This is a genomic window from uncultured Mobiluncus sp., from assembly GCF_963511525.1.
Lineage (GTDB): Bacteria > Actinomycetota > Actinomycetes > Actinomycetales > Actinomycetaceae > Mobiluncus.
In genome coordinates this window covers 1-57,671 of the sequence record NZ_CAUPIY010000003.1, presented here as the reverse complement: position 1 = coordinate 57,671, position 57,671 = coordinate 1, and the positions used below count along the sequence as shown (strand labels likewise).

Below are 57,671 nucleotides of genomic sequence, written 5' to 3'. Positions count from 1 at the left end.
CCGGCCAAAGTGATGGGGGTACGCTACAACCGGATTGCCCGGCTGGACCTGACCCAGACCGTGGCAGCGACCTTGAATGTTCGCGACCTGATCAAGGCCGCAAAATATGACCAGGCCATCGCCTCGCGGGGAACTTCCTTTACCGACATGGTAGAGATTTTCCGGGTCTTGTCCACCCCGCCTTCGCTGTTGAAACCTTTGCCCCGCAAGGCGAAAAAAGTTGCGGTGATGCACGTGGGAGGCTTGGCTCCGGGGATGAATATGGCCGCTCGGGCCGCGGTTCGTTTCGGACTGCAACGCGGCTTGGAAGTCTTGGGTATAGAGGGTTCTTGGGAAGGGCTCATTGACGGTAAGGTCCGCAAACTGCTCTGGAAAGACGTAGAAGGCTGGGACTTTCAGGGCGGCGCCGAGCTGGGAACCAAACGTGAGGTGCCCACGGTAGAACAGTTCTATGCCATTGGCCGCTCGATTGAAAACCACCATATCGATGCGCTGGTGCTGATTGGGGGCTATAACGCGTATCTGTCCGCCCAGGCCATCAGCGGGGAACTGAAACATTATCCGGCCCTAAAGATACCGATGGTCATCGTCCCGGCGTCCATCGACAACAACCTTCCGGGAGCCGAAATCTCAATCGGGGCTGACACCGCGCTGAATAACGCGGTGTGGTCCATGGACTTGATGAAAGAATCTGCTGCCGCCTCGAAACGTTGCTTCATCACCGAAACTATGGGGCGCCACTGTGGCTACCTGGCGCTGATGAGCGGAATCGCCGCCGGAGCGGAGCGAGTTTACCTCGAAGAGGAACCGATTAGCCTGGAGACGTTAGGTAAACACGCCACCGAAATGCGTGACGCGTTCGCAAAAGGCCGTCGCCTCGCCCTGGTGGTTCGCAACGAACTGGCGGGGGGAAACTATGACATGAAATTCATGGCTAACGTGTTCAAACAGGAGTCTCAGGGCTGCTTTGACGTTCGTATCGACGCGGTAGGGTATCTGCAGCAGGGCGGGGCCCCCTCTCCTTTTGACCGGCTCCTCGCGGTACGGCTGATGTGGGAAACGATGCGTCACATTGATGCCGCCCTGGATTCCGGGCAGTGCGCCATCGAATATATCGGCGAGGAAAACGGCCAGATGTCCTACCACGACATTTCTCAGATGGAGAAACAAGTTGATCCGGAAAAGCGCCGTCCCATCAACCAATGGTGGATGGGCTTGCGGCCCCTGATTGAAGCGATGGCCAGTGCGAATCCGCCGGTCAAAGACTTCCCCCTGCCGGTCATTGATATGAGCGGGCCGAAGTCATAACTGTCGTACTTGATTGAGATGACGCACCACCAACCGTAAGAACAGCAACGCAACCCGATCCCGGGCAAACTATTGAACAGAAGGGAAAACTCAATGGAAACGAAAGACCCCACCACCCTGGCAGCATGGAAAGACCTCAATGCGATGGCCGCGGGATTCCACCTGGATTTGCGCAAAGCTTTTGCAGCCGATCCCGCCAGGGCGGAGAATCTCTCATTCTCGGCCGCGGATTTGCACGTGGATTTGTCAAAGAACCTGATTACCGGGGCGGTGTTTGAAAAACTCTTGGAGCTTTCCACCCAGGCCGGTGTGCGCGACTTGAGTGAGGCCATGTTCAACGGCGAACACATCAACAACACGGAAAACCGAGCGGTGCTGCACACTGCGCTGCGGGCTCCCGCCGGAACCCAGCTGATAGTGGACGGCAGGGACGTCATTGCCGATGTGCACGAGGTCTTGGGGCGGATTTACGACTTCGCTGACGCGGTGCGTGACGGGTCTTGGGTTGGGATCAGTTCCAAACGTATCCAGACCGTGGTCAATATCGGTATTGGAGGTTCTGACCTGGGGCCTTACATGGCTTTCGAGGCGTTGCGGCCTTACGTGAAGCCCGGCCTGGAATGCCGTTTTGTGTCCAACATTGACCCCACGGACATTATGGAAAAAACCCGCGACCTGGATCCGGAAACGACCCTGTTCATCATCGCTTCCAAGACTTTCACCACCCTGGAAACCATCACCAACGCGAAAGCCGCCCGCACCTGGCTGCTGCGCGGCCTGCAGGAAAGCGGCGTCATCGACGACACCGAGGCCGCCACGAAAGACGCTATCTCTAAGCACTTCGTGGCGGTGTCCACAGCCTTGGACAAGGTCGCGGACTTCGGCATCGACCCCCGCAACGCGTTCGGTTTTTGGAACTGGGTGGGTGGACGCTATTCCGTGGACTCCGCGGTGGGAACGTCTCTCGCGGTGGCCATCGGCCGGGAAGGTTTCGAAGCATTCTTGGCTGGTTTCCGCGCCATCGACGAGCATTTCCGCTCCGCCCCGCCGGCGTCGAACGTGCCGCTGCTGATGGGTTTGCTCAACGTGTGGTACTCCAACTTCCTGCACGCCCAGACCCACGCGGTGTTGCCGTATTCCCAGTATCTGCACCGATTCCCTGCCTATCTGCAGCAGCTCACGATGGAATCCAACGGGAAACGCGTGCGCCGTGACGGGACTCTGGTCAGCTACGATACCGGCGAGGTGTTTTGGGGAGAGCCCGGCACGAACGGCCAGCACGCCTTTTACCAGCTGATTCACCAGGGAACTCGGCTGATTCCGGTGGACTTTATCGCGTTCGCCCGTCCGACTTGGGATTTGGTTGACAGCGAGACCGGGAAACGACAGCACGAACTGTTCCTGGGTAATTTCTTTGCCCAGAGCGCGGCGCTGGCTTTTGGGAAAACTCCCGACGAGGTGCGCGCGGAAGGCACGCCGGAAGAGTTGGTGGCGCATCGGACTTTCCCGGGCGACCGCCCCTCGACTTCCATCATGGCCCCGGCCCTCACCCCGAAAGTACTGGGCGAGCTCATCGCCCTGTACGAGATGATTACGCTGGTCGAAGGCGCAATCTGGGGCATTGATTCCTTTGACCAGTGGGGCGTGGAGCTGGGCAAGGCGATGGCCATTAATCTGGGGCCGGCCATCAGCGGAGACGCCGAGGCTCTGGCACAAGCGGATGCATCGACCCGGGGACTGCTGGAATATTATTTCGCTCACAAGTAAGCGGGTGAAATTCTGCGTTTTTTCAAGGCGTTCGGTTTACCCTCCTGGTGGCTTTTTGCGCTAAAGTAATGAATGCTGACGCTCAGAGTGGAAGCGTTTAACACGATACAAAGGAGTTAAATCAATGGCTAAAAGTCCTGTAAATGTTACCGTCACCGGTGCTGCTGGCAATATCGGATACGCGCTGGTATTCCGCATCGCCTCCGGCGAAATGCTCGGCCCGGATCAGCCGGTTCGTATCAAAATGTTGGAAATCACCCCGGCTCTGAAGGCTGCCGAGGGCACCGCCATGGAACTGAATGACTGCGCTTTCCCTCTGTTGGATGGAATCGATATTACCGACGACCCGAACGTGGCATTCTCAGGCTGCAACTTTGGCCTGTTGGTCGGTTCGATGCCGCGTAAGCAGGGCATGGAACGCGCGGATTTGATTAGCGCCAACGGCGGTATTTTTGGTCCGCAAGGCAAGGCCATCAACGACAACGCCGCTGATGACGTGCGTATTTTGGTGGTGGGCAACCCGGCGAACACCAACGCGGTTATTGCTGCGGCCTCCGCCCCGGATGTTCCCGCCTCGCGTTTCAACGCCATGATGCGCTTGGATCACAACCGCGCTCTGAGCCAGCTGGCTGAAAAGCTCAACGTGCCGGTGTCCACCATCAAAAAGATGATTGTGTGGGGCAACCACTCCGCTGACCAGTACCCGGACATTTCTTTCTGCGAGGTAGACGGCAAGCCGGCGTGTGGCCTAGTCGATGAGGCTTGGCTGGACGATTACTTCGTTCCGACCGTGGCCAAGCGTGGTGCGGCCATTATCGAGGCTCGCGGCAAGTCCTCCGCCGCTTCAGCGGCTGCTGCGGCTATCGACCACATGCATTCCTGGGCTTGCGGCACTCCCGCGGGCGACTGGGTCACCGCCGCTATTCCTTCGACCGGCCAGTACGGCGTTCCCGAGGGTCTTTCCTACGGTTTCCCCGTGACTTCCGACGGTAAGGAATGGAAGGTTGTGGAAGGTCTCGAGCTTTCGGACAAGACCAAGGCAAAGATCAAGTTCAATGCGGACAAGGCTTCTGAGGAAATCGACACCGTGAAGTCCCTGGGCATTATGTAAATCGCCGTCAAGATTTCTCAGTTTGGGAGCCAGATTCTGGCTCCCAAACTGCTTTTAAACCCTAGCTTTCGGGTCTGGTTTACAGAATCGCGAAACTTTGGGGTCCCAGCTTTAGCGTGGTCCCCACCACCCGATCCGAGCCGATACTAAAACGCACCGGGCGCGCTTGTGCCAAATCATATTCGGCGGGAGCGTGCGCCGGATTGACCGCCACAATCAGGCTTTGCGTGGCACTGCCACGCTCGAAAACGAATAAACGCCCTTCCGGCTCGGCGCTGAGGACGGTGAAAGCGCCGTCAGCCGCCAAAGCCGGGAGTTCCCGTTTGCATTCCAACACGCGCGCCACCGTGTGACACAAAGAATCCGGTTGGGCGCGCTGCGCCGCCACGGTGGGAGCGTCCGCGCTGGTATCGACCGGCAGATAGAGGTTCGCTGTTGCAGCCGTGGAAAATCCCAGGTTATCAGTGCTATCCCACTGCATCGGGGTGCGAGCGCCGGTGCGCACGTAACCGCCCTCTTTGGTGGGCAGCAGCTGGTGGCGCAGGCCAATCTCGTCTCCGTAATAGATAAACGGCACTCCGGGCAAGGTCAGTATTGTCGCCCACGCCAGGCTGAGTTCCCGTTCGGTCAGCCGGGGAGCCGCCCGCCAAGTATCGTGATTGCAGGTGATGAGGCTAAAAAAGGCCCCGGCTTTCTCGGCGGCGCGCAGCTGCGGCTCATATTGCTCCAGGAATCCGCAGATGCTGGTGGGAGCGTCCGCGTTGAAGTAGCTCAGGTCGTTTTCCCGCGCATAGGGGGTGTTCGTGTTGCGCAGCAGGATGTTGTAGCCGTTAGGGTGATTGTCCCACCGCCAATCCAGGTAAAAGTCCATGTCGAACCCGGCTGGTGCCGACTCGCTGGGGACGCCCCACTCGGATACGAACGCGGCTTCGGGAAATTCGGGGCGAATTTGGTCAAACATATAACGCCAGGTCTTGATGGTGTACGGTTTGCCTTCGTCATCGTGTTTCACCAGGGAGTTTGCCATGTCTACCCGGAATCCGTCGGCACCGGCAGAGAGCCAGAAGCGCATGATGTCGACCATCGCGTCGCAGGTTTTCCGGGCGGAGGGGCCTAAAGCCGGGTCTTGCCAGGGATATTTCGGGTGAGCCCAACCGTAGTTCAAGGCCGGCTGGCATTTGAAAAAGTTGAGGATATAGGTTCCGTCGCGTTCGGTTTCCCCGCCAATAAAGGGGTATCCGTCGCCTCCGGCAATCCAAGAGTCGGTCCACACGTAGCGGTCCGAAAACTCGTTCGGTGCGGGGTGGGCGCTGGATTGGAACCAGGCGTGTTCTTCAGAAGTGTGGCCGGGCACCAGGTCCAACAGCACGCGAATCCCCCGCGCGTGTGCTTGGTCGAAAAGTCGTATGAGGTCCTCGTTGGTGCCGTAGCGGGGGGCCACCAACTTGTAGTCGCGCACGTCGTATCCGGCGTCCTTGAAAGGCGAATCAAACAGGGGATTGAGCCACAGCGCATCGACCCCCAACTCTTTGAGGTAGTCCAGCCGGGAAATAATGCCCGGAATATCCCCGATGCCGTCCCCATTGGAATCCTGAAAACTCTGGGGATAAATTTCATAGAAAACCGCGTTATTCAGCCACTTTGGGCGGGGGTATGGGGTGTTCACAGGGATCCTTTCCGGGTTTCGCTATCGAGAGGCCGCAAAGACCTCAGAACATCTTACAGAAAGCCCGGGGGCATCGCGCCCGAATCTGTCGCGGAAATACCGGCGCAAACGCCTTGTGAGTTATCTCGCTTTGTGCTTAGACGTAACAGATTACAAAGTTTGGGACTTTATTTCCCTTACCTGCGAGAAAGAAAATGCTAGCATCTGAAATTAATGTTTGTTCCGACAAAGCGGTCGGCTTCTCCGCCGCTTTGCGGAGCTCTCTGAGCTGGGGAGAAATCCTCCTCGCCTGTCGAAAGGATAATTAATGTCCATGACGTTTAAGAAAGCCTTTGGTCTGATAGCCGCCTCGGCGGTGGCCCTGTCCATGAGCGCCTGCGGTGGCGCTGGCGGAGATAACGCTGGCGGTAAGACTGAAGACGTGTCGCTGTCTGTGTGGGCTCCGCAAGAGGACCAAGCGGACGGCAACAGCTGGCTGGCTAAGATGGAGGAATCCTTCGAGAAGGCTCATCCGGAATACAAGATTACCTGGAAGAATGACGTGGTTCCTGAGGGCGACGCCAAGACTAAGGTAGATACCGATCCGGCCGCTGCCGCCGATGTCTATATGTTTGCTAACGACCAGCTGGGCGGCTTGCTCGATGCCGAGGCTATCGGCGAGCTGGGTGAGAACGAAGCCAAGCAGGTCAAGGACCAGAACGAACCGTCCATGGTGGACTCGGTCACCGGTACCGATGGCAAGATCTACGGTGTTCCCTTCACCTCGAACACCTGGTTCATGTACTACAACTCTAAGAAGTTCTCGGCTGATGACGTGAAGTCTTTGGACACGATGCTCGAGAAGGGCAAAGTGTCTTTCCCGCTCGATAACTCCTGGTTCATTCAGTCTTTCTATACCAAGGGCGCAGGTTTGACGTTCTTCGGTGACAAGGGTAACGACGCCACCAAGGGCATCACCTTTGCCGATGGCGACGCCGCTGCCACCGCGGTGACAAAGTACTTGGTTGGCTTGGCTAATAACTCGAACTTCATGGATGACGCGGAAGGTTCCGGTCTGGGCGCACTGAAGGCCGGCGACGTCGATGTGCTGTTCTCCGGGACCTGGGATGCCGCCAATGTGAAGGAAGCCTTGGGCGATGGATACGCCGCCGCCAAGCTGCCGACCTATAAGCTGGACGGCAAAGACGTCCAGATGGAGGCTTTCGCTGGTTCCAAGGCCGTGGCTTACAACCCGCACGCCAAGAACGCCAAGGCTGCCGCTCAGTTTGCGGCTTTCTTGGGATCCACCGAAGCCCAAAAGGCTCACTACGAGATGCGCGGCATTGTCCCGACCGACAAGTCCCTGGTCGACTCCGTTAAGGACGACGACTTCGCCGCCAAGGCTCAGCTGGAAGTCATCTCCGGGGCTTCTATCCTGCAGCCGACAATCTCCGCGATGGGTTCCTGGTGGGATCCGGCCCAGGCTTTCGGCAAGGGCATCTTGAACAAGGAAATCACCGAGGCTACCGCCGAAGCTCAAACCCAGAAGTGGTCTGAGCAACTGGCCAAGATGGTTGGCTAAATAACTACATCTCCAAGCTGTCGGGCCGCTGGTGAGAGGCAACCCCCCCAGCGGCCCCGCAGCCCGGTCGCGGATTCTGCCGTCGGCCTTTTCATTGAGAAGGAAACCTGAATGGACGCAACGCAAACGTCAAAACGCGAGGCGAGGTTACGTAAGAAACTCGGGAAAGACTACGTCTCACCCTCGCCCTATAGCCTCAAAGCTGCTTTCCGGGAAGGTGACGCCATCACCAAAGCGTCCGCCGTAATCTTCGGACTGGGCAACCTGACACACCGCCAAATTGTGAAGGGGGCGATTTTCCTACTCCTCGAGATAGCGTTCTTTGCTTTCCTGTTCACCAACGGTTTGGGTTACCTCGCGAAACTTCCCGGACTGGGCGACCAGGAGCAAGGCAAAGTGCTGGTCAACGGCTATTGGGAGTACACTGCCGGGGACAACTCGGTCATTATCCTGCTCTACGGTGTGGCCACGATACTCATCATTCTGGCCTTCATCGGTTTGTGGAATCTTTCGGTACGTTCGGCCTACAAGGCCCAGGTGCTGACCGCGAAACATGGTCGAGCTCCTTCGATACGCGAGGACATTGCGGATTTGCTGGACAAGCGATCCCACATCGGCTTTTTGTTCCTGCCGACGTTGGGTATCCTCACTTTCAGTGTCCTGCCGCTGATTTTCATGATTTCCATGGCCTTCACCAGTTACGACCACAAGCACCTGGTGCTTTTCGACTGGGTGGGGTTGAAAAACTTTGGGGCGATTTTCACCAATTCTTCCGGGGACGTGAACCTGCGAATCTTTAGCTCCGTGATGATATGGACTCTGGTGTGGGCCATCTTTGCGACCTTCCTCAACTTTTTCTTGGGCATGTTCATGGCCATGCTCATCAACCGTAAAACCACCCGCTTTAAGAATTTTTGGCGGGCGTGTTTCTCGATGTCGATCGCGGTGCCGCAGTTCGTGTCCTTGCTGGTCATCAACCTGATGCTGCAGCCGCAAGGCGCTATCAACCGGTTGCTGATGGACTGGGGCTGGATTGACCAAGCCTTGCCCTTCTTTACGGATGCCACTTGGGCTCGCGTCACCGTCATCGTGGTGAACCTCTGGGTCGGTATTCCTTTCACGATTATGCAGATTACGGGCATTTTGCAAAACATTCCTGCCGACCAGTACGAAGCAGCCAAGATTGACGGGGCTAACTCTTGGGTGATTTTCCGCAACATCACCATGCCCTACATCATCTTCGTACTTACTCCCTATCTGATTACGACTTTCACAGGCAACGTCAATAACTTCAACGTTATCTACCTGTTGTCTCGCGGTGCGCCCGTGCCGGTGGGAGATTCCGCAGGCAAGACTGACCTCTTAATCACCTGGTTGTACAAACTCACGGTAGACAAAAACGACTACAATCTCGGTGCGGTCATCGGTATCATGACCTTCATCGTGCTGGCGGTGGTGTCGCTCATTACCTACCGGAGATCCGGTTCCTTCAAGAACGAGGAGGCCTTCCGATGAACACATCCGCTACCAACACAACAGTTGAAACTCTTCCTAGTGCCGGTTCCAAGACTTCCATAATGGGCAGTCTCAGTAAGCGGCGTATGGTCGGGGACATCGTGGTGCACACGTTCCTGGCTATCATGGCGGTCATCTGGTTGCTGCCGATTGTGTGGGTCGTTGCCGAATCTTTCAACAAGGACCCCGCCCCCTACACCAAGACGTTCTTTCCCCGCGAGTTTTCGCTGAATAACTACATTAAGATTTTCACGGATCGTTCCGTCATGGACTTCCCCCGGATGTACTTGAACACCTTTATCATCGCCTGCTTTACCTGCGTGATTTCCGTGTTCTTCGTGCTGATGGTGGCTTACGTCATGAGCCGGATGCGGTTCCGTCTGCGTCGCACTTTCATGAGCGTGGTGTTGATCTTGGGTATGTTCCCCAGCATCATGGCTGTCTCCGCCATTTACTTCATATTAAAGGCGGTGGGCCTGACCGGCGGCGGCATGACGATTCTCGCTTTGATTCTGGTGTATTCCGCCGGTTCCGGCGCGGGTTTCTATGTCATGAAAGGGTACATGGATACCATTCCGAACTCTTTGGACGAAGCGGCGATTCTGGACGGCTGCACCCGTTCTCAGGTGTTTTGGAAGATTATTCTGCCCATCTGTAAACCCATGATTGTTTACCAGGCCATCGTGAGTTTCTTGGGGCCCTGGCTGGACTTCGTGATGGCGAAAGTTATCGCCCGCACCCAGTCGGACTACACCGTGGCTCTGGGCTTGTGGCTGATGCTGGAAAAGGAATACATCCACACCTGGTTCGCGCGTTTCGCGGCGGGGGCAGTGCTGGTTTCGGTACCGATTGCCATTCTGTTCATCGTCATGCAGCGTTTCTACCAGGAGTCCATGTCCGGTTCGGTGAAGGGCTAGATGGCATCGTCTACCAACAGTGTGCCTGAAATCGGACCGGGGCGAATGCGTGGTCTGAGCAATCTTCGCCTCAAAGTCATCGCCGGTATCTTCCTATCCCTCCAAGTGGTGTCCACCACGGTAGTTCCGTATTTTTTCGGAACGGACTTAAAGAATAACTTTGGTGCGCTCACCGCGGCGGTGCTAAGCGAAGTCGTTTCGTGGTGCGCTGTGCCGATTTATGCGTGGCTCCTGGCGGAAGGGTTCACTTGGACTGCTAACCGCTGGCGCTACCTGCTGCGCCTGGTCATTTTGGCTTTGGTCTGCGAAGTTCCCTACGACCTGGTGACTTTCAACCGGCCAGTAGACTGGGCTTCGCAGAATCCGGTGTTCGGCCTCGCCCTGGCGTTGCTGGTGTTGATTCTCATCGACTACGTTCGCAAAAGGTGGTCGGGCGCACCAGCGTGGATGGGTGCGGTGGCGCTGTCCGTTGCCGGAATACTCTGGGCGCTGCTGCTGCACTTGGGAACCCGTCAAGGTTTCATCAACATCGGATGTTTGCTGATTGGTTTCACGCTGATTTTTTCCCTGCTGAGGCTGCGGGAAAACACCATGATGATGACAGCCGGGTTGCTGGGTGCCGTGAGCCTGGTGACTCCAGCTATCGGGGTGGCTTTTCTGCACTATCGCAACGAAACCTTGGGGTACCTCAACGCCAATACCCGGTGGTTTTGTTACGCAGTCTATCCGCTGCTCCTGATGCTGGGGGTGGCGTGGCGCAACCTGTTGCTTTAAGCCGGTGCGGACAGCTGAGCAACACAGCCTGCGGGAAACCATAGGATTGACAAAATATTTACAAAATACCCTAGTCGTGTTGGGTCCTGAAGGTGAAAACGTAATGTTGCGGCCATTTTCCATCGAGACCTGACGGAATATATGAGAGAATGTTACTTGTCCCTGACAGGTAAAGATGCCTGCGGGGAACAACGACAATGAAGTTAACTGATTGGAGTTTCAATGCGAAAGCTCATTGCGGCTGCGGGCGCTCTGGCCCTCGGTCTAACTATGACGGCCTGCTCTCAGGCCTCTGACGCTGGTAAAGACGGCGGAGACGCCGCTGGCAGCGCCTCTCAAGTGGGTGTAGTGACCTGGTGGGAGCAAGGCTCTGAGAAAGAGGGTTTTGACGCCTTAAAGAAAGTCTTTGCGGAGCAGCACCCGGATGTGGAACTGATTAAGCAGTCCGAATCCGGTGGTGGCGGCACTAACGCAAAGCAGAAGCTGGCTGCTGACCTGGCGGCAAAGAACCCGCCAGACACCTATCAGGCTCACGCTGGCGCCGAGCTTTCCTCGGATATTGCCGCGGGATACCTGGAAGACGTTTCTGGCCTGTACGACGAGTTCAAGCTGCGCGATGCCTTCCCGGCTGACCTGGTTGACCTCCTGACCGTGGATGGCAAGATTTACTCCGTCCCCTCTAACATTCACCGCGCTAACGTAGTGTGGGCCAACGTTGAGGTCATGCAAAAGGCCGGTTTGGATCCCAAGGCTCCGCCGAAAGATATCAAGGGCTGGATTGCTGACATGGAGAAGCTCAAGGCTGCCGGGGTACAGTACCCGATTACCGTAGGCGCCACTTGGACCCAGCTGCAATTGCTGGAAACCGTCCTGCTTGCTGACTTGGGCGCCGATGCCTACAACGGCTTGATGAATGGCAAGACTGATTGGAGCGGTCCGGAAGTCAAGGCTGCTTTGGATGACTACGCCAAGATTTTGACCTACGCCGATCCGTCCCTGCTCTCAGAGGACTGGGAACCTGCCATGAAACCTGTCATCGAAGGCAAGTCTGCCTACAACGTGATGGGCGACTGGGCTCCTCCGGCTTGGGAGAACGCCAAGAAGGTATGGGATAAGGACTACGTGACTTTCCCGGTTCCGGGCACCGATGGCGTATTCGACTTCCTGGCTGACTCCTTCACCCTGCCGGTGGGCGCGAAGCACCCCGATGGCACGAAGGCTTGGTTGAACACCATTTCCTCCAAGGAAGGCCAGATTGCTTTCAACGTGGCTAAGGGCTCTATTCCGGCTCGTTCCGACCTGACCGCCGATGAACTGTCGAAGTTCTCGGATTACCAGCGTTCCGCAATGGAGTCCTTCGGCAAGGACACCATCGTTTCTTCTATCGCTCACGGTGCGGCTCTGCCTCTGGCGGCCACCGAAAAGATGAAGAGCGCTTTGGGCAAGTTCAACTCCAGCAAGGACGTTGCAGCTCTCCAAAGTGAGCTGGCTGCAGCGGCTGCTGCGAAGTAGCCCTCAAACAGGCAAGTCTTTACGCCGGCGGGTTTTTCAAAATGGCAAAAACCCGCCGGCGTAAGGCTGAACTGGGGCGCATCAACCGACCTTGTGCAGTCGGCAGAGGTGAGCGGAGAACCTGGTGCACACCGATGCGAACCCCAAAATCTCAACCACATCGACCATAATTTAGGGGACAAAAATGTCAGGCAACGCTGCCGTCAAGGCACCTGAAAAGGCTAGGGCACCGATGAAGCGTAAACGAGCACGCAGTTCGAACGGCATTAAGCAGTGGGGGCCCGGACTGTTACTGGTGTCGCCATCAATCATCCTCGTGGCTATTTTTGTTTATGGCTTGTTGGGCTCTAACTTGTTCACGTCCCTGCAAGACAATCACTCCGCGCCGCAAGTTTCGGGGGTGGAACCGGTTAAATTTGTGGGGTTTGCAAACTTCGCGGCTTTGTTCGGGGACAAGGATTTTCAACACTCCTTGATTAACCTGTTGATGTTCACGGTAATGTTCCTGGTGGGCACGCTGTTCTTTGGGTTCGTCTGGGCGTGGCTGTTGGATAAACCCATTAAAGGCGAAGGGATTTTCCGTTCCGTATTCCTGTTCCCGATGGCGGTATCGTTCATCGCCTCCGGTGTGGTGTGGCGCTGGATGCTGAACTCCGCTCAAGATGAGAACGCCTCCGGTTTGAACCGGTTGCTCCAGATGGTGGGCCTGGGCGGACTGCAAAACGACTGGATTGCCAACCCCACTTTCGGGGTGCTGGCGGTGGGGATTCCCGCTGTGTGGCAGCTCTCGGGCTACGTGATGGCTCTGTTCCTGGCGGGATTCCGCGGGGTGCCTGACGACTTGCGGGAAGCCGGGCGCGTGGACGGCGCTAACGAATGGCAGCTGTACCGCTACATCATCTTTCCGCAGCTCGCGCCCGTAGCGCTCAGCGCGGTCATCATCATCGGGCATATGTCGCTGAAGTCTTTCGACTTGATTATGGCGGTGGCGGATCAGACGTTCTATCAGACCAAGGTTCCGGCCATCGATATGTATAACTTCATGACGGTTTCGGATTACTCGAATGCGGCCGCGGTCGGTACGGTCCTGTTGGTGATTGTGGCGCTGCTGGTGGTGCCCTACTTGATTCACGATGCGAAGGAGGCCAACCGATGAGTTCCGCTGCTGCAATCGACGCGGGCGCTGCCGCGATTACGACAAAAAAGGTCAACTCCAACGGTTCGGTAGGAAAGAAACGGGGCGGAGTCAGCGTCGGCAAGGTCATTCGCTACGTGCTCTTGATTTTTTTCCTCGCCATGGTCCTCATGCCGGTCTACGTGCTGTTGATTACGTCTTTCAAGGGCGCGGGGGAGGCCGACCCGTCCCGGACTTGGTATCTGCCTGCTGAATGGAATACCGATAACTGGGCCCGAGCCTGGGATCAGCTGCAGGGCGGGCTGTTGCGCTCGCTGATGATGGTCATTCCGTCCTCGATTATTTCGGCCATGCTCGGTTCCGCTAACGGTTTCGTCCTGTCCCGCTGGCGGTTCCCCGGAGCGAACGTGGTGTTCACCCTGATTCTGTTCGGCATGTTCATTCCTTACCAGGCCGTCATGATTCCGATGATGCGCATGGTGGTGGCGTCCCAGATTGGTTTCGGGATTCACACCCTGATTTTGATGCACATCATCTATGGCATCCCGATTACGACCCTAATTTTCCGTAACTATTACGAGAGCGTGCCCAGGGACCTCATCGAGGCCGCGCGTATCGACGGGGCGGGAATGTTGCGCACGTACTTTAACGTGGTGTTGCCGATTTCCATTCCGTCTTTCGTGGTGGTGCTGATTTGGCAGTTTACTTCCGCTTGGAACGACTTCCTGTTTGCCCTGTTCTTTGGCGGCGGTTCCCAGCGCGGTCCGGTGACCCTGTCCCTGAACGAGCTGGCGCACGGCTCTATCATGGCTGACTATGGCGGTTCCATGGCGGGCGCCCTGATTGCCTCCGTCCCGACGCTTCTGGTCTACATCGCGTTGGGCAAGTACTTCGTCGGCGGCATGATGGCCGGTTCCGTGAAGGGGTAATCCAGGCCGTTTGCAGTGGTCGCAGCGCTAAGTCGGAGGAGCGAAATTTTCGTTACCCACCCCCAGTTTATGATGAGAAGCAAATGATGAAACTCTAACTGGGAGGCGCCATGAACATTGCTAACAGAGCTGATTTGTGGGAGAAAATGTGTTCCCCACAGGCTAAGGCGTTGTGGGCGAAATCCGGCGACGAACGTGCCCACCTGTCCCTTCCGCAGCATCTAATCGATGCTGCCTGCGTGGCACAGTGGCTGTGGGACTACTGGGTTTGCGGCGCGCTAAAGGCTACGGTTGCCCGACTGTGGTGCTTGAACGAATCGGAAGTGCGCAAGCTTTACTGTTTCTATGCGGGGACTCATGATGTCGGTAAGGCCACCGTGACGTTTCAGCGACAAAGACCCGACGCTACTTGGCTGCTGTCGCCACTAGAGCAGGCGGGGTTGTCGTTGGAATGGCCGTGTGGCGAGGGTTCGAACGTCTCATTCCCGCACGGGACTGCTTCCGGTTTGCTGTTGCGCAAGTGGCTGGAGAAACAGGGAATCTGTAAATACTTGCGGGTGGTTCTTTCATCAGTCCCAGACGCGCATCACGGTTTCACCTCTGATCCCATGACGCTTAGGCTGCGGGAGGACGGCATCAAAGACCGTGAAACTCAGTTTGACGTTATCGCGTTCCAACTGGTGGACGGAATGGCTGAAATTACTGCAATTGCCCCCATTCTTAAACGTTTGCAGGGCAGCAAAGAGGCTCCGACTGCCCCTGCTCTGCAGTTGATGACCGGCCTGGTGGTGATGGCAGACTGGATTGCTTCCAACAAGGATGCTTTTCCCTATGAACAGGTTTTACCTCAGGTTGAACGAGTTTCGCAGGCTATGGACTACATTCAGCTGCCCGCACCCTGGCAGCCACAGGACATTCCCGACGATTTGCTGGAACTTTTCCGCAAAACCTTTGCGTGGGGGACAGATATTACGCTCCGTCCCGTACAGCGGGCTGCGGTTGAGGCTGCTATGGATGCCTCCGGTCCTACCCTGATGATTATTGAGGCTCCCACCGGTGAAGGGAAAACCGAGGCAGGGCTAGCGGCGGCTCATGTGTTGGGTGAAAAATTTGGCTCTCAAGGCGTATTTCTGGCCGCCCCCACCATGGCGACTGCTAATGGATTGTTTGAAAGGGCAACCCAGTGGGCTCAGCACAGTTCACGCGGCGGTCAAGTGGCTTCAATGTTCCTGGCTCATTCGAAGAATCAGTTGTTTAAGCCCTACAAGGAGTTGCGCTATTCCGGGATTGGTATTGATCAGCCAGGAGAGGACGCCACTGCCACGAGTGAAGGAACTGTGGTCGCCACCCAGTGGCTTTCCGGACGTAAGACCGGAGTGCTTTCCGATTTCGTAGTGGGAACGGTGGATCAGGTACTTATGATGGCTCTGCAGGCGCGTTACTCTATGCTGCGTCACGTGGCTCTGGCTGGCAAGATAGTCATCATTGACGAAGTTCACGCCTACGACGCTTACATGTCGCAGTACCTTTACCGAACCTTAGAATGGCTAGCTCGCTATGGCACAAGCGTAATTCTGATGTCCGCCACCCTCCCGCCAGCCCAGCGCCTCGACTTGGCGCAGGCATACAACTCGCAGATACCGAGAGACAATGGGGTGGATGAGGGTGTTCTTGATACAACAGCTTATCCGCTGGTTAGCGTAGTGAACGCAGCGGGGATTCAATCGATTGAAGTTGCTCCGCGCCCTACCGATGCTGAGATTAGAACGAATTTCTTAGGTGATTCGCTCCCGGAGCTCACCTCTAAGCTGCAGGAATTGTTAGATGGAGGAGGAATCGCGCTGGTCATTTGCAACACGGTAGCGAGAGCTCAAGATGCTTATCGCGCTCTGGCTGCTGGTTTCCCCGGTGAAGTCGAGCTGCACCACGCGGCGTTCATTGCCAGCCAACGAAGCGAAAAAGAGGACCTACTGCGCGAAAAACTTGGACCGAAGTCTCGCAGGGGACAGGGACGTCCGCAGCGTCTAATTGTGGTGGCGACCCAGGTCGCGGAGCAGAGCCTGGATATTGATGCAGACGTGTTGATTACCGATATTGCACCGATAGATTTGATTATTCAGCGTATTGGGCGTGTTCATCGCCATGTTCGTCCCAGTGACGACCGACCGGTACGCGTGCGTGAGCCGCAGCTCTTTATTCGTGGGGTGAATCGAGATACGGAAGTGCCGGACTTTGACGGGGGAGCGCGAGCGATTTACGGAGAAAAGTTGCTGTTGGCGACTATGGCATATTTCCCGCGAGTGTTCCGGCGTCCCGATGATGTCGCTCCCTTGGTACGAAAGGTCTATGCGGAAAACCCAGAGATCCCGAACGCCTGGACAGAAGCCTGGCAAAAGGCTTGTGAGGACGCTGCCGCAAAGCGTGACAAGGCAGTCGGTCGAGCGGAAAGTTACCGTTTTCCCAGCCCTGCCAATGCGCCAGACCTCGGATGTTTGTTTGAAAAGACCTACAACAACTCCGTGGGTATTGGCGTGGAGGAACGCGGTTTAGCCCAGGTGCGAGATGCGGATTTCACCGTGGAAGTGGTGGCTATCCAAAATACCGAGTACGGCTACACTCCGTTTGGTGCGGACATTGAGATTCTCGATGGTCAGGCTCCCACCTTTGTGCAAGCCGGTGTGCTGGCTGGAAACACAGTGCGGTTACCGGCTCGCATGACTCGCGGTGACAAAGATTTTGACACAGTTATTGATGCCCTCGAGGAACAGACTCCGGCGGAATGGAAGGAGTCAGCACTGCTAAAAGGCCAGGTAGCATTGCGGTTTGATAGTGCCGGCAGCGCTAGGCTAGGCAGATTTTCGCTGAGTTACACCTCTGAACTCGGTCTTGTTGTCACGAAAGCTGAGGCTCAATAATGCTGAACTTAAGAAAAAATTTTATTCAAGGACAGGGTAACTACAGAGAGGAGAAGCCATGTTTTCACTTATAGATGATCCCTGGATTCTGGTAGTCGACACTGACGGCAATCAGCGGACCGTAGGGATCAGAGAGATTTTTGCAGGGGAGGTGAAGGTTGCTTCCTTGCGAGGTGAGTCTCCGGCGCAAAACTTTGCAATAGTGCGATTATTGCTGGCCATTTTTTGGAGAGCGCACAGCAGAGAAAGCAAAGTCGAACCGGGTAAGACGTTCAATTTTGTGACCTGGTTCGAACAGACACGCACGAATCTGCTAGAGCGCGGCAAGGATGAGATGGTGTTGGATTATCTGGAACATTATCGGGATCGTTTCGAACTGCTCGACAGTCCCACACCTTTCATGCAGGTAGCAGACTTGGAGGTTCCCTCGGGGGAAGTAAAACACGTCACAACCATCGTTCCCGAGGCTCACGAGGACTACTTCACCATGCGAGCCGGGAAAGCTCGCGATTCCTTAAGCTATGCGGAAGCCGCTCGATGGTTGGTTTATATACAGGCCTATGATGTTGCTGGAATTAAACCCGGCGCAAAAAAAGATACCAGAATTGATAAGAGAAATAAGGGATATGCTCCTGGATTGGGGTGGACAGGTCGGATTGGCGGTGTGCTGATAGTCGGGGAGAACCTTTTGGATACCCTCATTTTAAATACCTGTCTCTCAGCCCTCGAAAATCCCGAGGATTATCCTGTTTGGGAACGTCAGCCAGATGGTCCCGGTCCTCGAGTTAAGTACAATGAGAAAAATAATGAGGACGTGCCTGACAACGAACCCCATGGCCCAGCAGATTTAGCGACCTGGCAATCCAGACGCATAAGGCTTTTTACGGATGGTGAGCGGGTGACCGGTGTTCTTTTGTGTAAAGGTAACAACCCTCCTGACGATGCGGAAAGCCAGTTCCTCGACCCAATGACCTCATATAAATACTCAACCGAAAAATCTAAGAATAGGAAACGGGACACCTACTCTCCGGCTACATTCTCGCCACAAAGAACTGTGTGGCGTGCTTTGGATGCTCTGATTATTGCTGAGACCGACGGGGGGTTCAGTGGGAAAGCAAAGGCCCCTAAACGTCCAGAAAATCTCAACAACTTAGCGAAATTGTCCCAGTATATTGATGGAATACCGAGTGTACTCAACGTCGATTTGGTGGCGGTTGAATATGACAAGCGGTCAAATTCTGTCAAAGTGAAGAGTACCTACGCTGCTCAGATGGGAATGCCGCTGGTGCTGCTGCTTGAGCAATCGGGTCAGTTGCGTCAAGCGGTGCGAGAAGCGGCGAGCGCCACCAGCGAGGCCGCTAGAGCTCTGGAAAGATTTGCGGTAAACCTCCTGGAGGCGGCAGGGAAAGTAAAAGATAAAGATAAAGAAAAAAGAAAAAAGAAAACAGATGAGGATCCATTTACGTCTGCTGACCAAGTACTCGCTGAGCTGGAGCCCCTATTCATGAGCTGGTTGCAAAATCTCGCGGATTTCGTACCGGCAATAGAATGCGAAAAAGGTGACAATGCAACGGACAACATCGTTCGGCTGGTGGGGGATTGGCAATCAAAAGTGCGTGAAATCATTGTCAGTCAAGCGTTGATTCTCTTGCGTGGCGCAGGTCCCAAAGCCATGGTAGGAAAAATCGTCACTGATTCCAACGGTGAGGGGACGAAAAAAGTAGTCTCGGCAGGTACTTACTACCAAAAACTACAGCGGTACCTAGATCAGGTACTGCCCCTCACGTCTAAGCAGTATAAGAATGAAATCGAACAGGAAAGGAAGGTAAATCATGAGTGACGATACTCCGATAAGTAAAGAGCCGAAGAATTCTGATGCCCTCAGAAATGCTATTTCGTTGACCTGTCATAGGCTGCAGGAAAATTTTTTCATGCCCTATGATTCGCCACAGAACCACCTAGCTCGCGCTCAACTTGCTGAACTGCGGAAAAGCTCGAGCCTCAACATTGTGGACAATCCATTAGCCCTGGTGAAAGTATTGTTCATCATGAGAGAGGACTTTGTTGAAAAGTTAGCAGGAAAAACAGACGAGCCTTCTCCCTCGGAACAGGCAGCTTTTGCAGCATTAACTCTGTTCGGCTTTCATATGCAGTCAGCCACGAAACCTATGCACACTGCCGAAATTAGCTTTGCCAGAGCGTGTGGAAGGCTATATGCGACAGGTACTAGCGACTCAATAAAATCTCGGGTTGATGCCATGTTGCTTGCGAAAGACGAGAAATCTCGTCTCTTGCAGATTCGTTCGCTAGTTTCCTTGTTGCGCTCCAATGAACTCGCCTGCGATTACGGAAAGCTTGCGAGCGACCTTCGCGCCCTCATGAACCCCAAACGTCGTCCCGGTGTACTGCTGCGCTGGGGTCGAGACTTCGCTAACGGCTCATTCCAAACTGAATCAACCTCCAAAACAACAACAACTGACAACTAAGAAAGGTAATACCATGACACTGATTATTGACATTCACGCCCTCCAAACCGTTCCGCCCAGCTTGATTAACCGCGATGACACCGGCGCTCCAAAAACTGCGGTATTCGGCGGTGTCCCGCGACAGCGTGTATCATCGCAGGCTTGGAAACGTGCAATCCGAAAATTTTTTAAGGATTCATCCGGAGCAGAATCGATAGGAAAACGTTCGCTCAAACTTCCTGAAGTTATAATTAAGAGAGCGATGGAAATATCTCCTGGACTTTCCGAGACTGATGCAGTTGAACGACTGAAGAATCTATTCAAGGCTACTGCAAAAAATAATAAAGAAAAAGGAATTTCCCTAAAAGAACCTAAAAAGAACGAGGATGACGCTGAAAGAGATGCACACAGTTATCCGACCACTGAAGCCCTGTTGTTCTTAAGTCCCCAACAGATTGAACGCGCGGCTCGCGCTATTGCAGAAAAAGAAAACGGTAAATTCACAAAGGATGAAGCCAAGGAATTTCTGAACACCGCCCATTCTATTGATATGGCGATGTTTGGGCGTATGTTAGCTGGTGCTCCCAACTACAATATCGATGCGGCAGTCCAGGTTGCCCACGCTATTGGGGTCCACGAATCCGAACCCGAGTTCGACTATTTCACAGCAGTAGACGACGTCGTGGAGGACCGGGAAGAAGTCGGTGCGGGCATGATTGGTACCGTGCAGATGATGTCCTCTACCCTGTACCGTTTCGCTTCTGTAAACGTAGCGGCCCTGGCGGAAAACTTGGGAGATGCAGAAGCTGCGCGTCAAGCTGTCGCGCTGTTCGTGCAAGCATTTATCAAGTCCCTGCCGCGCGGGAAACAAAATACCTTCGCAAACAACACTTTGCCCGAACTCGTCTATGTAGCGGTGCGGGATACCCGTTCCGTTTCCTTGGTCAATGCTTTTGAGGAACCTGTTGCCTCTGAACAGGGGGGGCGAGTCCATGCTGCTGTAGAGGCTTTAGCTAAGGAAGAAGCTGCCATTGAGGAAACCTACGGGATGAAACCGCTGGCCGCATTCGTACTTGGCATGAAGGACTATGCCACAAATTTCGAGGGTATAGCCCAAAAAGTTACGATGCCGGAACTGACTTCCCGGATTGAGGAAGTCCTGGCTTCCCAGGAAGTAGCATAAACAATGTCCTACTCACTTCTATTGTTACTGAAAGGGCCTCTGCAATCCTGGGGTGATGAATCGCGTTACACCACGCGCGCAACCGGTTCCACTCCCTCCAAATCTGGAGTTATTGGATTGCTTGCTGCTGCTCAAGGACGCCGCCGAACTGACCCCTTAGAAGACTTGGTTGGGTTGGACTATGCCGTGAGGGTCGACCAATCAGGGGCGTTGTTGCGTGACTATCAGACCGCGCAACCCTGGCAAAAAAATCCCGATGCAAAGGCTACATTGGTTTCTCGTTATTTCCTATCAGACGCCGCTTTTGTAGCTGCAATAGGTTCCGAAAATCGCTCGATACTGGAGGGATTGCAAGGAAACCTGTACCAGCCTGCCTACCCGCTTTTCTTGGGGAGACGCTCGTGTCCGGCTCCAGCTAATCTCGATTTAGGGATTGTTGAAGGTGACGTGGTCACTGCCCTTATGAAACACGAGGAATGGCACGCAACTTTATCTCACAAGAAAGAACTCGGTGAGGAAGTTCTGTTGCCAATCTATCGAGATGGTAAACCCGGCGAAGTCGGGACACCACGCCAGGACGTGCCCATTTCGTTTTCTCAAGAGCACCGCCGTTACGGCTGGCGAACAGTTGTTTACGCAGGTGCAAAAGAAATAAAAAACGAATACGGCACCAGCATAGATCCTTTCTTTGAGGCGGTGATTTCCTGATGGCTACCTTCACGAAAATTCTGCTCAATCCCGCTCGCAGGCAGGGGAGAAAGCTACTGACTAGTCCGCAAGCACTTCATGCGGCGGTATGTGCGTGTTTTCCTCCTGACATGAACCAGAATAATGGGCGCGTCCTGTGGCGGTTGGACCAGCGTTCCCACGAAAATATCCTGTATATTGTGGGTCCGGAAAAACCGACGGCAGTTCATATCGTAGAGCAGGCTGGCTGGGATACGCGTCCGGCACAGTCTGCGGAATACGACCGATTTTTGGGACAGCTAAAGAAAGGCCAAAAATGGAACTTTGAACTGGTCGCTAACCCAACGAAGTCCCTGAAACTAGGTGGTGAACAGCGCGGCAGAGTGGTAGCGCTTTTGAGCGCATCAGATCAACTTGCTTGGCTACATTCCAAAGCGGATTCTATGGGAGTAAGTTTTGGCACTTTACAGGAAAGTACTGCTCAAGTGGGAGAGAGGGATGCTATCTCCTTCAAAAGGAACTTTTCCGCTGAAAGAAGTCCCAAGGTGCATTTGGTTAAGGTTCGCTATCGAGGATGCCTCGAAGTCACTGACGCTGAAAAACTCCGCCATACTCTAGTTGGGGGAGTAGGACGCGCCAAAGGATACGGATGCGGGTTGCTAACCCTGGCACGAATTCAATGAATAACCATGCTGAATACGCCGGGTAGCACACCCTTGCAGCGCCGCAGCCTTTCCCGGATGGAGGATCGCCTGTCTTTTCTTTACATCGAACGGGCGATCCTCAACCGGGAAGGCAACGCTTTGACCATTCAAGATTCCAGAGGAATAGCGCATATCCCCGCAACCCAAGTGGGAGTGGTGCTCTTAGGACCGGGGACTAAGGTTACCTATGCCGCGATGGCTTTGCTGGGTGACGCGGGTTGCTCAGCCGTTTGGGTCGGAGAGAAAGGGGTGCGCTACTACGCCCATGGAAGGCCAGCAGCCAAAACTTCTCGAATGGCTGAAGCTCATGCACGGCTGTGGGCCAACCAACGTTCTCGGCTGCGATGTGCCAGGCGAATGTACAGTATGAGGTTCCCCGGTGAGGACGTCTCTAATCTGCCCCTTTCCCAATTGCGCGGACGGGAAGGTGCCAGGATGAAGAGAATTTATGCTGAACAGGCCAGACTTACCGGGGTTCCGTGGGTACGACGTTCTTACGATCCCAACGATTTTGGTGCGGGCGACTCCATTAACTGTGCACTGACCGAGGGGGCTGCGGCTCTCTATGGAATCGCACATGCGGTGGTGGTCGGTTTGGGTTTCATTCCGTCCTTGGGAATTATTCACAGTGGTACTGATCGTGCTTTTGTTTATGATGTCGCGGATCTATACAAGGCAGAGATTTCTATTCCGGCTGCCTTTGAAGCTGTAGCCGCCAGCGCAGAGGGTGATGAATTGACTGTGCGGAAAAGGATTCGCGACAAAGTAGTAACCTCCAGGCTCATGCAGAGAATGGTTAGGGATTTACAGTACGTCATGGAGATTCCTGCCGAGGATGCATATACAGATGCGAATCTGTTGTTGTGGGATGAACTTGAAGTCATTGCTGCGGGGGTTAACTGGGCTGATGAGGGCAGTGTGCTCCGATGATGGTTTTAGATGTGACCGCAGTTCCGGCAGGGCTTCGCGGAGACCTTACAAAGTGGCTAATCGAAATCGCGCCTGGAGTTTTCGTTGGAAACCCTAGTGCGCGTGTCCGTGATCTACTCTGGGAACGCACGGTTGCCCTGTGCAAAGACGGACGCGCCCTGCTGATTTTTTCGTCCGACAACGAACAAGGAATGGAGTTCCGCACTCACCGTCATAGCTGGGTACCCACAGACTTCGACGGGTTAACCCTAATGATGAGACCATCGGGCGATGAATCGCAGCAGTATACGCGCAGAACTGGATGGTCCATTGCCCGACACCAGGGGCGAAAGCGCCGAGGTGGTTAGCTTCCGTTTGGATGTGCAAAGCTCCGACAGCTACGGATTTGGATTGTATTAAGTACAGCCCGGAACCGAGTTCAGAAATTAGCAGTTGTATGTAAACTGGTTAAATACTTAGTGAACCAGCTGTTCACTAAGTGTGGTCCCCGCACCTGCGGGGATGAGCCCAGGTCGGCTGCGTCAGGGTTAGCCATGAGCGCGTGGTCCCCGCACCTGCGGGGATGAGCCCCTAAATGTTTAGACTGGCTGTTTGCGATGCCCGTGGTCCCCGCACCTGCGGGGATGAGCCCAGTACGCGGACGGGCTGATTGTGCGGCACAAAGTGGTCCCCGCACCTGCGGGGATGAGCCCCACCTGGCCGACACCGACGCATTTCGCGGCGTGTGGTCCCCGCACCTGCGGGGATGAGCCCGGTGGCCACAGGTAGGATGCCATCAGCGTGCCGTGGTCCCCGCACCTGCGGGGATGAGCCCAAGGCGAAATCCTAGGCACCCTCAAAGGCACGGTGGTCCCCGCACCTGCGGGGATGAGCCCTGCAATCCACGCCTCTCTCGGGGTCATAGCAGGTGGTCCCCGCACCTGCGGGGATGAGCCGTGAGACGCAGACCATTCGGATGTATCGAAAAAGTGGTCCCCGCACCTGCGGGGATGAGCCCCTTCACACCCGAAGCCGCACCCTTACCGTCGTGTGGTCCCCGCACCTGCGGGGATGAGCCGGCCTGGTTTGACGAGTTCGCGGCCTGGAACAAGTGGTCCCCGCACCTGCGGGGATGAGCCGTACCCTGACCAGATGATGAGGGCGCGGGCAGTGTGGTCCCCGCACCTGCGGGGATGAGCCCATCAAGGCCATACTGCGGATAGGCAGGACATCGTGGTCCCCGCACCTGCGGGGATGAGCCGGGAACAGCTCGGTTTCGGTATCGTAGGGGACCGTGGTCCCCGCACCTGCGGGGATGAGCCCGAAACCCGAAGACCCGGAGTTTGTGGAACTGGGTGGTCCCCGCACCTGCGGGGATGAGCCCTGCTGGTCAATCCACCCCTTGTCACGCTGAATGTGGTCCCCGCACCTGCGGGGATGAGCCCCACAAACTTAAAGTCTGAGTTGACCTCGGTAAGTGGTCCCCGCACCTGCGGGGATGAGCCGATTTCCTTTCTCTGGGGTTGTTTGGCGGGTTTGTGGTCCCCGCACCTGCGGGGATGAGCCCGAGGGCACAGTTCGGGCAATGGCGGCCGCGGAGTGGTCCCCGCACCTGCGGGGATGAGTCCGTGTTGAGAGCCCCGCCGATTGGCTGACCTGCGTGGTCCCCGCACCTGCGGGGATGAGCCCGCAGCGTCGGATGCGTTCTTTTGGGTTTCCCGGTGGTCCCCGCACCTGCGGGGATGAGCCCCTTCCGAGATACCTTAATCGGCGCATGGAACGGTGGTCCCCGCACCTGCGGGGATGAGCCACAAGACCACCCGGTCACTGGACAACGCCGAACGTGGTCCCCGCACCTGCGGGGATGAGCCTGATCCGATGAGCTTCACTGCCGACCATGTGCAGTGGTCCCCGCACCTGCGGGGATGAGCCACAGCCCGGCGAATCCTCCACAGACTTCAAATAGTGGTCCCCGCACCTGCGGGGATGAGCCGTAAGCTGCATAGGGCCATAACCCCGGCCATGAGTGGTCCCCGCACCTGCGGGGATGAGCCCACGGTGTTGCCAAGCGTGCCTCTGTTTGGGGCTGCTGCCGAAGACCGCGCCAGCTTGCGCCAACGAGTCGTGGAAAAGCTCCAAACCCTGTTTGATCGTTTTTAGGTTCTGTAAAGTTCGTTAAATGGGTTGCGGCAGTTTTCGGTCACGTTTTTCCTGGTCATGAGCGCCGATCGTCAATTTATTTGGATTCCAGTCGTCAATTTATTTGATTTCCAGTCGTCAATTTAGTGAGTTTGGATTATTACACTGTCTTTGTACCGGTTTCACCAGGCGCTTCTTTCAAAACGCAGTGCTAAAACTAGCGAAACGCAGGAAATGTATTCTTGTATCGCAGCGAAAATTAGGTTGATAGCGCGCTGCGCGCCATCACCGGCGAAGTGTGACTATTCGAGGTGAGCCTGCACCCACTCCAGCAGGGCGGGGTAGTCGGCGCTACCCGCCGCTATGTCGAGAATGATAGCAATCAAGTCATCATCGTTGTATCTCAGCCCAATTCCGTTTAGAGCCAGGAAAACTAGCATGACATGGGTGCCGATGCGCTTGTTGCCGTCTTGGAAAGCGTGGTTTGCAATCAGTCCGTAGCCCAGGCGAGCCGCTTTTTCGACAACAGTTGGATAGAGTTCCGCCCCTGCAAATGTTTGAAAAGGAGTAGTCAAAGCAGAATCCAAAAGCCCTTCGTCCCGTAGGCCCGGAGTCCCGCCGCTCTCAGAAACAAGGTGTTCATGCAGAGCCAGGATTTGAGCTTTTGAAAGGATCTTCATTTGGCTAGCTCTTCGTACACGCGGCGATTGCGTTCCATGATTTGCTTCGAAGCGGCCAAGACCTCGGAGTCGGTAGCTTCTTGAGGCATGTCCAGTTGGTTGAACTCAATGATGACGTAACGCGGCTCGTTATTCTTCATAATGACGGCGCTTCCGTGTTGGTCAACCAGTCTGGCGACCTTGGAAAAGTTTTGATTCGCTTCTGAAATCGGCACCAAAGTGGCGGTATCAATGTTCATTTTCTCTCCCTCAACACATCAATTATGCAATTAATTCTAGGATTAATAAATGGTACAAAGCTGAAATGAGACAAAAATTTCGGGGCAGAGCGCCGGCTCTGCCCCGAAATAATTTTGCTTTCAAAACTGGGCTAAATCAGACCGAAATCGACTTCGCTCAGTTTGCCTTCAAATGGCGTTCAAACCTTGCGGTAGAACCTCTTCATCGTGGTGTACTTCATCACGGTACCGATGAGCGCGCCCAGGCGGCCCAAACCGAGACGAGCCGCGTGGAGGTCGATGAGCTCGACGAGGTTCCCATCCGGGTCGCGGAAGAAAGCCCAGTCGGCGCCTCCCGCAGAAATCGGCTCATTCATGAACTCCACGCCTTCGCGGCGCAGGCGGTTTACCCAGCCATGCACGTTGGACACGTGGAAAGCGATGTGGGAGTATCCGGGCCGGTTCCAGGTCTCGCGTTCCTCCGTCACTACGGGCGGATCGAACTCGAACACTTCCAGGATGTTACCGGAACGGGAACACATGAATCCCAGACGAACCCGCTTGATGCCCTCCACGTGGTACAACCGCCCGACAGGCTTCAAATCCTCGCCGGTGATTTCCAGGTAGTTCATCAGCTTCAGCCCGAACACCCGGTCATACCACTGGACGGCACGCTCGAAGTTCGCCACGGTCACGCCCACATGGCCCAGACCCCAGTTGATACCGGCGCTAGACATCTTGTTGCGGCATTCCCGCTGCTTGCGTTCCAGGAACTCTTCCTTGCCCAGTTCTTTCAGCTCCAGCGCGTTATCGACAGCCAACTTGGCGCCGTAGCCCAGAGCCACCAGCACGCCGAGCTTGGTTGCCTTCCGGCAGGTTGCCTTCATGAATCGCCTCTTGCGACTGACTGTTTTCGTTGCTTTATTTCGCATAGTCACCCACCGCCATCATTAGTGCACCGAGTTCGGCACCGTATTCGGGCGAACCTTCCATTGACATACGTCCCGAAGCCTGCGCATCCAGAAGGTCATCTGTCTGCAGCAAGGTTCCCAAAGCGGAGGTCACCGAGTCGAAACGCATCGTAAAGAACGCGGCACTACGCGTGTATTCCCCACGGAATGCCTTTGACTTCCCGGCTTTGATGCGAATATACGCACCCAGTTCGGGATGCCCGTCCACAGTGTACGCATAGACGCGGTCCGGCGAGGGATCCGTCCACGCGTGCACGGCGGGATGCCCGGCCTTATTCAGCTGGCTCATTCCGGTGGTGAGCAGGTAGAACATGCACTTCGTCAGCAGTTTCCGGTCGTCCTCGGTCTTTGGTGCCTCCGTCGCGCCCAGCAAGCTGGACATGGCCAGCAGAGACTTCACGGTTGCAACCAAAAGCCCGGGATTGCCCAGCCCTCCGCGAATCTTCGGCAGGTTCACCTTGCCCTTAAAGAAGTCGTTGAACTTCTCGGGGGAGGGGAACTCGATTTCCACGTTCGGCAGCGGGTGAGCGCCCAGCTTCGGCGTAATGTTCGCACCGTGAATAATCAGGTGTGTGGCGTAGCGCTTCGGGCGCCCGTCTATTGACGTGCCCGCCGGGGTCAGACAAGAAATCTGAACCACGCCATCCTTGCCCTTGAAGGCGGCCGCCAACTCCGGCTTTTCGGCGATAATCGGCTTCAACAGCGGAATAACCGCGTTGAGGAACACCACGTTGGCGTAGCGAACTTCGTCGTCGATATTGGGATTGGGGCCCATCGGGAACGGCTTGGCTTTCGATTTCTTTTCACAAGATTCCCCGCACGCCTTATCGGGCTTAGTTGCCTTAGGCGGGGCGGAGCTTTGTTTCGTTTCTTTAGTCATTGCGCGCTACCTTAGAACTCGTCTTCCCAGTCGTCGTCCTCCTCGAAGTCCATGTGCATGACTTCACGAGCGGCGGCCACACAGCCGTTTTCGTCCCAGCCGTAGTGGGAGTACAGGTCCTCGGGCTGGCCGATAACCGAGAATTCGTCGGGGATGCCGAGCTTCTTCAATACGAAGCCCTTGCGGGTGGTAGCGCCGACATCGGCCACTGCGGTCCCCAGGCCGTTGATGATGTTGTGGTCCTCAACGGTGATGATACGCCGAGTTTCGGTAATCGCCTTGGCGATGGCCTCCTCATCAATCGGCTTCAAGGTGTGGATGTCCAGCACACGCACGCTCAGACCGTCCTCTTTGGCGAGGATGTCAGCAGCCTGCAGGGCGCGCCACACGCCGGAGCCGGTCGCGATGAACGTGAGGTCTGTGCCTTCGCGCAGGGTGTTGGCCTTGCCGAATTCGAAGGTCGGAATCTCGTCACGGTAGACAATCTGGTCGAACCCGCGGTTCAGACGGATATAGACCGGACCCTTGTGGTCATAAGCAGCCTGTACGCAGTACGCGGCCTCCAGACCGTCAGCCGGACACATGACTACCAGGTTAGCGAAACTACGCAGAATAGCGATGTCCTCGGTGACGTGGTGAGTTGTACCGGCAGCCCCGAAGGACAACCCTGAGTGGGTGCCGATAATCTTCACGTTGAGGTTCTGGTAGCAGATGTCGGTGCGGATTTGTTCGCAAGCACGCAGAGCCGCGAACGCCCCGAACGTGGAGACGAACGGCATCAGCCCCGCTTTTGCCAGCCCGGCAGAGATGCCAAACATGTTCTGTTCCGCGATACCCACGTTATAGAACCGCTCGGGGAACTCGTTGGCAAACACGGAAATCTTGGTGGATTTCGCCAAGTCAGCCGAAAGCCCCACGATAGTGGGATCCTGCTTGCCCAGTTGCACCAGAGTCTGACCGTAAACTTCCGCGGTGGTCAGATTAACCGCGTCAATCGAAGTGTAAGTTAATCCTCCAGCCATGTTTAGGCTCCCTTCACTAGCTCGAGTCGTTTCTGCAGGTGTCGCTTGAGAGATTCGACTGCCTTGGCATGCTTTTCGTCGTCAACAGCGCCGTAGTGCCAGGTGTAGTCGCCTTCCATGAAGTCGATACCTTCGCCCTTCACCGTGTCCATCAGCAACATGGTGGGCTTACCCTTGATGGTGCGCGCCCGATCAAAAGCGTCTACCAAATCGGGTATCGAGTTACCTTTGACCTCAATGACTTCCCAGTTGAATGCACGCCACTTGTCAGCAAACGGTTCCAGCCCCATGACGTCGGCGGTCATGCCGTCAATCATGGCGTGGTTGACATCCACGATGCCTACCAGGTTGTCTACCTTGAACTGGCCGGCACTCATGGCGGCTTCCCAGATGGAGCCTTCGTTGCATTCACCGTCGCCCATCAGGCAGTAGGTGCGCCATTCCTTGCCGAGCTGACGTGCTCCGAGAGCCATACCCACCGCGAGGGACAGGCCGTGTCCCAGCGAACCCGTGGAAGCTTCCAGACCGGGAACCTTGCCCGCGTCCAGGTGAATACCCAGGTGCGAAAGGATATGCGAGTAGGTCGGCAACCAGTCCTTGGGGAAGCACCCCAAGTCTGCGAGGACCGGCCCCATGCCCACGCCGATGTGACCCTTGGAGAGCACGAAACGGTCGCGATCCGGGTCGTCCATCTTGTCGGCGCTGAAGTTCATCTCGTGATGATACAGAACGGTGAGTACGTCCATGGAGCTCATAGCACCACCGATGTGACCGCCACCTGCCCAAATCACCGTGTCGAGAGTGAGCAGACGCAGCCGATTGGCGATTTCTTCGAGTTCCTTGTGTTCTTTAGCCGATAAAGCCATCTTTCCTCCTTTGCTTAGGCCTGAGCCAGAATCTCACGTGACTTGTTCTTAACGACGCCCATCGCTTCGTCCGCCACGTCAGCGATGAAGTCGATGTCCTTGTCGGTCAAGGCCGTGTTCATGAAGTGGTTGTGGTGGTTCGTCATGAACACGCCACGCTTCACACATTCACCCACGAAAGCCTGATGCAGCAGCAGGTTCGGGTCTGCCTTGCCGTCAAGCCCTTTAATCTGGTGGAACAGCAGAGCCGGTTCGCCACTGAAGTGGTAGTCAAAGCCGTGGTGCTTGGCCACTTCAGTCAGGCGCTCAATGACCTTCACGCCGTTGTCGTGGCAAATCTTTGCCGCGTCGATTTCACGCATCTTGGTGATGCAGGCAATCGCGGCCGCCATCGGCGGGGCGCTCATCCAGTACGAACCGGTGCACATCACGGAGGCGGCAGCGTCCTTGAGGGACTCGATGCCCGTCACCGCCGAGATGTTGTGTCCGTTGGCGATAGCCTTGCAGAAGCACTCCAAGTCGGCCTTAAAACCGTAGTGGTAGTCGGAACCCTTGATATCCAAACGCCAACCGCAGCGCACATCGTCAACGATGAGGACGATGCCTTCGCGGTCACAGATGGAACGAATCTTGTTCCAGTAGCCAGCCGGCGGCAAGACGCTGTCCTCAAAGACCGGGTGGTGGTACGGGGTAGCGATAAAGGCGGCAATCTCGCCCTTGTATTCAGCCGCGAGACGTTCCACCGCGGCGGTGTCGCCCCAATCCACCAGCAGCTTGTCCTCGACTTCTTTCTTGCCCACGCCGGGGGCGCCCCAACCTTGGGTCCACCCAATCACGCCGTGATAGCCGCCGTTGATAGCGATGAACTTGTCCCGTCCGGTAGCGGCACGCGCCACCATCAGAGCGTAGTTCGTAGCATCCCCGCCGTTCTTGGCAAAGAAAGCCCAGTCGGCCATTTCGACCGTATCCACCATCAACTCGGCCAAATCGACCATGATAGTGCCGGGCTGCACCGCGCAGTTCAGGATTTTTGCCTGCTCAGCCACGGCTTTATCCACATCGGGGTCGTTGTAGCCCAGAATCATGGGACCGTAGGCGCACATCATATCGACGTACTTGTTGCCGTCCACGTCCCAGAAGTAGGCGCCCTGCGCTTTCGAGGCAAACAGGGGGTAGGCGCTGATCGGCATGAAGCAGCCTTCTGCCGGCCCCAAGTGCCCATAGACGCCGCCGGGGATAACCTCAACTGCGCGCTCGTACCATTCGTGGCTCTTGGTGTGTTCGTAAGTTTTCATCATTTTGTTTTGTCCTTCCTCACGCGCGTTTTCTAGCTCAAGTAGAACGGCACCATGCCGAGGATCTTGTTCATGTTGTCCAACAGGGGAACGTATCCGCCCAGCTTAATCAGCTCTCGGCCGATAGCGGGGTAAGATGCGAGTTCGCCGCGCAGGACCTGGCCTGTCGTATCCAAATCGGAGAAGACCATGAAAGCGTGACGTCCGTGAGGACCCGCAGCCTTGGGCTCATCGCCGTCGACGATGCGCGCGTGGTGGTCATTAATTACCATGGTCAAAGCCGGACCGTTGGCAATCTTCAATCCGATAGTGCCGTCGCACATACCCTTAGCGACTTGGACGCCTTTGGGGTCATGGTTGGCAATCTCAGCCATCGCATAGACCGCCACGTGCAACGTCAGCAGGGAGTTAATCCTCGCGAACTCGGGGTCCTGCAGCAGTTGCGGGGTCGGCCTTAAGTAATAGGACAGTCGGTCGGTCACCTCGGTGAACGTACCGGTCAAGTACTTCAGTTTCGTGAAGCCCTTGAGCGGTACGGGAATCCCCTTGCCTTCGAACATCTTGTTGACCATGTTCGGCACGGGGAAGCCCAAGCTCATGTCAGCCGGACCTCCACCGGGGAAGAACTCAATTTTGCCGTTGCCCAGCTTGAGCCGGACAGAACCGACGTTCGCTGCCTTGAATTGCAAGGTCAGCGGGACATGTTCCAAGAGCTGTTTCGACTTGGGGTCGAGCTCCGGGAGCTTCTCGAGTGTACGCAAAACTGCCTTAAGATTGACGGCAGCCATAGCAGTTTGATTCATAAACCCACCTCATCGTGTGTTTTGTGTTTACTTGGCAAATGCAATTATAGTGTGGAATCCAATTTTTGTGCAGTAGTTTCACGGGAGTGTTTTTCGGGATTTTAACTGAAATGCTCCCATATTCGCGGATTCGCGGTTGAGGTTCGGGCTGGGCGGCGGCACCGAATTCGTCCCCGGAGGTTTGCCAGCTAAACTAGGGCTGGTGCCTTCCCGCTGGAAAACCAGGAAAAAGCGCGGGACGGCAGAAAGCAACATCAATAAGGAGCACAAGTGGCATCAACGATGGATTCAGTAATTTCTTTGGCGAAACGCCGCGGTTTTGTTTACCCATGTGGTGACATCTATGGTGGGACGCGCGCGGCGTGGGACTACGGCCCCTTGGGCGTAGAGCTGAAAGAAAACATCAAGAAGGCCTGGTGGAACTACATGGTACGTTCCCGCGAGGACGTGGTGGGTCTGGACTCCTCGGTAATTTTGCCGCCGAAAGTGTGGGACGCTTCGGGCCACCTCAAGGCTTTCACCGACCCGCTCATCGAGTGTCTCAACTGCCACAAGCGCTTGCGTGAGGACGACCTGCAGGAACAGTACGCTGAGAAACACGGCATTGCGAAACCTGACGACGTCAGCATGGATGACGTCTCTTGCCCGAACTGTGGTGTGAAGGGGAAGTGGACGGAACCCCGGGCCTTCTCGGGACTGCTTAAGACCTACCTGGGGCCGGTGGACGACGAATCTGGCCTGCACTTCCTGCGCCCGGAAACCGCCCAAGGCATCTTTATCAACTTCGCCAACGTGATGACGACCGCCCGCAAGCGCCCGCCCTTCGGAATCGGCCAGATTGGCAAGTCTTTCCGCAACGAAATCACTCCGGGCAACTTCATCTTCCGTACCCGCGAGTTTGAACAGATGGAGCTGGAGTTTTTTGTGGAACCTGGCACCGACGAAGAATGGCACCAGTACTGGATTGACCACCGCTTTGAGTGGTACACCGACCTGGGGATTAAGGCGGAAAACCTGCGGTTGTATGAACACCCGAAGGAAAAGCTGTCGCACTATTCCAAGCGCACGGTGGACATCGAGTACGCCTTCGGTTTTGAAAACTCCAAGTGGGGCGAGTTGGAGGGTATCGCTAACCGTACCGACTATGACCTGGGTGTACATATGGACGCCAGCGGTCAGAAACTCGATTATTACGACCAGGCCAACGACAAGCGCTGGATTCCTTACGTTATCGAGCCTTCTGCCGGTTTGACCCGCTCCCTGATGGCTTTCCTGATTGAGGCTTACACCGAGGACGAAGCCCCGAACACCAAGGGCGGGGTGGACAAGCGCACCGTGCTGCGCCTCGACCCGCGCCTCAGCCCGGTTAAGGTGGCGGTCCTGCCGCTGTCCCGCAAGGACGAACTGCCCGAAATCGCCCAAAATATCGCCGCTGAACTGCGCAAATACTGGAACGTGGAGTATGACGATGCCGGGGCCGTGGGGCGCCGCTACCGCCGCCAAGACGAAATCGGCACGCCCTACTGCGTCACCGTGGACTTTGATTCCCTAGAGGACCAAGCCGTGACGATTCGCGAACGCGACACCATGACCCAAGAGCGTATCGGGCGCGATAATCTGGTCGCCTACCTGCGTGATCACCTGCCGATTTGCTAATGGCGCGGAGTTTTTTCGCGGCTGAAATACCGGGCGGAGGCATTTTTGGCTCCACAGCATCCACAGTGTCCACAGTGTAAATACCCGCCTCTGCGCATTGGCGGGGTTGAGTTTACGACCCCCATTGCCCTAGCGCCGATGGCGGGGGTGACGAACGCGCCGTTTCGCGATTTATGTGCGGAGTTTTCCCGTCAAGGCCTGCCGCCGGACTTTGTTTCCGCGTCCCGCCCGGGTGGGGTATCCGGGACGCTTCGCGGTGTCGAGGGAATGTTCGTCAACGAAATGATTACCGCGAAAGCGCTGTTGATGGACTCGGCGCGCTCGTGGATTATGGCGCAATCCGGTCCCGGGCAAACTGTTCGGGTGCTGCAGCTTTACGGGGTAGTGGGGGCTGACCTGGCCCGGGCGGCTCGTGAACTCATCGCCCGGAACCTAGTTGATGTTATTGATCTGAATTTCGGTTGCCCGGTACCGAAAGTTACCCGCAAGGGCGGGGGAGCGGCTCTGCCGTGGAAAACCGCGTATTTTGGTGACCTCATCGGGCAGGTGGTGAGAGCGGCTCAAGAGGCCTCTCGGGCAGCCCGACGTGGCGTCGACGTACCGGTGACCGTAAAAATTCGGATCGGGATTGACGAGGCTCACGAAACGTTGCTGGATGCGGGTCGGGCCGCGCAGGATGCGGGCGCAGCTGCGCTCACGCTGCACGCCCGCACCACGAACCAGTATTATTCCGGGCACTCCGATTGGACAAGAATCCGCGAACTAGTTGACGTGGTTGACGTACCCGTGTTGGGTAACGGCGACGTGTTTTCCGCCCAGGACGCGCTGGAAATGTTTGCGCAAACCGGATGTGCGGGCATCGAGATTGGCCGGGCTGTACAAGGCCGGCCCTGGATTTTTCGTGAAATCACGGCAGCTTTGTGGGGCCAGCCGATTCCTGCGGGACCGACCTTGGGAGAAATCGTCGCGATTATCCTGGATCACGCCCGTGGCCTGGTGGAACATTTCGGTAATGAACAGGCGGCCTTGCGGGATATGCGCAAACACGTGGGATGGTACTTGCGAGGTTTCAACCTAGGCGGAGCTACTCGTGCGGAGCTGACCCGCATCGAAACGTTAGATGACCTGGAAAGTCGCCTGCACGACCTTGTGCAGACGCTGGACCCGAACACCCCCTATCCCGAAGCGGCGCAAGGCAAACATGGACGTTCGCGCGCCCAGCGCCACGTCAAGCTGCCCGAAGGCTGGCTCGACACCCGCGAAATCGATGATGCGACCGCGCGCATACTTCACTTGGGGGAAGATGCGGCGGATCCTTATGGTGCCTAGTCAGCTGGGTCTAATGTTTGTGCAGTGAGTGCAGCTCAGTCAGTCTTGAAGCAAATTCCTCTATAAGGTTGTCTTGATTCAACTGGCCGTGTTGCTGCATTGCCCAGGCGCGCCGATACGGAATTCCCGTGAAATCATGCGCTGAAATCACATTGGCTTCTTCTGGTGGAAATAAATCCGTTCCGCTGGCCTCAATAGCTTGCAGCAGCTTTTGGCAATCTATTTGAAAACTTGGTTTTTTCGTGAATATATAATGGGCTCGACCGAGAGAATCATCTACCTCCACATTTGGCGAGTTTACGACCGCTGCGGAAACTACACTCCACCCAAAGGGGATTCCAATAGCGCCTCGAAAAAGGTCGTTAATAACGTATTCATTGCAATATTTTGGCAGGGTGAATCCACCTGGCTGACGCACGAATTGATTCTCGTGTTTTAGGAAATTATCGACGTGCGCGCGCATGATTTCTGTGACGGTGTCAAAATTAATCGCATCAGTGTTTTGGAGGTAACGTCTTAGTTTCCAAGTGTAGACCCCAAGGTTGCTGAGCGTGGTGAAGGCCTCCCGCCAGGAAAAATTTAACCGCAGGGGCTCCAGACGGGAATCCAAGTATTCCTTGAGCTGGCTTTCGCGGGTAATAGGCCGAGTCATATCAGCATAAGGCCAATCCGAATCCATGGCGATATCCATCACCGGGTAAATAGTAGGGAATTCACTGGTTTCAACGGATTCCATCACATCTACATCATGCCAGCCAAGCAAATCGGCTATGTCAAGAAAATTCAACATGATTGTCTCTTACGCTGGGCGGGCTGAATTAATCCAATTCGGACATACTGTTGGTCCTAGACAATAGGCGGTAATCAAACCCTGAATCTGTCCTGGTGGTAGCCATATGCCCCTATTCCATGTCTGAGCCAGGATATCGCCTTGACCATTACCTGAACGGGAGTCAAAAACAGCTCTTGTTTTCATGGCATATTCTCCTTACCCAGGTTTTGAAGCCTGTTCTGTATGGGGGTATTTTACAAACCTCCATGCTCAGTTTGCATCAGACGGTTTTGTAAGAACACCGACAAATGTAGGTATGCAAACACCGACAAATGTAGGTGTTATATGGTGAAACCTGGAATGGGTCGGTAAGGTGGAAGTGTGAATGAGATTGGGGTTTATCCGGCGGACGTGCATGAACGTTTCGTGACCGAGACACATAAGCGCGGGGAACGCACGGACTTTGAACGCGATCGGGCACGGATACTCCATTCCTCCGCGTTGCGCCGGCTCGGTGAGAAAACGCAGGTTTTGGGACCTATCGCTAACGATTTTTCGCGGACGCGCCTGACGCATTCCCTGGAAGTTGCCCAGGTGGGGCGCGAACTTGGCAAAGGGCTGGGGTGTGACCCTGACGTGGTTGATGCGGCCTGTCTGGCCCACGACTTGGGACACCCGCCCTTCGGGCATTCCGGGGAGCGGGTGCTCAATGACTTGGCCAAGGATATTGGCGGGTTTGAAGGTAACGCTCAGACGTTGCGCCTGGTGACCCGCTTGGAGCCGAAGGTTGTTAGTCCCCAAGGTCAGTGGGTGGGGCTGAATCTGACCCGTGCCACTCTCGATGCCATCGCGAAATACCCTTGGCTACGCGGTGAGGGGCCTCATGGCGCGGATTCCCCCAAGTTTGGGGTCTACGCCGAAGACCGGGAGGTTTTCCAGTGGCTGCGCGTCGGCGCCCCTGTGAATCACCGCTGCATTGAGGCCCAAGTTATGGACCTCGCTGACGACATTGGCTACTCAGTCCATGACGTTGAGGACGCGGTTGCCCTCGGGTCGGCCAGCTTGGGAGACTTGGAAAATGAAAGAACTTTTGTTGACGTGGTTGACATCACGAGGCGTTGGTACGCGAGTTCTTTCGGTCCGGGCAAGTTCAGTGCGGACGACTTGGCGGCCGCCCACGAAAGGCTGCGGCAAATGCCTTTCTGGCTGACCGAGCCGGTGGCAGATTACCGTTCCCAAGCCGCTTTGAAAGACATGACTTCCCAGCTCATCGGGCGATTCGCGTTAGCCTGTCACGACGCTACCTGCCAACGATACGGAGAACGCCCTCTGGCTCGCTATGACGCGGACGTCATCGTCCCCCTCGAAACTCAGGCGGAAATCCTGCTGCTCAAAGGTATCGCCGTGTATTACGTCATGGCGCCGCGCGAAACCACTCATGACCACTTGACGCAGCAACAAATTCTATCCGACCTGGTGTGGGCGCTTCTGGAACAGGAAGCAACCGGGCAGCGGGTCTTGCAGGAGCCTTACCGAGCCGAGTGGCTGCGCGCGGAAGAGCATTCTCTGGGTCGGGATGCCGGTCGTCTTCGGGCGGTAATAGACCAGGTAGCGAGCTTGACTGACCTGTCGGCAGCCGCCTGGCATGCCCGTTTAGTGGGGATGATTACCCAGCCGGTCTGAGACAAAACTTAGGCTAGTATGGTTGCATGGCTTCCAAGTTCGACCCCGACGACCTGCAAAAGATACGCGAAGCTATCCCCATTGAGTCGGTGGTCAGCGACTATGTGAGTCTGCAGCGTAAAGGCAGCTCACTGATGGGCTTGTGCCCGTTCCATGACGAAAAAACGGCGTCATTTAGCGTGACACCGGTGCGCAATCTGTGGCACTGCTTCGGTTGCGGTGAGGGTGGGGACACCATCGACTTTGTGCAACGCATCGAGGGGCTGACTTTCCCCGAAGCTGTCGAATTTTTAGCCGCAAAAGCCGGAATCACGATGCACTACGTGGAGGGCGCGGCCATCACGAAAGATCGCGTGGAGCCGGGAACACGGCAGCGCCTGCTGGAATGCAACCAGGTAGCGCAGGACTTTTTTGTGTCCCAACTCGTGGCGCCCGGGGCAGAGCGGGCGCGGAATTTCATAGAAGGACGAGCGTTCACATCCCAAGACGCGGCTCTCTTCGGGATGGGCTACGCACCTCCTGGCTGGAACAACCTCACCGATTACCTCCGTTCGAAAGGCTTCACCGAACAGGAGATTGTGACGGTCGGCTTGGGCAAACCGGGACAACGCGGCATCTATGACGTGTTTCGGGACCGAGTTATGTGGCCTATCAAAGATCCGGCCGGAGCCATACTGGGTTTCGGCGGACGGCGTTTAGACGATTCAGATCCGCAAGTCCCGAAATACATCAACACCCCAGAATCCCCGATTTATCACAAATCCTCGGTGCTCTACGGTCTGGATTTGGCGCGGCCGAACATCGGTAAAGAGCGGCGCTGCGTCATCGTCGAGGGCTACACCGACGTGATGGCGGCGCATTTGTCCGGCATCACCACCGCGGTCGCGACCTGCGGTACCGCATTTACAGAAGAACACGCGAAACAGATTCGCCGATTCATCGGGACTTCCGCGGACAGTGCCTCCTCTCTAAAGCTGCCTGGTGGCCTGCCTCCGCGCGGCGGAGAGGTCATCTTCACTTTTGACGGTGACGCCGCCGGGCAAGCCGCAGCTCTCAAGGCTTTCCGCACCGACCAGGACTTTGCCTCCCAGGCTTTCGTGGCAGTCGCTGACGATGGTTTGGATCCCTGCGATTTACGGATGCAGCGCGGGCCGGGGGCGGTGCGTGACCTGATTGAGAGTCGCCGACCCCTATTTGATTTCGTGTTAAAGACCATCATCGCGAAATATGACTTGGAAAGCCCCGCGGCTCGCATCGAAGCTATGCGTGCGGCAGCCCCGGTGGTGGCGGAAATTCGTGACAAGGCATTGCGAACCGAATACGTGAAACAACTGAGCGGCTGGCTGGGGGCAAATGTCGGGGATACCTGGTACGCGGTCAATGAGGCTTGGAAATGGAATCGTTCCCAACAGCGTGCTGGCGCCAGCTCCGACCGGTCTTCGCGTTCGGGACCGGGGGGGCCCGGCAGCGCTTCCCGCGGTAGTGGAAACGGTGCCAATCCCGGAAACATGACCGGGGAAGCCACGGCGGGCTCGACCCAGATTTTTCCACAAACTCGGCTGGATCCGGCGGTGGATACCGATCCGATTTGGCGGGTGGAACGCGACGTGTTGATAGCAGCTTTGCAGTTCCCGGGTTTAGCTGCCCAAACTGCTTTTGACACGTTGGATCCCGAGAGTTTCACCCAACCCACTTTGCGCGCCATTTTTGAGGTCGTCGCCGCGATTGGAGGTACCGAGGAATATCAGCGCCTGACTGAGGCCGCCCAAACCGCGGGCGAGCCAAATCCCGGAAACCTGGCTCTGAACCGTTGGGCTGCAGCGGTGAAAGCCCAGGCTGGTCCCGTCCTGGTGGGGGCGTTGACGAACCTGGCGACCCGTCCGGCACCCCTCTATGAAACGGGTCAGTCAGAACAGCAGACCAGAGCCGCGGCGGAGTCTTGGGTGCAAAATGCGGTGGAATCCATGGAACGCAAAGGGCTGAACGCCAAAATCGCCAGCTTGAAAGCCCAGCTGCGGCGTCTCGACTCTGACTCGCCGGAAAAACCGGAAGTGTTTGCCAAACTCATTGATTTGGAAAACCGGATGCGCGAACTGAACCCCGAATTCTGACCTGCTCTAGGTACCCGTGCGGGCAGGTCCACACAATTTGCGCCCTTGTGCCATAGTCCGTACAAGCGCCGGGATATCTCAAAGTTAGGGAAGGTTATTGGGACCGCGGTCTAAAAACCGGACGCCGGATAACGCAGTTCCAGCTGTGCCAACGGCAGCTGCCCCGGTGCGGACTGCGGACCGCCTACCGTAACGAAAGTACCCCAGTTACCCATCTGCGGACCCGCTAAACGAGTGGACTGACCCAACTCACCCATCCCAATCAAGATTGTGGGTCTTTGGGTCAGCAGGAAAGTGGTCTTTCCGCCCTTTTGCAGATTCTCCAGCTGTTGGGGGGTATGTGGCGAAAAAGCCGCCTTAGACACGTCCGCTCCCAGATTGAGCTGATAAATCAGCAGGTCGCTGACTTCTTTCTCACTGTTTGGCGACGGCTCCCAACAGTGACGGGACAAGATAACGCCCGTACCGTTGGCGTGGATGTTGCGCAACAGGCCCCCCAAACGTTTCTCGTTGTCCTCTTGCGTGTGGGGGTCCTCGGCCGCGGCGGCGGCTTGCTCTGCGGTCATGCCCAGGTAGGGATAGTTCGACTCAACGTCCACCCAGTCGGCACATTTCGCGGCCTGTGCCGCGAGATTCTCATAAACTTCCGCGGTAATCGAGACGTGTCCACCTTCGGTGCGGAAAGTCGCCAAGATGGGGCGTTTTACCTGTTCACGAGCCTGCCGCAGGAGGTCTGTAACTTCGGCAAAGTCGTGTTTCGTGCCTTGGAAGGACCCGCGGGACAGCCACGCCCCATCCAAACGAATCTCGACCAGTTCGACTCGGGGGTGCATATCGCGGATGAGCCGGTCATAGCCCAGGGCCCCCGGGTTCACCGAGGTTATAAAAGTGGGCCGGCGCCAATCCGCAAATAATTCCGTCATGGTTCGATTTTAGCGCGGGTGGCAATCTGAAAGGATTGCGACCCTGACTATTGAACGGGTTAGTTGAGTGCAGAACCAAGGCGAGACAGTCCGTAAAGCGGCAAGTTGAGGGTGCTTTCGCCGTGCTCGAATTCGGCAGGTGAGACGCGCACGCCGAGGGGCAAATCGTAGCGTTTCACGAACACACCCAGGGAACGGGCTCTTTGCTTGGGTGCGTTGAAAGCCATTAATTTGGCAATTAAATCGAGTTTTATCACAGGATTTGTGGCAAAAAAATGATTTTATTTGTTGTAAAACTGGCATAATTGCTGACTGTTCGTAATTCCGCAAATCTTGTCGTGGTTGGGGAACGTACCGAATCGTCGAAAACGTAACCCGGGGAAAGCGACGCAGGACGAGTGAAGTACTGAGCCGGAACGAAGTAGAGGCTCAAGTAATTCCGAGGCCGAGGGAGGCAACGTTTTTTCTTTAGTCAGACTTGCGAAAATCAAAACATAGTTCTGAGGCCTGATGAGCTGGAATTCTCCGGTTTAAAGCCCGACGCAGAGGGCGATGGAGCCGGGGCGTTAGAATCAAATCGCACAAAAACACCAGAGCAAAGGGGCAAAAGTGGCCGATTTCTTTTATGCTGACATCCTGCCGCACGGCGAGGACACTTATACATACCGCAAGCTGACATCCGAGGGAGTAAGCGAGGTCGAGGGGCCGGACGGGACGATATTCCTGAAGGTCGAACCGGAGGCGCTGACACTGCTGGCCGAGACCGCGTTCCACGACATTTCGCACTACCTGCGCACGGCTCACCTGCAGCAGCTGCGCAAGATTCTGGACGACCCCGAGGCATCGGGCAACGACAAGTTCGTGGCGATGGATCTGTTGCGTAACGCGAACATCGCGGCGGCGGGGGTTCTGCCCATGTGCCAGGACACGGGCACCGCCATTATCAAAGGTGAGCGCGGTCAGCACGTGTTGACTCCCGGCCCGGACGAAGCAGCGCTGTCCCGCGGGGTTTACAACGCTTATACGAAACTGAACCTGCGTTATTCCCAAAACAGCCCCCTGTCCATGTATGAGGAAAAGAACACCGGCTGTAACCTCCCGGCGCAGGTGGAGCTGTATGCAGAGACCACTCCGGGACACGAAGCGGAGTACCGTTTCCTGTTTATGGCCAAGGGGGGCGGTTCGGCCAACAAGTCCTACCTCTACCAGATGACCAAGGCGATTCTTGACCCTGAACACATGATGCAGTTCCTGGAGGAAAAGATTCGGTCCCTCGGCACGGCCGCCTGCCCGCCCTACCACTTGGCGATCGTCATCGGCGGCACTTCAGCGGAATACACGCTCAAGACCGCGAAGTACGCTTCGGCGCACTACCTGGATGGCCTGCCCACTCACGGCGGCGAACAGGCGCAGGGGTTCCGCGACCTCGAGATGGAAGCGGAAGTCCTGGAGCTGACTCGGCACATGGGCATCGGCGCCCAGTTCGGCGGCAAGTATTTCTGCCACGACGTGCGGGTGGTGCGCCTGCCGCGTCACGGTGCCTCCCTGCCGGTGGCCATCGCGGTGTCATGCAGCGCCGACCGGCAGTGTGTGGCAAAGATCAACAAGGACGGGGTGTTTATCGAAGCTCTGGACACTGATCCGGGACGTTTCATGCCCGACCCCAGCGAGGCGGAACTTGGCGGGGACGAAGCGGTGAAGATTGACTTGAACCGCCCGATGAAGGACGTCCTCGCCGAACTCACCAAGTACCCCATCAAGACGCGACTTTCCCTGACCGGAACCCTCATCGTGGCTCGTGACATTGCCCACGCGAAGCTCCGCGACCGTCTGGAAAAGGAGGGCGAACTGCCCCAATACTTCAAAGACCACCCGGTGTACTACGCGGGTCCGGCGAAAACTCCCGAGGGAATGCCCTCCGGGTCCTTCGGGCCAACCACGGCTTCGCGTATGGACCCCTATGTGGACCTGTTCCAAGCCCATGGCGGCTCGATGATTATGCTGGCCAAGGGTAATCGCGGCCAGACTGTCACTGACGCCTGCCGCAAGCACGGCGGCTTTTACCTTGGTTCTATCGGCGGTCCCGCCGCGGAGCTGGCTGCGCACTCCATCAAGAAGGTCGAGGTTCTGGAGTACCCCGAGCTGGGCATGGAAGCCGTGTGGAAGATTGAAGTCGAGGACTTCCCGGCTTTCATCGTGGTGGACGACAAGGGCAACAATTTCTTCGAAGGCTTGGACAAGGTGGTGCTCACCTTGAAGGTGCCGCCAAAGAAGTAGTCGTCATCGGTTTTCTAGGGCGGGCGCCTCGAGGGGAGTTATTCTTCGGGGTGCCCGCACTATATGTGCAGGTGGTAACTGTTTTGTCAGGGGAATACAGCGAAAAAAAATGCACCCAACACGTGAATGCACTTCAGGATGAAATCTGGGACTAAATACACATATAAAAACAACTTCCATGCGATACACTATTTATCGTCCAACTCATGAACCCATGAGCTGTGCGTACAACGAAGTATTCGCGGAGGGTTTTTTTACGATGATTATTGGTGTACCCAAGGAAATTATGAGCGGTGAAGACCGCGTGGCTGCTACCCCGGAAACGGTGGCGGATATGGTCGGCAAAGGCTTGACCGTACTGGTCGAAAAAGGTGCTGGGGAAGGTTCTTTCTTCCACGACCCGGAATACGTCTCGGCGGGAGCTGAGATGGTCGACGACCCAGAGGAAGTCTACCAGCGGGCGGATCTGATTTTGAAAGTCAAGGAACCGCTGTATAACGAGGCGAAGGGCCGCTCTGAAATCTCCATGATGCATAAAGGTCAATACTTGATTACCTTTATTCACCCGGCTGCTCCGCCCAACCACGAGATGGTCAAAGAGATGGCGGCGCAGGGCGTCATTTCGCTGACTCTGGACGGTGTGCCGCGTATTTCCCGGGCGCAGAACTTGGATGCCTTGACCTCGATGAGTACCTGCGCCGGGTACAAAGGTATCCTCTTGGCGGCGAACTACCAGCCGTCCTTCATGCCGCTGATTCACAGCGCTATCGGGCGGATTGACCCGCTGAAGGTGCTGGTTGTCGGCGTTGGCGTGGGTGGCTTGCAGGCTCTAGCTACCGCGAAGCGTCTGGGTGCGGTGGTGCACGCCGCCGATATCCGCCCGATGGCCTCCGAACAGGCCACTTCCCTGGGTGCTAAGCCGGTTGAACTTGGGGTAGACCCCGAGAAGGCTATCGGTGAAGGTGGTTACGCCCAGGCTCTGCCGGAAGATGAGTTGGTCAAAGAGCGGGCCGCTTTGGCTAAGGTGATTCCCGACATGGACATCATCTTTGCCTCGGCGCTGGTGCCGGGCCATTTGGCGCCGCGGCTCATTACCGAGGACATGGTGAAATCCATGAAGCCCGGTTCGGTCATCGTGGATATTTCCATTGACCAGGGCGGCAACTGCGAAATCACGCCTCCGGGCAAGGTAGAAGTCAAGCACCACGTCACCTTGGTGGGGATTAAGAACATCCCCGGTATGCTGCCGAAGAGCTCGACTTTCATGTTCGCAAAGAACATTGCCAACTTTGTGGACTTCCTGGTGAAGGACGGCCAAATCGTCCTGGATCGCAGCGATGAGATTATCGCCAAGACCCTCACGACTATCGACGGCGAAATTGTCCACGTCGGTGCGCGCGAGGCGATGGGTCTGGCCTAAAGACCCGAGATTGTGACGATTAGGGCGGCCGGCCGGTCAACGGTGAGGTCGCCCTAATCGGTGCCTCGGGGCGGCGTCACCGCCCTGCTCAGCTAAATTTATTATGAAATCCCTGACAAAACCGTAACCCAAGGAGAAAATCGATGACTCCCTTCCAAGGCGTGTTATTGGTCGTGCTGGTGGTGTTTACCCTGGTCGGCTATAAAATCATCAGCCATGTTCCCAGCCTTTTACACACCCCGCTGATGAGCGGGATGAACGCTTTTTCCGGCGTGACCGTGCTGGGCTGTCTGACTGCTGCCGCATTGGCGGTGAGTCTGGGGTCAAAAGCGCTGGGCTTGCTGGCAGTTGCGCTGGCGATGGTGAACATTGTCGGCGGTTTTGGGGTTACTGACCGGATGCTGCGGATGTTCGATAAGAAGCGCAAGCCCGTCGCCGGTGGGAGTGCTCAGCCTGGAGAGGGGGAGTAGTCATGGATAACAGCTTGAATCTGGTGGGGGCACAAGGTCCGAACAGTCTGCTCTACTATGCCATCTCGGTAGTGCTGGTGATACTGGTGCTGGTGGGATTAAATATGCTCTCCAAGGTGCAGACGGCGGTACGCGGCAACCTTCTGGGCGCGTTGGCGATGGCTCTGGCTATCGTGGCGACACTGTGGAACTTCGGGATTCTCAGCGCGGTCGAACTCTATGCTGCGATGCTGGTCGGAGCATTATTCGGAATCATTATCTGGCGAAAAACTAAGATGATTCGGATGCCGCAAACCGTGGCTCTGCTCAACGGATTGGGTGGCATGGCTTCGATGCTTGCCGGGGCGCTGGCCTTGACCGGACACGCTGATAACAACGCTTTTGCCCAGTTCACGGCCGGTTTAGCGGTCGCTGTTGGTGGTGCGACCTTCTTTGGTTCCCTCATTGCAGCAGGGAAGTTGCACCAGATTCTGGATCAGCACCCGAAGGTGCTTCCCGCACACTCCGTGTGGGTGGGTCTGAGCCTAGTGGTCAGTCTGGGTGCCGCCCTAGCTTACGTTTTTCCACCGTTCAGCAGTCCGGGTGTGGCGCAAACGGTGTTGCTCATCGTCCAGATTGTGGCCGCCAACCTGTTTGGTTACCTGCTTGCGGTGCGGGTGGGCGGAGCCGATATGCCCATCACGATTTCCCTGTTGAACTCCCTGTCCGGGGTCGCGGGAGCCATCGCCGGCCTGGCCATCTCCGACCTGCTGTTGGTGGCTATCGGGGCTATCGTCGGGGCTTCCGGTCTGTTGTTGACCCAAATCATGTGCCGGGCGATGAACCGCCATCTCATGGATATTTTGCTGGGCAAGACATCCGTCAGCACCGCCACCGCAACGCCAACTGAAACCGAATCGGAAAAACCAGACGACTCGGCTTGTGCAGGCGAGACCGACACCGGCGACACCGCTTCTGACAAACAACCGACACCCGCAGTACCTGCCGCGGATCCGGAAACCACTTTCACCAACTGGGTAGAAAATGCCCAGCGCGTCATCTTGGTGCCCGGCTACGGCATGGCCTTGTCTCAAGCCCAAGCCCAGGTCAAGCGCCTGTTGGACTACCTGGAAAAGGCCGGAAAGACGGTAGACTTCGCGATTCACCCGGTGGCAGGCCGGATGCCGGGGCACATGAACGTGCTATTGGCCGAAATTGACGTGGACTACGAAAAACTGCGGGAAATGAAAGACATCAACGATGACTTCGCGACCGCGGATTTGACGGTGGTCATCGGTGCCAACGACGTGATGAACCCGGCTGCCAACACCGCGGAAGGCACCCCGATTTACGGGATGCCCGTGCTGAACGTGGGAGACTGCGCCCACGTGGCCATCTTTAACTTCGACTTGAAACCGGGCTATGCCGGGGTGGAAAATCCGCTGTATGCCCGGGCTGAGGCTGAACCGGATCGGGTGCTGATTTTCCAAGGCGATGCGAAGGAAACCTTGGCGGCACGGCTGGACGCAATTGGGGCACCGCCAGCGCTTGAGTTGTATTAGTGGCTTTGAGCCTGATTTCGTGAGGATTACGGGTAAAACACCGGGCGCTCCGTACATTCGGGGCGCCCGGTAGTTTCATTTTTCCTAGATTGAGTTCTGTGCCGTGGATTGCGCAGTTTTCATAATGTGTGCGTCGAGAGTTTTCTTAGAGGGAACCCCAAACAGCAACAGCACACCGAACAGCGACACGAGGGTATAGAACCAGAATAAGCGGATAAATCCCTTATTGAGCTCCAGCTGGAACGTTGATTCGATAGTGTCCGCGTGCGCATCGATGTTCTGAAGGTAATCCTGGCGAGCTTGCTCTAAAGCTGGCGGAACGAAACCCATCTGTGCCTTCATGGTGTTGCCTTGCTCGTCGAACGTGTAGTTCGCCAGATCCTTGGACCGTGCCACAATGTTGGTAACATCCGCGCTCTTGAGGCGATTCATCAACCGGTCAGGCACATTCACCATGGAAAATCCGGGGTCAATTGTGTCCTGGGGTGGGGTAGACGGCTGTGCACCGTCGCCGCTGTTCCCGGGCGTTATTTGGGCCATGCCCGATTCTTGACCACCGGTAGTCGACATTCCGCCGGGAGCTGCAGGCATCGCGGAGGACATGGCGGACATATCTGGTTTCGGCATGACTTCCATGACCTTCTCGGACAGGCCGCCCATAGCGGTGGCGAGCAGTCCCACCATGATCGCCGGAGCCAGGGTAGTCGCCAGAGAACGCGTCAAAGACAGAGTTGCTTGACCGGTGTTCGCGTCACGGCTGGGCACCAGGTGCAAAATCAGGTAGGTCAGGGGTGCGCCCATCAGGAATCCCAGACCGAAACCCATCACAAAGATGGACAGGCTGGTGGAGAGAAAACCAGGATACGGGGAAGTCCAGAAAATCAGCAGCAGGCCAGAGAGAGCGCAGATAATGACCCCGAGGCCCAGCACGAAGCGAGGGCCGAGCTTATCCGTGAGCCGCCCGGATATTGGCGCTGCGAGGCCAGAAGCCACCCCGATGATGATGGTGGGATAGCCTCCATCGCCCGTAGGTAGGCGCATGGAGTTCTCGGCGAACTGCGGGATGAACATCACGGTCATCATCAGGGTGCCGGCCACCATGCCAAGCAACAAAGTCACCCCGACAGGAACGTTCATGAAATAGTCAAAGTTGATTAAGGGGTCGTGGACGCGGTGCTCGGTAACCCAGAAAACTACCCCCGCAATCGCAAAAATCAGCAGGGAAACCCGGACGTTGGAATCTTGGAAAGAACCGCTGATATCCGTGAAATCCAGATGTTGGAACATCCACAAGAGGGCAGTGATGGCGACAACGATTAAGACGGTGCCGGGAATGTCCAAACGGCGGCCGGCTTCGGTACGATCACGATCTAAGAGGAGCCCTCCTAGGACTACCACTGCCAGAGCAATCGGCACGTTGATGTAAAAGATCCACTGCCAGTTCTCGGTTCCGGCGATGTCCATGATGAGCGAGCCAGCCGAACCGCCGATAACCGAGGCAACGCCGTAGACCATGCCGACCAGACCGAGAGCCATACCGCGCTTTGCTGGAGGAGCAATGGTCCCGGCAGCGGCGGTGGCGACCGGCATCATGCCGCCGCCGCCCACGGCTTGCACCACGCGGGAGGCCAACAACAGACCGAAAGATTGAAAGTCTTGGGCGAGTCCGCACCCTAGTGAACCAATCCCGAACAGGGCGATAGCCAGCACATATATCGGCTTGCGCCCCAATACGTCTGCCAGTTTGCCGATAACGGGGATAGCGATGGCGTAGGCCAGAGTATAGATTGTAAAGACCCAGACACCTGCTTGGTCATTGACCCCCAAACTGTTTTGAATGACGGTACGAGCCGGATTCACGATGCCCATGTCCAAGGCACCCATGAAAATTCCTGCCAGGTACAGCGCCAGAATCAACCCCCAGCGTTCCGGCACTGTGTGTTCAAGAGAAGCCAAACCAGTGGGTTTTTCGTTGTTATTTTGCGATTCCGGCTCGCCGTTTGGCACCTCAGTTTCGGAATCGTCAAGGGTATGAGTCACTGTCATGAAATTAATTATATTGATAGTTAAGAAACTTAATCAAATTTTGTGACCGCAGCGATTATTTTGCCGATGAAGGCCGGTTTCCCTGGGGTTTTAGCGGATTTGGCGAATCCGATGGTGAGGATTTTGTGTGGTGAGAAGCGTCTATCTGGTCGATGAACTCCGCCAGCATTTCCGAGAACTGCTTAATTTCCTCATTGGAGCGGTTGGCAAAAACGCCATGCAGGTCCTCGTTTACGGAACCGACAAAATTGTGCCCCAGCATATCTCCGGATTCTGCGATGCGCAGCACGGCCCGGCGGCGATCCTCCGGGTCAGTTTGCCGACTGACGTATCCCAGGTTCACCAAGCGATCGACCAAGTAACTCGCGGCGGCGCGGGTGATGTGCAGGCCATCGGCGAGTTCTGAGGGGGATAGGGGATTTCCGGCAATCTCGGAACGCCAAATCAGCAGCAGTCCGTCGCCGTCCTTGCCGTGCATTCCCAAGTCGGCTGAGATATTGGCAATCAAATTGTTGGCGGAAAACACCAGACGGTGAAACTCGTAAACCAACTGTTCACTGAGAGCCGAGCGCTCCTTATCGACCTTAGCTACCTCACTCATGCTATTCAGTATATTGACAGTTAAGCGATTTTAACTAAAACGGGGGTACTTTCGGGTCGTTGGCTGGTCGACCGGCCGAAGCTCAGCTCGGCGTAAAAACGTGGGCCCCAGACGTATCCGGGGCCCACGCCAGAAAGGTTTTTGAGAATAGAAGTTAAATCAGACGTACGACTTGACGGGCAATCGCCAACTCCTCGTTGGTGGGGACGACCAGCACCAGCACTTTTGAATCATCGCTGGAGATACGCCAGATAGCCTTGGAACGGTCGCGGTTATCGTTGCGTTCGCGGTCAATCTTGACCCCGATGAACTCGAGTTTTTCGCACAAGCGCCGCCGGGTGCGTACATCGTTTTCACCGATGCCGGCGGTGAAAGTCAGCACGTCCAAGCCGCCCAGCTCAAAAGTGTAGGCGCCAATGTACTTCAGCAAGCGCTGCTGATAAGTCTGGAGGGCCAGTAGAGCGTCGGAGTCGCCCTCGTCACGGCGTTTCCACACGTCACGCATATCGTTGTCGCCGCACATGCCTTTCATGCCGGATTGCTTGTTGAATAGGGTGTCGATGTCCTCTACGCTCATTCCTTTTCGTAGCAGGTGGAACACCACCGCCGGGTCGATGTCGCCGGTACGGGTACCCATGACCAAGCCTTCCAGGGGAGTCAACCCCATCGAGGTGTCCATCGGTAGCCGGCCAAGTTCCGCGCAGGCGGACGCGCCATTTCCCAGATGCAGGGTAATTTGTTTCACGGTGTCATCGCCCAGGTAGTCGCAGACCTTGTTGGCTACGAATTCGTGAGAAGTCCCGTGGGCACCGTAGCGGCGGATGTGGTAGTCATGCGCGACCTGCTTATTGAGGGCGTAGCTACGGGCTTTTTCGGGCAGGCCGGCAAAGTAGGCGGTATCAAAAACGGCGATGTGAGGCAGGTCGGGCCACAGCTCCATAGCGGTGTCGATGCCAATGAGGTGCGCGGGGTTGTGCAGCGGCGCCAAGTCGCACAGTTCCTCAATCTTGGCGCGAACATCGTCATTCACGATGGCCGGTCCCTTGAAATGCCAGCCACCCTGGACGATACGGTGACCAAAACCGGATAAATCCACGTGCTGTAAGTCAGGTCCGTGGGTCGCGAACATCTCGATAATCCGTGTCAGGGCTTCCTTGTGGGTTGGAAGGGGGAGTGTCTCGCTGAACTTTTCCGCGTGGACTTCGTGGGTGACTTCCCCCCGATCGGTGCCGATGCGTTCCGCTATACCTTTGGCCAGGATGTCGCCGCTGACGGGTTCGATTAGCTGGTACTTCAGTGAGGAAGAGCCGGAGTTAATTACAAAAATAGTTTGGTGGCGCATAGTTTTGTTCCTTTACTTTTTTCACAAGGGCGGCCGCGGGGCTACACCCTTTGGTCGCCTATCCCTGGGATTGGATAGCAGTAATGACGATGGTGTTGATGATGTCGTCCACGGTGGCTCCGCGCGACAAGTCGTTGACCGGGGCATTTAGCCCTTGCAGAATCGGACCCACGGCCAGCGCACCGCTGGTGCGCTGCACCGCTTTGTAGGTGATGTTTCCGGCATTCAGGTCAGGGAAGATGAACGTGTTTGCTTGTCCGGCCACGGGGGAATGCGGAGCTTTCTTGGCAGCCACGGATTCGACTACCGCGGCATCGAACTGGAGCGGACCATCGATAGCTACCTCGGGGGCGGCTGCCTGGGCTTTTGCGGTGGCTTCCTTTACCAGGTCAACCAGCGGACCCGAGCCGGAGTCAATCGTGGAATAGGACAGCATGGCAACTTTCGGTTCCAGACCAAACTGAGCCGCGGTCTTGGCTGAAACGACCGCGATGTCCGCTAGCTGCCCAGCATCCGGGGAAATCGTGACCGCACAATCCGAATACACGTCAAAGTGGTCATCGAAAACCATGAGGAAAGCTCCTGAAACCAGTTTCACGCCCGGCTGAGTCTTGATGACTTGCAGCGCGGGCCGGATGGTGTGGGCGGTGGTGTGAGCCGCTCCGGAGACCATGCCATCGGCATCGCCGCAGACAATCATCATGGTGCCAAAGAAAGAAATATCTTTCAGAGTTTCCTTCGCTTTGGCTTCGTCCATGCCCTTGTGCGCGCGCAGTTCCACCAGCTTGGCGGTGTAGCGAGCCAGCTTTTCGGCATCATCGAGGGAAACGATTTCGGCCGCGGAAAGGTCCAGACCGAGCGCGGCAGCTTGAGCCTTGATGGTGTCCTGTTCTCCCAGCAGAACCAAGTCAGCGACACCCTTCTGGAGGATGTGCGCGGCTGCTTTTAAGATGCGCTCATCGTCAGATTCTGGCAGCACAATCCGTTTCCGGTTTGCTGCCGCTTTGTTGGAAAGATTGTCCAGAAATGAGGTTTTGAAGTTGCTCATGCCTAGCTCCTCTAATGAAATCAGGGGGATTCGTCAGCCCCGCCGGCAAGTTAAAAAATATCTTAATACAGGGTTTGGGGTTGGTAAAGTTGGGACTAAGGTCCCGAAGCGAAATTTTCGGTCTTGAGCCCTCGAAAACCTCAAGGTACCAGGGAAAAGTTCGGCAAAAAACTTGTGAACAATTAATGAGGCGCCCGTGGAAAAGGAGAGAAACCACGAACGCCTCATCGCTGTCGGGTCTGGGGACCCGGTATGAAATTGTCCCAGTGAAGAAGAAAGAAGGGTTATTGAGTTAGTGCGCAAAGAGCGTGTTCTTGAGAGCAAAGCGGTCTGCGCGGAACAGGTATTCACCATAAGCGGCAATCTTGCCGGATTCGTCATAAGAGACATTTTGGATGCTCAGCACCGTTGAACCCGCGGGAATCCGCAGGAGTTGAGCCTCCGGGGCGCTGGCCTTGCGGGCAGATACCGCTTGACGAGCCATTGTCACGACGACACCGCGCTCGGCTAGGGCAGTTTCGAAAGAATCGCGTTCCAAAGCGGTGGCTGCCGGAGCAATCGAGGAACGAATCATGTCAAACATAAGTCCGGCGGGCTGGCGGTCGTTCAGGCGCAGCCGGCGGATAGCGGTCACGTTGGATCCGGGGGCTACCTCGAGTTTCGCGCTGACTTCCGGGCTGGCCGGAGACGTGCCGTAAGACAAAACTTCAGTAGAGGGCTTGTGACCGTCGGCCTTCATCTGGTCAAAAATGGTGGAGAGGGTGTTCGGACGATGTACCCGCGTCGGAGCCACCTGAGTGCCGACACCGCGGCGGCGCACCAGCAGACCATGGTCACCCAGTTGCTGCAGGGCACGGCGGGCAGTGGGCCGGGACACGTTGAGGCGTCGCGCCATGGACAGTTCGTCTTCCAAGCGCGTACCGGGGGTAAGCTGCCCTGAAAGGATTAATTCTTCGATGGGCTGCGCAATCTGATGGTAAAGCGGAACCGGGGAGTTCCGATCCAGCCGGACATCAGCCTCGAAATATGTTGGTACCTGACTCATGGCGGGTCTCCTTTCCCTTGTGTCGTCGGTCTTTCCTTTGACCCTACATATTATTGTATCGACAATTAATGGCCTGACATTAGGAAAAATCGTTGAAATAACAACGAATTAACCCTGAATAAAGTCTGAGAATTCGGGGGTCAATTTATGATGGGGAAATGTTTTAGGATTGATGCATGGCTGAAAACTTGCAACATGGTAGACCCGCAGGACCCGTATTAGTTGTCGATTTTGGTGCGCAATATGCCCAACTTATCGCTCGCCGGGTTCGCGAGGCGAAAGTTTACTCGGAAATTGTGGGACATAACCTGACCGCTCGGGAAATTTTGGATAAACAGCCTTCAGCCATCATTCTCTCAGGCGGACCGTCCTCCGTTTACGCGCCCGGGGCTCCGTCTTTTGACCCGGCCGTCTTTCAGGCAAATGTGCCGGTATTGGGCATTTGCTACGGGTTTCAGGTCATGGCACAAGCCCTGGGGGGCACGGTTAGCCCGACCGGAACGTCCGAGTACGGCCGCACCAACTTGGAAGTGGTTCCGGGTGGCGAGTTGTTGGAAGGAACGCCTTCTGAACAGGTAGTTTGGATGAGTCACGGGGACGCGGTTTCGGCAGCCCCCAGCGATTTTCAAGTTACCGCAGCGACGGACGATACAAAGGTAGCAGCCTTTGAAAATCCTGAACGAGGGCTGTATGGAGTGCAGTGGCATCCCGAAGTTCGGCACAGCGCCTATGGTCAGCGGCTTCTGGAACATTTCTTGCATGACGTGGTCGGCCTGGATCCGGTGTGGACCCCGCAATCCATCATTGACACCCAGGTTGCCGAGATTCGCCAGCGCGTGGGCGATGCCCAGGTCATCTGCGGTTTGTCTGGCGGGGTGGATTCGTCCGTGGCGGCCGCTTTGGTTCATAAGGCCATCGGCGACCAGCTGACCTGCATTTTTGTGGACCACGGTTTGCTGCGCGCGGGGGAGCGTGAGCAGGTGGAGCGAGACTATGCCGCCAACATGGGGATTCGTGTGAAATATGTAGACGAGTCCGCCCGCTTCTTGGGGGCACTGGCGGGAGTGAGCGAGCCAGAACAGAAACGCAAGATTATCGGACGCGAGTTTATCCGGTCTTTTGAAGCGGCTCAGCGCGAGGTCGTCGCTGAGGTTGGCGCCAGTGGTGGGGAAGTGAAGTTCCTGGTCCAAGGCACTTTGTATCCTGACGTGGTGGAATCGGGCGGTGGCAGTGGCACGGCTAATATCAAGTCCCATCACAATGTGGGCGGATTGCCCGAGGATTTGAAGTTCGAGCTCATCGAGCCGCTGCGCAAACTGTTCAAAGACGAAGTCCGCGAGTTGGGGCGCCAGTTGGGCCTGCCCGATGTCATCGTGAATCGCCAGCCCTTCCCCGGTCCGGGCCTGGCCATTCGTATTATCGGAGAGGTCAACGAGGAGCGCCTGCGGATTTTGCGGGCGGCGGACTTGATTGTGCGCAAGGAGCTGAGCGCGGCCGGGCTGGACACGGAGATTTGGCAGTGTCCCGTGGTGTTGCTCGCCGACGTGCGTTCGGTGGGGGTGCAGGGTGACGGGCGCACCTACGGGCACCCGATTGTGTTGCGCCCGGTTTCCTCAGAAGACGCGATGACCGCGGACTGGTCGCGTTTGGATTGGGACTTGGTGGCGCGGATTTCTAACCTAATCACCAACCAAGTTCCCGAAATTAACCGCGTGGTGCTGGACTGCACGTCCAAGCCGCCGGGGACCATCGAGTGGGAATGACGCTCGAAACGGCGAAAACCCGCATGAATACAGGCTTTTTTGCCCGTCCATACTGCTCTTTGTGGAATCGGTAAAATGATTTCTTGTTTTTTAGAGCGTACTATGATATACTGCTATTATCCTGATTTGAGGAGTCTATCAAATATGCGGCAAGGTATTCTTAAATAAAATTTGATAATGGGCGCAAAAATGATTGCCCCTTGCAGGGGCTTGGTTTTTGTACCCAATTTTAAGAATACTTTTGCCTTTTTAGTAAATATCGTGACGGACCGCGGCTTATGTAAGTCGTGTATGTTTCTGTGTGTCCGAAGTCATGATCCCCAGCGGTAAAAGTATTAGCCGCTGGGGATTTTTGCGCCCATTCGGGCCTTGTATGGAGGATAGACATGAACATTATCAATATCGGGATTCTTGCCCATGTAGACGCTGGAAAGACGACCTTGACGGAGAGTCTGCTATATGCCAGTGGAGCCATTTCAGAACCAGGGAGCGTCGAAAAAGGGACAACGAGGACGGACACCTTGTTTTTGGAGCGGCAGCGTGGGATTACCATTCAAGCGGCAGTCACTTCCTTCCAGTGGCACAGATGTAAAGTTAACATTGTGGATACGCCCGGCCACATGGATTTTTTGGCGGAGGTGTACCGCTCTTTGGCTGTTTTAGATGGGGCCATCTTGGTGATCTCCGCGAAAGATGGCGTGCAGGCCCAGACCCGTATTCTGTTCCATGCCCTGCGGAAAATGAACATTCCCACCGTTATCTTTATCAACAAGATCGACCAGGCTGGCGTTGATTTGCAGAGCGTGGTTCAGTCTGTTCGGGATAAGCTCTCCGCCGATATTATCATCAAGCAGACGGTGTCGCTGTCCCCGGAAATAGTCCTGGAGGAAAATACCGACATAGAAGCATGGGATGCGGTCATCGAAAATAACGATGCATTATTGGAAAAGTATATCGCAGGAGAACCAATCAGCCAGGAAAAACTTGCGCGGGAGGAACAGCGGCGGGTTCAAGAAGCCTCCCTGTTTCCGGTCTATCATGGCAGCGCCAAAAAGGGCCTTGGCATTCAACCGTTGATGGATGCGGTGACAGGACTGTTCCAACCGATTGGGGAACAGGGGAGCGCCACCCTATGCGGCAGCGTTTTCAAGGTTGAGTACACCGATTGCGGCCAGCGGCGTGTCTATCTGCGGCTATACAGCGGAACGCTGCGCCTGCGGGATACGGTGGCCCTGGCCGGGAGAGAAAAGCTGAAAATCACAGAGATGCGTATTCCATCCAAAGGGGAAATTGTTCGGACAGACACCGCTTATCCGGGCGAAATTGTTATCCTTCCCAGCGACAGCGTGAGGTTAAACGATGTATTAGGGGATCAAACCCGGCTCCCTCGTAAAAGGTGGCGCGAGGCCCCCCTCCCCATGCTGCGGACGACGATTGCGCCGAAAACGGCAGCGCAAAGAGAACGGCTGCTGGACGCTCTTACGCAACTTGCGGATACTGACCCGCTTTTGCGCTGCGAAGTGGATTCCATCACCCATGAGATCATTCTTTCTTTTTTGGGCCGGGTGCAGTTGGAGGTCGTTTCCGCTTTGCTGTCGGAAAAATACAAGATTGAAACAGTGGTAAAGGAACCCACCGTCATTTATATGGAGCGGCCGCTCAAAGCAGCCAGCCACACCATCCATATCGAGGTGCCGCCCAACCCGTTTTGGGCATCTATCGGACTGTCTGTTACACCACTCCCGCTTGGCTCCGGCGTACAATACGAGAGCCGGGTTTCGCTGGGATACTTGAACCAGAGTTTTCAAAACGCTGTCAGGGATGGTATCCGTTACGGGCTGGAGCAGGGCTTGTTCGGCTGGAACGTAACGGACTGTAAGATTTGCTTTGAATACGGGCTTTATTACAGTCCAGTCAGCACGCCGGCGGACTTCCGCTCATTGGCCCCGATTGTATTGGAACAGGCATTGAAGGAATCGGGGACGCAGCTGCTGGAACCTTATCTCTCCTTCACCCTCTATGCGCCCCAGGAATACCTTTCCAGGGCTTATCATAATGCACCGAAATACTGTGCCACCATCGAAACGGCCCAGGTAAAAAAGGATGAAGTTGTCTTTACTGGCGAGATTCCCGCCCGCTGTATACAGGCATACCGTACTGATCTGGCCTTTTACACCAACGGGCAGAGCGTATGCCTTACAGAGCTAAAAGGGTATCAGGCCGCTGTCGGCCAGCCGGTCATCCAGCCCCGCCGTCCAAACAACCGCCTGGACAAGGTGCGCCATATGTTTCAGAAGGTAATGTAAAGATACATAATCGTCAAGACGGCAACAATCAGAAGTTATGGAGGGTAACAATGGAATATCGTAAGGAAGATTTAATGGAAGCAAAAAAGCAAATTTTGGGAGTGGGAGAGAACATGGGAACAGAGGAAAGTAAAAAAATCTGGGAGGAGAACGCACAATTTTGGGATAATGCAATGGGTGACGAATCTAATGAATTTCACAGAGAGGTAGTGCGTCCCAAAGTAACGGAACTTCTATCTCCTAATCCTGCGGATTATATTTTGGATATTGCGTGTGGCAATGGAAATTATTCTTCGTATCTTGCACAAAGAGGCGCTTCGGTTGTCGCTTTTGATTACAGCAAAAAAATGATAGAATTGGCTAAAAGACGGCAATCACAATATGCAAAACAAATTGAATTTTGTGTGGCGGATGCGACCAATAGAAAAAGTATATTAGAATTAAAAAGAAATCGAGCCTTTACGAAAGCAGTTTCTAATATGGCAATTATGGATATTACGGATATTGAACCACTTCTTATGGCTGTTTATGAACTGTTGCAGGAAAGCGGAATTTTTGTCTTTGCAACGCAACACCCTTGTTTTGTCACGTTGACTGAAAAATATATGACACCGCACAGTTACTATGATATAGCGATTGAAGGGCAACCGAAAGAGCAGATTTATTATCATCGTTCCATACAAGATATTTTTAACCTTTGTTTTAGAGCTGGATTTGTCATTGATGGATTTTATGAAGAATGTTTCAAAACCAACAAAGAAATTCCTATGGTAATGATAGTAAGGCTTAAGAAGGTAAAACGTGATACCTTACAATAAATTCAAGTTTGTCGGGTAAATAGCAAAGCCAGCCGAGCCAGCGGGCGGTCAAGATGAACGGGCTTCGCCCACCGTTGACAGCCCCGCCCGGTTTCGCAGTTAGGCAGTCAAGGAGCGACAGCAAGGAGTGCTGCCGCCCCGCACTATTATTCAGAGAGGGGGAATTTCCATGACAGACCAGAAAGCCTATCAAGAATATATCCAGCGCAGGTACAACGCCTCTTGCAAGGCTGTTATCCGCTGTGCCTGACAGCGTCCGTCCGTGCCGGAATTATGTAGAGCTCCACATAATTCTGTTGTATTTCCCAGCCTTTTGTGATACTATTTTGATACTAATAAACTTTACAGCCGAAAATAGCAGGTGGAATATTAACATATTTGCGAAAGTTTTTCCTGCGAAATCACCTCAAATACACCCTACTATATCTGAATTTGCCGAGTGGGAATAGGTCCATCCAGCGTATTCTGATTACACCTAGTAGCAATTAGTCGCATCCTTTGGACAGCATCGCAAAAGCTTTTATTTTTGATGTGGCGTGGTGCCTCATGTCAATTTGAGCGCGAAAGTTAGGTTGTGCGTCATTTAGT

46 protein-coding genes, 1 pseudogene and 1 CRISPR repeat array (1 of these 48 running past the window's edge) are annotated in these 57,671 nt (G+C 55.7%); of the genes and pseudogenes, 30 read left to right on the top strand and 17 right to left on the bottom strand.

The features are described 5' to 3' along the window. From RQ935_RS03175 to RQ935_RS03165, 3 genes are all read left to right on the top strand, one after another. A protein-coding gene (locus RQ935_RS03175; RefSeq protein WP_311497192.1) for a 6-phosphofructokinase crosses the window boundary here: on the top strand, positions 1 to 1,308 show its 3' portion. 1,023 nt of this gene lie to the left of the window's left edge; the window shows 1,308 of its 2,331 coding nt (coding positions 1,024–2,331); its start codon lies off the left edge, out of view; it ends in the stop codon at positions 1,306 to 1,308. Between the two features lie 93 nt (positions 1,309 to 1,401). After that, complete coding sequence (gene pgi, locus RQ935_RS03170) at positions 1,402 to 3,075, top strand: glucose-6-phosphate isomerase (RefSeq protein ID WP_311497191.1); 1,674 nt, start codon at positions 1,402 to 1,404, stop codon at positions 3,073 to 3,075. A gap of 124 nt (positions 3,076 to 3,199) precedes the next feature. Next, the gene (locus tag RQ935_RS03165) at positions 3,200 to 4,186 is read left to right on the top strand and encodes a malate dehydrogenase (protein ID WP_296182730.1); all 987 of its coding nucleotides are present in this window, start codon (positions 3,200 to 3,202) and stop codon (positions 4,184 to 4,186) included. A 79-nt stretch (positions 4,187 to 4,265) separates the two neighbouring features. Here RQ935_RS03165 and RQ935_RS03160 read toward each other — a convergent pair whose 3' ends face one another. Then, positions 4,266 to 5,852 carry an alpha-amylase family glycosyl hydrolase gene (locus RQ935_RS03160; RefSeq protein ID WP_311497190.1) on the bottom strand — a complete coding sequence of 529 codons (1,587 nt, stop codon included), beginning with the start codon at positions 5,850 to 5,852 and terminating at the stop codon, positions 4,266 to 4,268. Positions 5,853 to 6,159: 307 nt separating this feature from the next. On the opposite strand from RQ935_RS03160, the gene RQ935_RS03155 reads away from it, so the two are divergent. The 15 genes from RQ935_RS03155 (at position 6,160) to cas2e (ending at position 23,426) form a co-directional block, all read left to right on the top strand. Beyond that, complete coding sequence (locus RQ935_RS03155; protein WP_311497189.1) at positions 6,160 to 7,413, top strand: extracellular solute-binding protein; 1,254 nt, start codon at positions 6,160 to 6,162, stop codon at positions 7,411 to 7,413. Between the two features lie 111 nt (positions 7,414 to 7,524). Further along, positions 7,525 to 8,928 (top strand): sugar ABC transporter permease, encoded by a 1,404-nt coding sequence (locus RQ935_RS03150; RefSeq protein WP_311497188.1) that lies wholly within the window; start codon positions 7,525 to 7,527, stop codon positions 8,926 to 8,928. Further along, entirely contained in the window at positions 8,925 to 9,845 is a 921-nt protein-coding gene (locus RQ935_RS03145; protein WP_311497187.1) for a sugar ABC transporter permease, read from the top strand. Before RQ935_RS03150 ends, RQ935_RS03145 begins: the two co-directional genes overlap by 4 nt. Next, positions 9,846 to 10,619, top strand: coding sequence for a TraX family protein (locus RQ935_RS03140; protein WP_311497186.1), 774 nt, complete (start codon positions 9,846 to 9,848; stop codon positions 10,617 to 10,619). It begins immediately after the preceding gene. A gap of 222 nt (positions 10,620 to 10,841) precedes the next feature. Continuing rightward, the gene (locus RQ935_RS03135; protein ID WP_311497185.1) at positions 10,842 to 12,131 is read left to right on the top strand and encodes an extracellular solute-binding protein; all 1,290 of its coding nucleotides are present in this window, start codon (positions 10,842 to 10,844) and stop codon (positions 12,129 to 12,131) included. Between the two features lie 184 nt (positions 12,132 to 12,315). Then, entirely contained in the window at positions 12,316 to 13,287 is a 972-nt protein-coding gene (locus RQ935_RS03130) for a sugar ABC transporter permease (RefSeq protein WP_311497184.1), read from the top strand. After that, complete coding sequence (locus tag RQ935_RS03125) at positions 13,284 to 14,195, top strand: carbohydrate ABC transporter permease (RefSeq protein ID WP_311497183.1); 912 nt, start codon at positions 13,284 to 13,286, stop codon at positions 14,193 to 14,195. The genes RQ935_RS03130 and RQ935_RS03125 overlap by 4 nt, the downstream gene beginning before the upstream one ends. A gap of 110 nt (positions 14,196 to 14,305) precedes the next feature. Beyond that, positions 14,306 to 17,110 carry a CRISPR-associated helicase Cas3' gene (cas3, locus tag RQ935_RS03120; protein WP_311497182.1) on the top strand — a complete coding sequence of 935 codons (2,805 nt, stop codon included), beginning with the start codon at positions 14,306 to 14,308 and terminating at the stop codon, positions 17,108 to 17,110. A gap of 58 nt (positions 17,111 to 17,168) precedes the next feature. Continuing rightward, a complete protein-coding gene (casA, locus tag RQ935_RS03115) occupies positions 17,169 to 18,950 on the top strand; it encodes a type I-E CRISPR-associated protein Cse1/CasA (protein ID WP_311497181.1) in 1,782 nt (593 codons plus the stop codon). Continuing rightward, positions 18,943 to 19,596 carry a type I-E CRISPR-associated protein Cse2/CasB gene (gene casB / locus RQ935_RS03110; RefSeq protein ID WP_311497180.1) on the top strand — a complete coding sequence of 218 codons (654 nt, stop codon included), beginning with the start codon at positions 18,943 to 18,945 and terminating at the stop codon, positions 19,594 to 19,596. The genes casA and casB overlap by 8 nt, the downstream gene beginning before the upstream one ends. A 13-nt stretch (positions 19,597 to 19,609) precedes the next feature. Further along, a complete protein-coding gene (gene cas7e, locus RQ935_RS03105) occupies positions 19,610 to 20,758 on the top strand; it encodes a type I-E CRISPR-associated protein Cas7/Cse4/CasC (protein ID WP_311497312.1) in 1,149 nt (382 codons plus the stop codon). Positions 20,759 to 20,761: 3 nt separating this feature from the next. Then, positions 20,762 to 21,466, top strand: coding sequence for a type I-E CRISPR-associated protein Cas5/CasD (cas5e, locus tag RQ935_RS03100; protein WP_311497179.1), 705 nt, complete (start codon positions 20,762 to 20,764; stop codon positions 21,464 to 21,466). Next, the gene (gene cas6e / locus RQ935_RS03095; RefSeq protein ID WP_311497178.1) at positions 21,466 to 22,128 is read left to right on the top strand and encodes a type I-E CRISPR-associated protein Cas6/Cse3/CasE; all 663 of its coding nucleotides are present in this window, start codon (positions 21,466 to 21,468) and stop codon (positions 22,126 to 22,128) included. The genes cas5e and cas6e overlap by 1 nt, the downstream gene beginning before the upstream one ends. Positions 22,129 to 22,134: 6 nt before the next feature. Further along, positions 22,135 to 23,079: a type I-E CRISPR-associated endonuclease Cas1e gene (gene cas1e, locus RQ935_RS03090; protein WP_311497177.1), complete on the top strand. Its 945-nt coding sequence runs from the start codon at positions 22,135 to 22,137 to the stop codon at positions 23,077 to 23,079. Beyond that, positions 23,076 to 23,426 carry a type I-E CRISPR-associated endoribonuclease Cas2e gene (cas2e, locus tag RQ935_RS03085; RefSeq protein ID WP_311497176.1) on the top strand — a complete coding sequence of 117 codons (351 nt, stop codon included), beginning with the start codon at positions 23,076 to 23,078 and terminating at the stop codon, positions 23,424 to 23,426. The genes cas1e and cas2e overlap by 4 nt, the downstream gene beginning before the upstream one ends. Before the next feature lie 133 nt (positions 23,427 to 23,559). Then, positions 23,560 to 25,112: direct repeats of the CRISPR family, unit length 28 nt; unit sequence GTGGTCCCCGCACCTGCGGGGATGAGCC. A gap of 387 nt (positions 25,113 to 25,499) precedes the next feature. Here the strand turns inward: cas2e and RQ935_RS03080 are convergent. The 8 genes from RQ935_RS03080 to RQ935_RS03045 form a co-directional block, all read right to left on the bottom strand. Beyond that, a complete protein-coding gene (locus RQ935_RS03080) occupies positions 25,500 to 25,877 on the bottom strand; it encodes a type II toxin-antitoxin system death-on-curing family toxin (RefSeq protein WP_311497175.1) in 378 nt (125 codons plus the stop codon). Beyond that, positions 25,874 to 26,116: a type II toxin-antitoxin system Phd/YefM family antitoxin gene (locus RQ935_RS03075; protein WP_311497174.1), complete on the bottom strand. Its 243-nt coding sequence runs from the start codon at positions 26,114 to 26,116 to the stop codon at positions 25,874 to 25,876. The genes RQ935_RS03080 and RQ935_RS03075 overlap by 4 nt, the downstream gene beginning before the upstream one ends. A gap of 179 nt (positions 26,117 to 26,295) precedes the next feature. Then, positions 26,296 to 26,982 (bottom strand): VOC family protein, encoded by a 687-nt coding sequence (locus RQ935_RS03070; protein WP_311497173.1) that lies wholly within the window; start codon positions 26,980 to 26,982, stop codon positions 26,296 to 26,298. Between the two features lie 34 nt (positions 26,983 to 27,016). Beyond that, positions 27,017 to 27,946: a hypothetical protein gene (locus tag RQ935_RS03065; protein WP_311497172.1), complete on the bottom strand. Its 930-nt coding sequence runs from the start codon at positions 27,944 to 27,946 to the stop codon at positions 27,017 to 27,019. A gap of 11 nt (positions 27,947 to 27,957) precedes the next feature. Beyond that, positions 27,958 to 28,968, bottom strand: a complete 1,011-nt coding sequence (locus RQ935_RS03060; protein ID WP_295026981.1) for a transketolase family protein — start codon at positions 28,966 to 28,968, stop codon at positions 27,958 to 27,960. 2 nt (positions 28,969 to 28,970) lie between these two features. Then, a complete protein-coding gene (locus RQ935_RS03055; protein ID WP_282922009.1) occupies positions 28,971 to 29,834 on the bottom strand; it encodes a transketolase in 864 nt (287 codons plus the stop codon). A gap of 14 nt (positions 29,835 to 29,848) precedes the next feature. After that, positions 29,849 to 31,132: an aminotransferase class III-fold pyridoxal phosphate-dependent enzyme gene (locus tag RQ935_RS03050; protein ID WP_311497171.1), complete on the bottom strand. Its 1,284-nt coding sequence runs from the start codon at positions 31,130 to 31,132 to the stop codon at positions 29,849 to 29,851. Positions 31,133 to 31,161: 29 nt separating this feature from the next. Then, positions 31,162 to 31,932, bottom strand: coding sequence for a hypothetical protein (locus RQ935_RS03045; RefSeq protein WP_295026976.1), 771 nt, complete (start codon positions 31,930 to 31,932; stop codon positions 31,162 to 31,164). Positions 31,933 to 32,202: 270 nt separating this feature from the next. Between RQ935_RS03045 and RQ935_RS03040 the strand changes: the two genes are divergently transcribed. Further along, positions 32,203 to 33,588 carry a glycine--tRNA ligase gene (locus tag RQ935_RS03040; protein ID WP_311497170.1) on the top strand — a complete coding sequence of 462 codons (1,386 nt, stop codon included), beginning with the start codon at positions 32,203 to 32,205 and terminating at the stop codon, positions 33,586 to 33,588. A 45-nt stretch (positions 33,589 to 33,633) separates the two neighbouring features. Then, entirely contained in the window at positions 33,634 to 34,917 is a 1,284-nt protein-coding gene (gene dusB / locus RQ935_RS03035) for a tRNA dihydrouridine synthase DusB (RefSeq protein WP_311497169.1), read from the top strand. A gap of 10 nt (positions 34,918 to 34,927) precedes the next feature. Here dusB and RQ935_RS03030 read toward each other — a convergent pair whose 3' ends face one another. After that, positions 34,928 to 35,707 (bottom strand): hypothetical protein, encoded by a 780-nt coding sequence (locus RQ935_RS03030; RefSeq protein ID WP_311497168.1) that lies wholly within the window; start codon positions 35,705 to 35,707, stop codon positions 34,928 to 34,930. 363 nt (positions 35,708 to 36,070) lie between these two features. Between RQ935_RS03030 and RQ935_RS03025 the strand changes: the two genes are divergently transcribed. Both RQ935_RS03025 and dnaG read left to right on the top strand, forming a co-directional pair. Next, complete coding sequence (locus RQ935_RS03025; RefSeq protein ID WP_311497167.1) at positions 36,071 to 37,372, top strand: deoxyguanosinetriphosphate triphosphohydrolase; 1,302 nt, start codon at positions 36,071 to 36,073, stop codon at positions 37,370 to 37,372. 26 nt (positions 37,373 to 37,398) lie between these two features. Further along, the gene (gene dnaG / locus RQ935_RS03020) at positions 37,399 to 39,483 is read left to right on the top strand and encodes a DNA primase (protein WP_311497166.1); all 2,085 of its coding nucleotides are present in this window, start codon (positions 37,399 to 37,401) and stop codon (positions 39,481 to 39,483) included. A gap of 110 nt (positions 39,484 to 39,593) precedes the next feature. Here the strand turns inward: dnaG and RQ935_RS03015 are convergent, their stop codons facing one another. Further along, positions 39,594 to 40,406, bottom strand: coding sequence for a type I 3-dehydroquinate dehydratase (locus RQ935_RS03015; RefSeq protein WP_311497165.1), 813 nt, complete (start codon positions 40,404 to 40,406; stop codon positions 39,594 to 39,596). Positions 40,407 to 40,465: 59 nt separating this feature from the next. Next, complete coding sequence (locus RQ935_RS03010) at positions 40,466 to 40,633, bottom strand: hypothetical protein (RefSeq protein ID WP_299293720.1); 168 nt, start codon at positions 40,631 to 40,633, stop codon at positions 40,466 to 40,468. A gap of 382 nt (positions 40,634 to 41,015) precedes the next feature. Between RQ935_RS03010 and RQ935_RS03005 the strand changes: the two genes are divergently transcribed. The 4 genes from RQ935_RS03005 to RQ935_RS02990 all read left to right on the top strand — a co-directional run bounded on the left by RQ935_RS03005 (position 41,016) and on the right by RQ935_RS02990 (position 46,114). Then, positions 41,016 to 42,683: a fumarate hydratase gene (locus RQ935_RS03005; protein ID WP_311497164.1), complete on the top strand. Its 1,668-nt coding sequence runs from the start codon at positions 41,016 to 41,018 to the stop codon at positions 42,681 to 42,683. Positions 42,684 to 42,942: 259 nt separating this feature from the next. Further along, positions 42,943 to 44,103: an NAD(P) transhydrogenase subunit alpha gene (locus RQ935_RS03000; RefSeq protein WP_311497163.1), complete on the top strand. Its 1,161-nt coding sequence runs from the start codon at positions 42,943 to 42,945 to the stop codon at positions 44,101 to 44,103. 143 nt (positions 44,104 to 44,246) lie between these two features. Continuing rightward, positions 44,247 to 44,573 (top strand): NAD(P) transhydrogenase subunit alpha, encoded by a 327-nt coding sequence (locus RQ935_RS02995; protein ID WP_297722456.1) that lies wholly within the window; start codon positions 44,247 to 44,249, stop codon positions 44,571 to 44,573. A 2-nt stretch (positions 44,574 to 44,575) separates the two neighbouring features. Next, complete coding sequence (locus RQ935_RS02990) at positions 44,576 to 46,114, top strand: NAD(P)(+) transhydrogenase (Re/Si-specific) subunit beta (RefSeq protein WP_311497162.1); 1,539 nt, start codon at positions 44,576 to 44,578, stop codon at positions 46,112 to 46,114. An 84-nt stretch (positions 46,115 to 46,198) separates the two neighbouring features. On the opposite strand, the gene RQ935_RS02985 is transcribed toward RQ935_RS02990, so the two are convergent. From RQ935_RS02985 to RQ935_RS02965, 5 genes are all read right to left on the bottom strand, one after another. Beyond that, positions 46,199 to 48,160, bottom strand: a complete 1,962-nt coding sequence (locus tag RQ935_RS02985) for an MFS transporter (protein WP_311497161.1) — start codon at positions 48,158 to 48,160, stop codon at positions 46,199 to 46,201. A 55-nt stretch (positions 48,161 to 48,215) separates the two neighbouring features. Beyond that, the gene (locus RQ935_RS02980; protein WP_311497160.1) at positions 48,216 to 48,761 is read right to left on the bottom strand and encodes a MarR family transcriptional regulator; all 546 of its coding nucleotides are present in this window, start codon (positions 48,759 to 48,761) and stop codon (positions 48,216 to 48,218) included. Between the two features lie 154 nt (positions 48,762 to 48,915). Next, complete coding sequence (locus tag RQ935_RS02975; protein ID WP_311497159.1) at positions 48,916 to 50,103, bottom strand: acetate kinase; 1,188 nt, start codon at positions 50,101 to 50,103, stop codon at positions 48,916 to 48,918. A gap of 58 nt (positions 50,104 to 50,161) precedes the next feature. After that, entirely contained in the window at positions 50,162 to 51,151 is a 990-nt protein-coding gene (gene pta / locus RQ935_RS02970) for a phosphate acetyltransferase (protein WP_311497158.1), read from the bottom strand. 292 nt (positions 51,152 to 51,443) lie between these two features. After that, positions 51,444 to 52,196, bottom strand: coding sequence for a GntR family transcriptional regulator (locus RQ935_RS02965; RefSeq protein ID WP_299293693.1), 753 nt, complete (start codon positions 52,194 to 52,196; stop codon positions 51,444 to 51,446). A 176-nt stretch (positions 52,197 to 52,372) separates the two neighbouring features. Between RQ935_RS02965 and guaA the strand changes: the two genes are divergently transcribed. The 4 genes and pseudogenes from guaA to RQ935_RS02945 form a co-directional block, all read left to right on the top strand. Then, positions 52,373 to 53,959, top strand: a complete 1,587-nt coding sequence (gene guaA, locus RQ935_RS02960; protein WP_311497157.1) for a glutamine-hydrolyzing GMP synthase — start codon at positions 52,373 to 52,375, stop codon at positions 53,957 to 53,959. Positions 53,960 to 54,345: 386 nt separating this feature from the next. Further along, on the top strand, positions 54,346 to 56,265 hold the full coding sequence (gene tet(W), locus RQ935_RS02955; protein WP_004010384.1) for a tetracycline resistance ribosomal protection protein Tet(W): 1,920 nt from the start codon (positions 54,346 to 54,348) through the stop codon (positions 56,263 to 56,265). A 50-nt stretch (positions 56,266 to 56,315) separates the two neighbouring features. Next, positions 56,316 to 57,083, top strand: a complete 768-nt coding sequence (locus RQ935_RS02950; RefSeq protein ID WP_004010385.1) for a class I SAM-dependent methyltransferase — start codon at positions 56,316 to 56,318, stop codon at positions 57,081 to 57,083. Positions 57,084 to 57,252: 169 nt separating this feature from the next. Continuing rightward, a pseudogene (locus RQ935_RS02945) lies at positions 57,253 to 57,330 on the top strand (sigma-70 family RNA polymerase sigma factor); the annotation flags it as partial. Positions 57,331 to 57,671: the final 341 nt, after the last annotated feature.

Excerpts from the sequence above, each read along its gene's own strand:
- pgi (WP_311497191.1), top strand. The coding sequence starts at position 1,402 with ATGGAAACGAAAGACCCCACCACCCTGGCAGCATGGAAAGACCTCAAT.
- RQ935_RS03165 (WP_296182730.1), top strand. The coding sequence starts at position 3,200 with ATGGCTAAAAGTCCTGTAAATGTTACCGTCACCGGTGCTGCTGGCAAT.
- RQ935_RS03155 (WP_311497189.1), top strand. The coding sequence starts at position 6,160 with ATGTCCATGACGTTTAAGAAAGCCTTTGGTCTGATAGCCGCCTCGGCG.
- RQ935_RS03150 (WP_311497188.1), top strand. The coding sequence starts at position 7,525 with ATGGACGCAACGCAAACGTCAAAACGCGAGGCGAGGTTACGTAAGAAA.
- RQ935_RS03145 (WP_311497187.1), top strand. The coding sequence starts at position 8,925 with ATGAACACATCCGCTACCAACACAACAGTTGAAACTCTTCCTAGTGCC.
- RQ935_RS03140 (WP_311497186.1), top strand. The coding sequence starts at position 9,846 with ATGGCATCGTCTACCAACAGTGTGCCTGAAATCGGACCGGGGCGAATG.
- RQ935_RS03135 (WP_311497185.1), top strand. The coding sequence starts at position 10,842 with ATGCGAAAGCTCATTGCGGCTGCGGGCGCTCTGGCCCTCGGTCTAACT.
- RQ935_RS03130 (WP_311497184.1), top strand. The coding sequence starts at position 12,316 with ATGTCAGGCAACGCTGCCGTCAAGGCACCTGAAAAGGCTAGGGCACCG.
- RQ935_RS03125 (WP_311497183.1), top strand. The coding sequence starts at position 13,284 with ATGAGTTCCGCTGCTGCAATCGACGCGGGCGCTGCCGCGATTACGACA.
- cas3 (WP_311497182.1), top strand. The coding sequence starts at position 14,306 with ATGAACATTGCTAACAGAGCTGATTTGTGGGAGAAAATGTGTTCCCCA.
- casA (WP_311497181.1), top strand. The coding sequence starts at position 17,169 with ATGTTTTCACTTATAGATGATCCCTGGATTCTGGTAGTCGACACTGAC.
- casB (WP_311497180.1), top strand. The coding sequence starts at position 18,943 with ATGAGTGACGATACTCCGATAAGTAAAGAGCCGAAGAATTCTGATGCC.
- cas7e (WP_311497312.1), top strand. The coding sequence starts at position 19,610 with ATGACACTGATTATTGACATTCACGCCCTCCAAACCGTTCCGCCCAGC.
- cas5e (WP_311497179.1), top strand. The coding sequence starts at position 20,762 with ATGTCCTACTCACTTCTATTGTTACTGAAAGGGCCTCTGCAATCCTGG.
- cas6e (WP_311497178.1), top strand. The coding sequence starts at position 21,466 with ATGGCTACCTTCACGAAAATTCTGCTCAATCCCGCTCGCAGGCAGGGG.
- cas1e (WP_311497177.1), top strand. The coding sequence starts at position 22,135 with ATGCTGAATACGCCGGGTAGCACACCCTTGCAGCGCCGCAGCCTTTCC.
- cas2e (WP_311497176.1), top strand. The coding sequence starts at position 23,076 with ATGATGGTTTTAGATGTGACCGCAGTTCCGGCAGGGCTTCGCGGAGAC.
- RQ935_RS03080 (WP_311497175.1), bottom strand. The coding sequence starts at position 25,877 with ATGAAGATCCTTTCAAAAGCTCAAATCCTGGCTCTGCATGAACACCTT.
- RQ935_RS03075 (WP_311497174.1), bottom strand. The coding sequence starts at position 26,116 with ATGAACATTGATACCGCCACTTTGGTGCCGATTTCAGAAGCGAATCAA.
- RQ935_RS03070 (WP_311497173.1), bottom strand. The coding sequence starts at position 26,982 with ATGAAGGCAACCTGCCGGAAGGCAACCAAGCTCGGCGTGCTGGTGGCT.
- RQ935_RS03065 (WP_311497172.1), bottom strand. The coding sequence starts at position 27,946 with ATGACTAAAGAAACGAAACAAAGCTCCGCCCCGCCTAAGGCAACTAAG.
- RQ935_RS03060 (WP_295026981.1), bottom strand. The coding sequence starts at position 28,968 with ATGGCTGGAGGATTAACTTACACTTCGATTGACGCGGTTAATCTGACC.
- RQ935_RS03055 (WP_282922009.1), bottom strand. The coding sequence starts at position 29,834 with ATGGCTTTATCGGCTAAAGAACACAAGGAACTCGAAGAAATCGCCAAT.
- RQ935_RS03050 (WP_311497171.1), bottom strand. The coding sequence starts at position 31,132 with ATGATGAAAACTTACGAACACACCAAGAGCCACGAATGGTACGAGCGC.
- RQ935_RS03045 (WP_295026976.1), bottom strand. The coding sequence starts at position 31,932 with ATGAATCAAACTGCTATGGCTGCCGTCAATCTTAAGGCAGTTTTGCGT.
- RQ935_RS03030 (WP_311497168.1), bottom strand. The coding sequence starts at position 35,707 with ATGTTGAATTTTCTTGACATAGCCGATTTGCTTGGCTGGCATGATGTA.
- dnaG (WP_311497166.1), top strand. The coding sequence starts at position 37,399 with ATGGCTTCCAAGTTCGACCCCGACGACCTGCAAAAGATACGCGAAGCT.
- RQ935_RS03015 (WP_311497165.1), bottom strand. The coding sequence starts at position 40,406 with ATGACGGAATTATTTGCGGATTGGCGCCGGCCCACTTTTATAACCTCG.
- RQ935_RS03010 (WP_299293720.1), bottom strand. The coding sequence starts at position 40,633 with ATGGCTTTCAACGCACCCAAGCAAAGAGCCCGTTCCCTGGGTGTGTTC.
- RQ935_RS03000 (WP_311497163.1), top strand. The coding sequence starts at position 42,943 with ATGATTATTGGTGTACCCAAGGAAATTATGAGCGGTGAAGACCGCGTG.
- RQ935_RS02995 (WP_297722456.1), top strand. The coding sequence starts at position 44,247 with ATGACTCCCTTCCAAGGCGTGTTATTGGTCGTGCTGGTGGTGTTTACC.
- RQ935_RS02990 (WP_311497162.1), top strand. The coding sequence starts at position 44,576 with ATGGATAACAGCTTGAATCTGGTGGGGGCACAAGGTCCGAACAGTCTG.
- RQ935_RS02985 (WP_311497161.1), bottom strand. The coding sequence starts at position 48,160 with ATGACAGTGACTCATACCCTTGACGATTCCGAAACTGAGGTGCCAAAC.
- RQ935_RS02980 (WP_311497160.1), bottom strand. The coding sequence starts at position 48,761 with ATGAGTGAGGTAGCTAAGGTCGATAAGGAGCGCTCGGCTCTCAGTGAA.
- RQ935_RS02975 (WP_311497159.1), bottom strand. The coding sequence starts at position 50,103 with ATGCGCCACCAAACTATTTTTGTAATTAACTCCGGCTCTTCCTCACTG.
- pta (WP_311497158.1), bottom strand. The coding sequence starts at position 51,151 with ATGAGCAACTTCAAAACCTCATTTCTGGACAATCTTTCCAACAAAGCG.
- RQ935_RS02965 (WP_299293693.1), bottom strand. The coding sequence starts at position 52,196 with ATGAGTCAGGTACCAACATATTTCGAGGCTGATGTCCGGCTGGATCGG.
- guaA (WP_311497157.1), top strand. The coding sequence starts at position 52,373 with ATGGCTGAAAACTTGCAACATGGTAGACCCGCAGGACCCGTATTAGTT.
- RQ935_RS02950 (WP_004010385.1), top strand. The coding sequence starts at position 56,316 with ATGGAATATCGTAAGGAAGATTTAATGGAAGCAAAAAAGCAAATTTTG.